The organism is Rhizobium sp. Root1203, from assembly GCF_001424945.1.
Taxonomy (GTDB): Bacteria; Pseudomonadota; Alphaproteobacteria; order Rhizobiales; family Rhizobiaceae; genus Rhizobium.
Genome location: NZ_LMCW01000001.1, coordinates 165,901 through 223,571, shown reverse-complemented (window position 1 = coordinate 223,571; position 57,671 = coordinate 165,901). Strand labels below are relative to the sequence as shown.

The following is a 57,671-nucleotide window of genomic DNA, read 5'->3' as shown; positions in this document are numbered from 1 at the left end:
AAGGCATGATGTGGCATTCGCCGGCCTTGAGCTTCTGTGCGCGGACGGACGCATCGGGCGTGATCGCGAAGACGAGATCGTCGATCTTTTCCTTGCCCTTGAAGTAGGTTTCGTTGGCCTTGTAGCGGATGACGGCATCCGGCTGGTAGGCAACGAAGGTGAACGGACCGGTGCCGAGCGGCATCTGGTTCATCTGTTCCATCTTGCCGTCAGCCTGGAGCTTGTCGGCATATTCCTTGGAGACGACAGATGCGAAGTCCATCGCGAGGTCGGCGAGGAATGGCGCTTCCGGATGGTTGAGCGTGAACTTGACGGTCAGATCATCGACCTTCTCGACCGACTTGATCAGCTCGGGGAAGCCCATGCCGGCTGCGTATTCGTAGGAAACACCGGCAACGTACTTCGCCCACGGGCTGTCAGCCTTCAGCTGGCGCTCGAACGAGAAGACAACGTCGTCGGCCGTCAGATCGCGGCTGGGGGTGAAGAAATCGGTCGTCTGGAACTTGACGCCCGGACGCAGCTTGAAAGTGTACTGCGTGCCGTCATCGGAAACAGTCCAGCTTTCGGCGAGGCCCGGCTCGACTTCGGTCTTGCCGTGGGTGAATTCGACGAGGCGGCTATAGACCGTACGCGACGACGCATCGAAGGTGGTGCCCGCCGTATAGATGCCGGGATCGAAGCCTTCCGGCGATCCTTCGGAGCAGTAAACAAGCGTCTTCGACCAAGCCGCCGACGCCATGGCAGAAGCCAAGACGGTCGCTGCCAAGAGGACAGAGATCTTTTTCATGATTTCGTTTCCCAGGTTTGTTCTTTTATAAGTTTTGAGATCCCGGATAGGCACCCGGATCGACGGCAGATGGAACGATATTTATTTGCTGAAATCAACGACCTGTGTGGAAAATTTTTCCAGAGAGGCAACTTTAGTAATTTTCCGCCGAAAATAGGCCGTATTTGGAAATATTCGCATTGAATAAGCCGGGATTTCGTCACATTTGGTATATTTTCGCGCCGTCCGAGCCAAACCGGCAATGGCATGCCAAGAGTTTTTGGCCGAAACCCCAAAAACAAACAACCGCAGACACCCAGGGTGCTGCGGCTGCGTCAAATCCGGCGCTGTTATTGCGTCAGGCGGCCGGAGCCGCCACCGGCGGCTTGCGATATGCCTGTTCGCCCGTGATGCCGAGGAGGAAATTGATCTGCGGCCGCGCCTTCACGAGGTCGTCGATGGAATACTGCGCGAGCACGTCGAAGAATGCATTCAACGCCTTGCGCAGAGCCGAATTCAGTCCGCAGCTGTCAACCAGCGGGCATTCGACCATGCCGTCGTCCTCGAAGCATTCCGCCATCGCGAAGCTGTCTTCGGTCACGCGCACCACGTCGAAAAGGCTGATATCCTTGGCGGGTTTGCCGAGGCGAACGCCGCCGTTGCGGCCACGCACCGTTTCCACCAGCCCCGCCTTGTTCAGCGGCTGGAGGATCTTGAACAGGAAGAGTTCGGAGACACCATAGGCCTTGGCAATCTCCGGGATGCGGCTCAGATATCCATCATTGGCAGCGCAGTACATCAACATGCGAACCGCATAGTTGGTCTGTTTCGTCAAACGCATGCCGATCTCCAGAATCGTTCTCGTTGAGAACTGTATATAGTGGCTTTGATAGTTTTGAACAATTCCAAAATATGAAAATCATATTCATCTTATGTGAGGCGGATTGCCACTGTTTCAAACGAAACCGGGCCCCCTGCGGAGCCCGGTTCCAAAGCCAGCCGGTTGCAGGCCTTACTTCATCGTCGGCATGACGAATTCGGCTCCGTCCTTGATGCCCGAGGGCCAACGGCTTGTGACCGTCTTGGTGCGGGTCCAGAACTTGATGGAGTCCGTGCCGTGCTGGTTCAAGTCGCCGAAAGACGAGGACTTCCAGCCGCCGAAGGAGTGGTAGGCGAGCGGAACCGGGATCGGCACGTTGACGCCGACCATGCCGATATTGATGCGCGAGGCGAAGTCGCGGGCGGCATCGCCGTCGCGCGTGTAGATCGCGACGCCATTGCCGTACTCGTGCTTCATCGGCAGTTCCAGGGCTTCCTCGTAGTTCTTGGCACGGACGACCGATAGAACCGGTCCGAAGATTTCGGTCTTGTAGATATCCATATCCGGGGTGACATTGTCGAACAGGCAGCCGCCGACAAAGTGGCCATTTTCATAGCCCTGCAGCTTGAAATCGCGGCCGTCGACGACAAGATCGGCGCCTTGCTCGACGCCCTTGTTGATCAGCCCGAGAATGCGCTCCTTGGCTTCCTTGGTGACGACAGGACCCATGTCGGCCTTTTCGTCGGTGTAGGGGCCGATACGCAGGCTTTCGACCATCGGCGTCAGCTTCTGGATCAGGCGGTCCGCGGTTTCCTTGCCGACGGGAACGGCAACCGAGATCGCCATGCAGCGTTCGCCGGCCGAGCCGTAGCCCGCACCCATCAGGGCGTTTGCAGCCTGGTCGAGGTCTGCGTCCGGCATGATGATCATGTGGTTTTTGGCGCCGCCGAAGCACTGCGCACGCTTGCCGTTCATTGCAGCCGTGCCATAGACATAGCGGGCGATCGGCGTCGAGCCGACGAAGGAGACGGCCGAGATATCCGGATGCGTCAGGATCGCATCGACGGCTCCCTTGTCGCCGTTGACGACGTTGAGGATGCCGGCCGGCAGGCCCGCCTCGATCATCAGTTCGGCAAGGCGGATCGGCACGGACGGATCGCGCTCCGAGGGCTTCAGGATGAAGGCGTTGCCGCAGGCGATGGCCGGCGCGAACATCCACATCGGGATCATGGCCGGGAAGTTGAACGGCGTGATGCCGGCGCCGATGCCGACGGCCTGGCGGATCGAATACATGTCGATGTTCGGGCCAGCACCTTCGGTAAACTCGCTCTTGGCGAGGTGCGGAATGCCGATCACGAACTCGCAGACTTCGAGGCCGCGGATGACATCGCCCTTGGCGTCCTCAATCGTCTTGCCATGCTCCCTGGAGAGAAGCTCGGCCAGTTCGTCCATGTTTTCGTTCAGCAGCTGCACGAACTTCATGAAGACGCGCGCACGGCGCTGCGGGTTGGTGGCTGCCCACTTCGGCTGCGCGGCCTTGGCGTTCTGAACGGCCGCATCCAGTTCAGCCTCGCTTGCCAGCGCGACGGTCGCCTGCACTTCGCCCGTTGCCGGATTGAAGACGTTGCTCGTACGGCCGCTGGTGCCAGCGACATGCTTGCCGCCAATGAAATGACCGATCTCACGCATGGATGTGCCTCCTCTTGATTTATTGGATGGCGAACAATCGCACTTCAATTTGCACAAATCAATGAGCTGATATAATCAACCGTTGTGCAAAAATTAAAGCCGGAGGTCGCTTTGGACTGGGACGATGTGCGCATGTTCCTCGCTGTAGCCCGGACAGGACAGATACTTGCCGCCTCGAAGCGGCTCGGCGTCAATCATGCGACACTGAGCCGGCGCGTCACCACACTGGAAGAAAGGCTCAAGACACGGCTGCTCGTGCGGCGTACCAACGGCTGCGAGCTGACGGCAGAAGGCGAGATCTTCCTGCACGCCGCAGAACGGATGGAAACAGAGATGCTGCGTGCGCAGGCAAGCCTGGGCCATCTCGACAGCACTATTGCCGGCACGGTGCGCATCGGCGCACCCGACGGTTTCGGCGTCTCGTTTCTCGCGCCGCGCCTCGGACAATTGATCCAGCGTCATCCGGAGCTGCGGATCCAGCTCGTGCCGGTGCCGCGTTCCTTTTCGCTCTCGCAGCGCGAAGCGGACATTGCGATCACGCTGGAGCGACCGGAACAGGGGCGCCTGGTCTCGTCCAAGCTGACCGACTATACTCTGGGGCTCTATGCGTCACGGCACTACCTGCATACCCACGGCGCGCCCTCCGACATCGACGCGCTGAAGACGCATCCGCGAATTGGCTACGTCGAGGACCTGATCTTTACGGCATCGCTCAATTTCTCCTCCTCCGTCATGCGCAGTTGGGATGCGTCGTTCGAAATCTCCACGGCCATCGGCCAGACCGAGGCCGTCCGCTCAGGCGCCGGCATCGGCATCCTGCACGACTATATCGCCCGTCACTATCCCGAACTGATCCGCATACTGCCGGAGGTTTCGATCCAGCGTGCCTACTGGACGACCTATCACGAAAGCGCCCGCGACCTCGTCCGCGTCCGCACCGTGGTCGACTTCCTGCAGGAACTGGTCGGCGCCGAGCGGCATATCTTCCTCTGAGACCTCAGGCGTGCTTGGCAGGCGCGTCGTTTTCGTCGGGATTGGGATTCGGCAGCTCATCCGGCAACACGTCGGGCTCCGGCTCCTTGATGGGTGGCTCCGGGACCCGGCCTGGCGGCAGCGGGGGAATCGGTTCGTTGGGCACGGACATGCTCTACTCCTTGCCGTTCTCCGACCTCACGACAGAGTTGATGGTTCGGCCGGACGGCTTCGACTGCGCCTTCAATCAGGCGAGGACTTGTCGGATGCGGCGCCCTCCGCAGCGCGCATCGGCATGGCGTCGATGATCGCAAAGAGCTCTGCGCTGCTGATCGGTTCATGCACGTTGAGCTTGACCGTGCCGTCCTTCCCGACGAGCACGGCGGCGAATTCTCCGGTCTGGGGATCACCGCTGGCCTGGTTGGCTTCGCTGCCTGGGGCGGCAGCAAGGTCCCGGGCAATCGCCTCGGCGTCGAGCGCCTCGCCAGCACCAAACAGCACTCGCACGTTCCCACCGACGACTTTCAGGAGCACTATATCCCGCTCAGCAAGCGCCGATCGATTGGCGAGCAGCTGGTTTTCCTGGCGCGCGGACCGGGCATTGTCGCGATCGGCGAAGATAACGATGACGCGGTTCTTCCACTGGAATTGTTCGAGACTTGCGGCAGCTGCATATGCGACGTTCGTCTCGTCCACCTTGGTCGCGCCGTATAGAAGCGTTTTCGACATTTTATTCTCCCGTCCAGAGGCAAACGCCGGACCGGCAGGAGCGGTTCCATTTTCAGGCCCCAGAAATCAAAAACGAAGCCGGGGGACACCACGGCTTCGAGCGACAATCAACAGGAATACAACGGAACTTCGGCGTCTGACCGCCAGAGGCGGGGCCAGCCGGGGAAACCCCTGCCGGCCCAGCAAGCCTACGATCACTCTGGAATGAACGCCGTCAGCGGCATCTGCAACGCGGCAGCGATACGCTTCAGCTTGGCAGGATCCGTATCCTCGCCATTCTCGACCTCCTGGATCTCGCTCACGAGGAGACCGCAGGTGACCGCAAGATCGTCGACGCTGTAGCCGATGGCCTCTCGTGCCGCCCTAATTGCGGCCGAGGCGTGGATTGCGGAAACAGCCTCTACGTTGGATTTATCCAGATTGTTGAGCGAAATGGACATTAAAGTCTCCTTCTAAAATCACTCTGAATTCACCCCCGGGCGGAAAATGGCATTCTCGATCACATTTTGCAACGCAATATAACCAAATCCTGGTGAAGCAGGGCGTATCAGGGTGTGTCGGCTTAAGTAGACACCGATTTTCGGATTGCAACCTTCGCCTGGGGCGGCAACGCACAATCTGGCCGCGGCAAGCGTTCGAGAGCGACGTCATCTGCATCGAAGCGACCCGTCGGGCGTGCACACTTCAAGTATTTTCAGGGCTCTAGCGACAACGGGATGACGTTGCGACTTGCACGATGCAGGAGTAGAATCACTGACGTCGCGGCCCGTCGTGATGATAGAGCAAAACCAGCCATTGACCAATACGGGCGATACGACATCGAGCAGGTCCGCCATGTTCAGCAGCGAAATCAGACCGCCTACGAGCGGGACAGCCATCGGAACCGGTGGCTATCCCAGTCCCTCGACGAACCACGCCGACGTCCTGGCATTGTTGCCGGATCCGGAAACCGCAAAGATCTGCCTGGATATTGCCGAGGACGCGGCGGAGGCTGTGCACGGCAGCATGGCCGCCGCTCACGTCGGGGCGAGGCCACTGGGCATGATCGTCTCTCCGGAGGAAATCGACCTGCAGATGCTGAGGGATCTTGCCGAAGGCACGTCCCTGCAGCGTTTCGAACTGGTCAACCGGATCTTCCAAAGCTGGAGGCGCGGCGGTCCCGACCGCAGGGAGCTGCTCATGGACGATTGCCGCGGCGATCTCGACCGCTGCGTCGCGATCCAATGTCATGAGAGCGCGCTTGTGGTTTCTCCGTGCCATGGCAATCTGGACGCGCGCGACGCCTTCCACGCCATTATCTTCAACGAGCGCAAGCTCGTGCTTGTGCCGCCGCCGGGCAGATACGCCGGACACCTGCTGGGTCATGTGGTGATCTGCTGGAAGCCGCACCACCATGCAAGAAGTGCCGTGATCGCGGCGAAACGCTGGCTGGCCGCCGCCGACCGGATCACCGTTCTCTGCGTCAACGACACCGCCGACGGCACGTACCAGAAGACGGCAAAGGAGCTGCTGGCTGAACTCGGGCTTCAGGCACCCGTCGTTGCGCTGCGGGCTGAAAACAGATCGGTCGGCGAAACCATCCTGGATTTCGCGCGGTCGGAGAGCGCGACCTGCCTGCTGATCGGCGCCTTCAAGCACAGCTATTTCCTGGAGCTTCTCCTCGGCCGCGTCACCCGCTACCTGCTGTCGCGCGCAACGATACCGCTGATGATGAAGCATTGACCGGACATGCGGGCGGATATCGCAGCGGCGCGGTTCAAGAAGACGAACGCTGCTGCTGTCCGCTTATGCCGAAAATCTCATCCCGTGGAAGAAATGGTACGGTTGGGGGGTCTCGAACCTCCGACCTCAGGTGCCACAAACCTGCGCTCTAACCAACTGAGCTACAACCGCACAAATCGCGCTTGGCGCGACGGGGCTCACATACGAGGACTTGAAAATTAATTCAAGCCCTATCTCCCCTCAATATACAAAAAGGCCGGACATAGGGTCCAGCCTTTTGTGGTCTTGGGGACAGGATCAGGCAGCCTTGAAGGACGCCATGACCTTTTCAGCCGCTTCCTTGGAAGGCTGGGCAAGCTTCTCGGCAACCTGCTTGGAGGTTTCCTGCATCGCCTTTGCCTGCTCGATCGTCAGTTCAGCCTGCTTGCGCAGGAAGGTCGTCTGCAGCTCGAAGAATTCGGCTACGGACTTGACGGACAGCAGTGCGTCGAGGTGCGTCAGGGAGTTTTCGGCATTGGTGCGAAGGGCTTCGATCGCCTTGTGGCCAATTTCGGCGGCACCAGCCTGTGCGGTCTGCACGGTGGTTTCAAGCGTCTTGCTGGCTTCTTCGCCGGCAACCTTCATCTTGGCGAAGGCGTCGCGGGACTGCAGTGCGCCCTTTTCGGCGAAATCGCGGAACGAGTCAGCGAATTTCGAAGGGTCCAAAGAAGAGATAGAGAAAACGTCGTCGATCTTCGCCACGGTTTTGCGCTCCTTGTGTCTCGGCATCTTGATTGCCTCGTTCGTTCGGTAGCTATTATATAGACGAGTTTATTGTGCATTGCAACATATTTGTGCGACGCACAAGGCGTTAACCTTTCCAGCCGAAACCCGGCCTGTCTGCTGGACCCTTTTCAGACCTGTCGTTATTAATAGACCGTTAATTCGCCAATCTCCGAAGACTAAAGGTTCAATCATGCCCGCAGTCCAGTATCCGTTCATCGATATCGCCGTGCATCCCCGTGTGCGCGAGCGTTTCTCTCGTGGCGACGCGCTGGTGCTGTTCTCGGCGGACCTCTCCCGTGCGCTATGGGCGAACGGTGCGGGAGCGGAACTGTTTGGGCAATCGGCTGTCTATGACCTGCTGGAACAGGGCATCAATCGCACCGACATCACCTTTCGGCAACTGGAAGCAACGGCGCACTCGCTGGACGGTGTCGGCGGAAGCCGCAATTTCATGATCCGCATCGCTCAGGGCTTTCAGCGCATTCCGGCGCAGGCGGCGGTTGAATTGATTGGGCTTTCATCCGGCGAACAGGCAATCCTGCTGTCCCTGCCCTTCTCGTCCAGCCCTTCCTCGAACGAGCAATCTGCCGCACAGATGCTGAAGGGGCTCGACGATCCGGATACTCACATGGCGGTGATCGGCGGCGACGGCGAGATCATCGCGGCATCGGCAGGCTTCGCCTCTCTCGGCGTTACGCGGCAGACGGCGAAGGCGCTGACGACGCTCGCCGCCGAGCATCCGCACGGATTGGTGAAACGCCCGGTGGCGACCGGCAAGGGCTACCTTCCGGCCGCTGTCGGGCGAATCAGCGACAACCCTGCCCTCAACCTCCTGTTCGCCGTGGAGACCGTTCTCGGGCGGCTCGACCCGCTCGACGAACCGGATTTATCCACAACCGCCGTTAACCATACTGCCGCGCCGACGGCTCCTGCCTTTGCCGACGCGATCGATGCCATCGCCGGGATCGAAGACCTCGACGACGCGCCCGAGGAGAGCATCGCTGCCGATGCGGATGCCGCGGAGGCGTCGGCCATTGCCGAAGAGGCACTGGACGCCGAGCCCTTGCGCGAGGAGGCCGAGACCGCCGAACAGTCTGATATCGATTCAGGCCAGTCGACGGCAGATCAGCCAGCCCCGCTTCCGCCGGCCTCGGATCAGCCGGCCTCCGTTCAACCGGGCGGCGACGATGCGACGGAGCCGTTCGATGAGCCGGAGGCGCAGATCGCCCCTGAGCCAGAAGTGGAAAGCCCTGCTGCCGGAGCGGCCGACGCACCGATGGCTGCCGCACAGGACGTGAGAGACGCCTACCCTGTCACGGAAGAGGCAGCTCAGGACGTGCCTCAAGACGGCCCATCCGCAACCACCGTTGAACCGGTGCCGGCAGTTACCGCTGCCAACGACAAGGGCGAATTCGTCTTCAACCCGAACAGCCGGGCGACCCGCTTCGTCTGGAAGATCGATGCGGAAGGGCGCTTCAGCGAGGTTTCCGGCGAATTTGCGGACGCGGTCGGCCCGCATTCCGCTGATATCATCGGCGTCGCCTTCAGCGATATCGCTGCGCTCTTCAACCTCGATCAGGAAGGCAAGATCGCAGAAGCACTGGCACGCCGCGATACCTGGTCCGGCAAGACGATCAACTGGCCGATCGAGGGAACGAGCCTTGCCGTACCGGTCGATCTCGCCGCTCTGCCGACCTACACGAGAAGCCGGGAATTCGACGGTTTTCGCGGCTTCGGCGTCGTTCGCCTGTCTGACGCGGCGGAAGACCCCCTGGCGCTTGGCCTGACATTCGGGCCGCATGACATCGCATCCGACGCGGTCGCGGTCGATGAACCGACCGATCTGGCCGAAGAGGAGACGACCGCGCCTGCGCAACAGGAAGAGACCGCTCCTGCTCCATCCGCGAGCGCCGAGCCCGAGACCGCAGAGCCCGAGACCGCAGAGCTTTCGGCCGACGAAGACACGGTCATGCCGGACGAACCCGCAGAAAGCGCGGCCGCCGCCGAACCCGAGCCAGTCTTGCCCCTGCCCGAGCCAGTCTTGCCGCAAGCTGAACCAGTCTTGCCGCAAACCGAGCCCACGTTGCCACGTGCCGAGCCTCCTGCATTGCGGCTTGTCGAGAGCCCGAGCCGGCGCCTGACCGACAAGATCGTTCAGCTCCACGGGGCAGGACCGGGTCTGACATCGGCCGAACAGGCGAATTTCCACGAGATTGCCAAGCGCCTTGAAGCCTTCGGCGTACGCGCCGAGGAAGAAGCTGCGCCCAGCGGCAGCGTGACCAAGGCGGAGACGGCGGCAGCTGTCGAGCCCGATGAGGTCGCGGACGAGATCGTCGAACAGGCTGCTGAGCCGGCAGGCGAGGAAGAGGCGCTACTCGAAGCAGTGGCTGCCGCCGAACCCTCTCCGCCGGAGGAACCCGCCGACGAAGGCGTCACCGAAGGCCTTGAAGAAACCGCCAGCCAGATGGACATACTGGCAAGCTTCATCCCGCCCCGGGTGAAGATGACCGACGGGTTTTCCGCCAGGATGATCGACCAGCTCCCGGTCGCCGTTCTTATCCATGCCGGCGACCAGCTGATCCATGCCAATCCGGAGTTCATGCGAATGACCGGTTATTCTTCGCTGGAGGAGCTGTCCGACGTCGGCGGCATCGACGCGCTGCTGCAGCGGCATGACCTCGAAGAGAAGGTCGGACGCCCGGGTGCGATGGTGCTGGTAACCGTCGACGACAGGCTCGTTCCGGTCACCGCACGGCTGCAATCCATTCGCTGGGAGGAGTCGAGTGCGCTCATGCTTGCGCTGATGCCTGTCGAGAACGACGCTTCGGTGCCTGCCCGCGATATGTCCCCGGCAGAATCACGGACCGCGGACCGGATGATCGAGAAGGTCGCCAAGCTTCAGGTCGAGGTCGAGGAACTGCGGTCGATCCTGGAGACGGCGACCGATGGTGTCGTCGTGATCGGCGCCGACGGCGACATACGCTCGATGAACCGCTCGGCCAGCGCGCTGTTCAACTACGACGAGGAGGAGACACGCGGCAAGCCTTTCGTCATGCTGTTTGCCCATGAGAGCCAGAAGGCGGTGCTGGACTATCTGAACGGCCTGACCGGCCATGGCGTCGCCAGCGTACTCAACGACGGCCGCGAAGTGATCGGCCGCGAGGCGGCAGGCGGGTTTGTGCCGCTGTTCATGACGATGGGCCGCCTGACTTCCTCGAGCGGCTATTGCGCCGTCATCCGCGACATCACCCAGTGGAAGCGCACCGAAGACGAACTGCGCGGCGCCAAGAGCGCTGCGGAGACCGCCAATGCGCACAAGACCGATTTTCTCGCACGCGTCAGCCACGAGATCCGGACGCCGCTCAACGCCATCATCGGCTTTTCCGACATGATGGCCGGCGAGCGTTTCGGGCCGATCGGCCATCCGCGCTATGTCGAGTATGCGAACGACATCGGGCGCTCCGGTCGGCACGTTCTCGACATCGTCAACGATCTGCTCGACATTTCGAAGATCGAAGCGGGCGAGATGGATCTGGATTTCGGAGCCATCAGCCTCAACGAGGCAATTTCCGAGGCCGTGGCCCTGCTGCAGCCGCAGGCAAACAGCCAGCGCGTTATCATCCGCACGGCCTTGTCGCATGCCGTCCCTGATGTCGTCGCAGACTTGCGCTCCATCAAGCAGATCGCCCTGAATATCCTCTCGAACTCGATCCGCTTCACACCCTCGGGCGGCCAGATCGTCGTGTCGACGTCCTACGAGACGAACGGCAGCGTCGTCCTTCGCATCCGCGACACCGGTGTGGGCATGACCCGCAGCGAGCTCGACCAGGCGATGAAGCCCTTCCGCCAGGTCTCGACCCAATCGCGCCACCGGGGGGAAGGCACTGGGCTCGGCCTGCCGCTGACCAAGGCAATGGTCGATGCCAACCGGGCGATCTTCGCCATCAGCTCGACGCCGAACGAAGGCACGCTTGTGGAAATTGCATTTCCGTCGCAGCGGGTCCTGGCAGTCTGAACGAAAAAAGGCAGCCCCAGGGGCTGCCTAAAAGTTGGGTGCTGTTCAACAAGGGCTTAGTCGATTCAACGTCATGTTTCGGGAGCCAGAGCTCCAAGCTGCCTCGTTCATATGCAGCCCCAAGGTACATTCACCTTTGACGAACGTTTCTTAACGAAAGGTTGCCGGACACCGGAATCTCTCGAAGGTAAAAGATTGTAGTTTCGCTAAGACTTTAGCGGATCACACACGCAATTCCTCGAGCCCGGAATAGAGTTCAAGAGCCTCCGGGTTTGCCAGCGCCTCCCTGTTCTTCACCGGCCGTCCATGCACGATTTCGCGAACCGCGAGTTCGACGATCTTGCCCGACTTGGTGCGCGGAATGTCGCCGACGGCGATGATCTTGGCGGGCACGTGGCGCGGCGACGCGCCGGTGCGAATGCGGGCCTTGATCTCTTTTGCGAGATCGTCGGTCAACGAAACCCCCCGCGCAAGGCGAACGAAGAGAATGACGCGGACGTCGTCGTCCCACTCCTGGCCGATGCACAGCGCCTCGGTGACCTCGTCCATCTGTTCGACCTGATTGTAGATCTCCGCCGTCCCGATCCGCACGCCGCCCGGGTTGAGCGTTGCATCGGAACGGCCATGGATGACGATGCCGTCATGTTCCGTCCATTCGGCGAAATCGCCGTGGCACCAGACATTGTCGAACCGTTCGAAATAGGCCGCCCGGTATTTTGCGCCGCCCGGGTCATTCCAGAACATGACAGGCATTGCGGGGAAAGCCCTGGTACAGACGAGCTCGCCTTTTTCCCGGCGTACGGACCTGCCCTCATCGTCCCAGACATCGATGGCAAGACCGAGCCCCGGTCCCTGTATCTCGCCGCGCCAGACCGGCTGCAGCGGATTGCCGAGAACGAAGCAGGAGACGATGTCGGTGCCGCCGGAAATCGACGCCAGCTGCACATCCTCCTTGATGCCCTCGTAGACGAAGGAGAAGCCTTCCGGCGACAGGGGGGAACCCGTGGAGGTCATCAGCCGCAGGCTGGAGAGATCGTGCGTGGTGCGCGGCGTCAGCCCGGCCTTGCGCACGGCATCGATATACTTCGCCGACGTGCCGAAGACCGCAAATTTCTCGTCCTCCGCATAGTCGAAAAGCACGTTGCCGTCGGGTGCGAAGGGCGAGCCATCGAAAAGGCACAGCGTCGCGCCGACCGCAAGGCCACTTACCAGCCAATTCCACATCATCCATCCACAGGTGGTGAAGTAGAACAGCTTCTCGCCGGGCTGCAGGCCGCAATGGAGGCGATGCTCCTTCAGGTGCTGCAACAGTGTGCCGCCGGCAGAGTGGACGATGCACTTCGGCACACCGGTCGTTCCGGAAGAAAACAGGATGTAGAGCGGATGCGAAAACGGCAGAGGTACAAACTCGACGGGTCCCGATGCGAAAGGTGCGATGAAATCTTCGAGCGTCGCCGCGCCTGGCGTACCGCGCGCAACCGCACTCGCATCGCCGGCATAGTGGACGACGACGCAAGGACACCCGAGGCTCCCCGCCACCGCCGTCACCTTAGCCTTCACATCCTGCAGCTTGCCGCCGTACCAATAGGCATCGCAGGCGACGAAAAGTCTGGGCTCGATCTGCCCGAAACGGTCGAGCACACCCTGCTCGCCGAAATCGGGGGAGCAGGACGACCAGGTCGCGCCGATCGAAGCGGCTGCGAGCATGAATGCCACCGTCTCCGGCATGTTCGGCATCATGGCGGCCACGCGATCTCCCGGACCGATACCCTGCGCACGCAACGCCTGCTGGAGCCTGGACACGAGGTTGCGCAGCCGATCCCAGGTCCAGCGGTCGACGACCTTGTCCTCGCCGCGGAAAATGATGGCTTCGCCCGCTCCGTCGCCGGACAGCAGGTTCTCGGCGAAGTTCAACGTCGCATCCGGGAAAAACCGTGCATCGAGCATCGCGTCGCCATCGACCAGCGCGCGGGCGCCACGATCGCCCCTGACGTCGCAGAAATCCCAAATCGCGGTCCAGAAACTCTCCCGCTCGGCGACAGACCATGCGTGCAGATCGGCGTAGCTTGCCAACGAAAGCCCGCAATCGCGATTGCATGCCTGCATGAAATGATAGATGGGGCTTGCCTCGATCAAGGCTCGCGAAGGCGTCCAAAGTGGCTTATCGTCACGCATGCGAACATCTCCCATTCTATACTTATATATTATGCAATAGTGCCTCGTAAGGTGGTCACCAGAGCATGGCCTGCTATGGATTTGCAAGTACCTCACATTTGATATATCCGGCATTTCAGTACATTAACGGGCGAGCGCCGAAAGACGGACGAAACTGATGGGCACGTCTCGACAACCGCAGTGGCGAAGAAAAATCCGGCCCGTTTCCCGCTGGTTGCCGGGCATTGCGAGACTTGCAACAATCTCATTGATCGTCGTGCTGACGACTTTCGTCGCCCTTCGCGTCGCCGGCCCCTATCTCATTTCGACAGGTCTCGTTCGCTCGGGCATCGAAGACGCCCTGTCCAAGTGGATCGGCTACGACGCCGAGATCGCGGGAAGGCCTGTCGTCGAATTCTGGCCGACGCCGCGTATCACGCTCAGCGGGATTTCGGTCCGCCAGAAGAGCCGCGACAAGAAGCTGCTTGGAACGATCGAAAGCCTGTCCGCCGAATTCAACCTGATTGATGCCATCCGGGGAAAGGCGAGCTTCCATGAATTCCATCTGCTGCGTCCCCATCTGCTGCTGACCCGCGAAAGCAGCGGCATGATCGACTGGACCAACGAAGGGCTGTTGGCGAAGGCTATCGCCGGCGCGGACGAGCAAGGCGGTGAAGAAGTGCTCCTCAAGGAGCTCGACGCTGAGATCGGCACCATCACGGTCGAAGACGGAACGCTCGACGTCGCCGACGTTGCCAGCGGCAGGACCTACCGCTTCGACGGCGTGACCGCCGACATCAATTGGCCGAGACTGTCAAATCCGATCGGCGCGATCCTGATCGCCCGGACAAACGGCCTGGACCTGAAGCTCGACTTTGCCTCCCGTAGTCCCCTGCTGGTCTTCGGCGGCAGACGCGGGCCGTTCAAGGCGTCGCTGACATCCAATTTGCTGACCGCGCGTTTCGACGGGGTGGCGAACATCTCCCATCTCTTCGACCTGTCTGGCGCAATGGCACTCGGCATTCCCGATCTGCCGGCGTTGTTGACCTGGTCGGGCAGATCGCTGCCGGGCATACCCACGTTGAAAGCTTTTTCCCTCGAGAGCGACATCGTGTCGGCCGCAAACGGATTCCGCTTCGACAATGTCAGCCTCGGCATGAACGGGGCGAGCGCACGGGGCGCGATGGACGTAACGTTCCGGCCCGGCAAGCGGCCCAAGCTCGGCGGAACGCTTGCGTTCGACCAGATGAACTTCAAGTCGCTTTTCGACGCCTTCGCGCTTCGTCTTGCGGCCGGCGAGGACAACGGACCGCCGGACGGCGGTGCGCTGCAGAAGCTCGACCTCGACCTCAGGCTTTCCGCCAAACAGGGTGATATCGAACCCTTCGTGCTATCGGATGTCGGGGCAAGCATCATCGTCTCCAGCAATGAGGCGAAATTCGATATCGGCGACAGTCAGTTCGAGGGTGGCGCGCTCACAGCCCACCTGGAGGCGATGCGTGGCGACTTCGACGGCGGCGGCAGGCTTCAGGTGTCGATCCGCGGCGCCAATTTTGCCGGCCTGATCGAACGCCTGCAGCTCAAGGGGCCACTGCCTCTGGCCACCGGCTCGCTCGATCTGTCGATCCGCACAGCTCTGCCCCTCTGGAAAACGGGGCCTGCCGATGTCACCGGCACCATCGGCTTCCACGCGCTTTCCGGGTCGATCCCGGGCTTCGACGCGGAAGCCGTGCGCACCGAAGCCGCGAAAGGCGCGTTCTTCGCGCTGAATGCCGTTTCGCATCGGGCGTTTTCATTCGGTAAATTCGACATCAATGCCGATCTCGCCGACGGCGCGGCGGAGATACGCAACGGCCGCATCGAAGGCCTCGCGGAGACGATCACCCTGTCAGGGATCATTCCTTACAAATCCGGCGGGCTGGCCCTCTCCGGGCGGATCGAGGCAACCGATCCGACACAGGTAGCAGACTTTCCACCGTTGCCGTTTTTCGTCGGAGGTTCCTGGCCGGACCCTGTGCTCTCAACCATGCCCGTCGACCATCAGGATGCTCCGCGGTAGTCACGGGGCATTGGCGGCAGCCCGCTCGTCGCGCTGCCGCTGCAGCTCGCGCCGCTTGGTGACGGTCGAGGCGCAGATGACCCCGATCGTGACGACTCCGATCAGAAGCGTGCAGACGGCGTTGATCTCCGGGGTCACGCCAAGACGCACCTGGCTGTAGATTTTCATCGGCAGCGTCGTTGCCCCCGGACCCGAGGTGAAGCTCGCAATCACGAGATCGTCGAGTGACAGCGTGAAGGCGAGGATCCAGCCGGACAGGACTGCCGGCGCGATGATCGGCAACGTCACCTCGAAAAAGGTACGGACGGGCGGCGCACCGAGATCCATAGCGGCCTCCTCGATCGACTGATCGAAGCTCACGAGACGCGACTGCACGACGACGGCCACGAAACACATGGTGAGCGTCGTGTGCGCCAGGGTGATGGTCCAGAAGCCACGGTCCAGTCCGATTGCGACGAAGAGCAGCAGCAGCGAGAGCCCTGTTATCACCTCCGGCATCACGAGCGGCGCATACACCATGCCCGAAAAGAGCATCCGGCCGCGGAAGCGCGTGTAACGCACAAGCGTCAGAGCCGCGAGGGTCCCGAGGATCGTTGCGGCGGTGGCCGAGAGGACGCCCACCCGCACGGTCACCCAGGCAGCATCGAGCAAGGCCTGATTGTGGAACAGCGACGCGTACCACTTCGTCGAAAAGCCGCCCCAGACGGTGACCAGCTTCGACTCGTTGAACGAAAACACGACGAGCAGCACGATCGGCAGGTAGAGGAAGGCAAAGCCGAGCGCGACGGAGGCGATGTTGAAACGGGTCCATTTCAGCATGGTCTACTTCCCCTGTTCATCGGCTTTGGCTTGCACATTCTGGAAGAAGACGATCGGGATCACCAGGATCAGCAGCAGGATCGTGGCCACCGCCGAAGAGACGGGCCAGTCGCGGTTTGAATTGAACTCGTTCCACAGGGTCTTGCCGATCATCAGCGTCTGAGACCCCCCGAGGAGGTCGGGAATGACGAATTCGCCGACGGCCGGAATGAACACCAGCATGCAGCCGGCGACGACGCCCGGAAGCGAGAGCGGGAAGGTCACGCGCCAGAAGGCCGTGATCGGCGGGCAGCCGAGATCCTGCGCGGCTTCGATCAGCGTGCCGTCCATCTTTTCCAGCGAGGAGTAAAGCGGCAACACCATGAACGGCAGGTAGGAGTAGACGATGCCGATATAGACCGCGACATTGGTATTCAGGATGATCAGCGGACTGTCGATGACATGCAGGGACAGGAGGAGCTGATTCAGCAGGCCTTCCGGCTTGAGGATGGCGATCCAGGCGTAGACCCGGATCAGGAAGCTTGTCCAGAAGGGCAGGATAACCAGCATCAGCAGCGTCGGGCGGATGCTGCGCGGTGCCTGCGCCATGCCATAGGCAATCGGATAAGCGATAAGCAGCGTCAGGAACGTCGAGACACCGGCAATCACCACGCTCGAAATATAGGCGTTGAGGTAAAGCGGATCGTCTATGAGGTAGCTGTAGTTGTCGAAGGAGAAGGTCGCCATCTTCTGCCACATACCGGCCCAGCCGTCGGCAAGCGAGAAGGCCGGCTCATAGGGCGGCATGGAGATCGCCGTCGTCGACAGCGAAATGCGGAAAACGATGAAGAACGGCGCCAGGAAGAAAAGCAGCAGCCAGACGTAGGGGACGATGATGACGAGGCGATTGTAAATGGCGGAACCAAGTTTGCCCATGTTTCAATCCTTGAGCAGGACGCCGGCGTCCTCGGCGAAGGTGATCCAGACTTCCTGATCGTAGGTGAACGGGTCGTCGACGGCACGCTGGGCATTCAGCTGCGATGCCTTCACCACCTTGCCGCTTTTCAGCTTCACATGAAAAACCGTCATGTCGCCGAGATAGCCGATGTCCCAAAGCTCGCCGGATGCGGCGTTGACGGTGGGGTTTGCCGGCGGCGTACGCGTTACCCTCATCTTTTCCGGCCGGATTGCGAAGCCTGCGGCGCTGCCGAGCGGTGGGGCGTCGCCGGCCGCAACCTTGATCGAAAAGCCGCTGTCCACCGCGATCTCGGTCGTGCCGCCGCTTGCGGAGGCTACCTTGCCGTCGAAAATATTCACGTCGCCGATGAAGTCTGCCACGAAGCGCGAGTTCGGCGCCTCGTAGATTTCGGCAGGCGTTGCGACCTGGATGACCTTGCCGTGGCTCATGACCGCGATGCGGTCGGCCATCGTCATGGCCTCTTCCTGGTCGTGGGTGACGACGACGAAGGTGAGGCCGAGATTTTGCTGCAGGTCCATCAGTTCGAACTGCGTTTCCTCGCGCAGCTTCTTGTCGAGCGCACCGAGGGGCTCGTCCAGCAGCAGCACCTTCGGACGCTTTGCCAGCGACCGGGCAAGCGCCACGCGCTGCCGCTGACCGCCGGAGAGCTGGTTGGGCTTGCGGGAGGCGAATTTCTCCAGCTTGACCATTTTCAGCATCTGCAGCACACGCTCGGCGATCTCGTCCTTCTGCATGCCGTCCTGTCGCAGGCCGAAGGCAATGTTCTTTTCGACCGTCATGTGCGGGAAGAGCGCATAGGACTGGAACATCATGTTGACCGGCCGCTTGTACGGGGGGGTGCCTGCCAGATCGGTTCCGTCAAGGATGATTTCGCCCGATGTCGGCTGCTCGAAACCCGCAAGCATGCGCAGCAGCGTAGACTTGCCGCAGCCGGACGCGCCGAGCAGTGCGAAGAACTCGCGGTGATAGATATCGAGGGAGAGATCGTCGACAGCCGTGAAATCGCCGAAGCGTTTGGTGACGTTCCTGACCGAAATAAACGGCTTGGCTGCCGGATCGGCCCAAGGCGCAAACGAACGGCGAATATTGCCGAGTGATTTCATGATTGTTCCCCGAATGACTTAGCAGGACCGGCACGACCGCCTAAAGAAAATGCCCGAACCTGGGGGTTCGGGCAGATCCAGCGTTTTATTGACCGGTAACGACCGTGGTCCACAATCGCGTCACCACCCTCTGCGCTTTTGCGTCGAGCGGCGGAACGGTGAAGAGTTTCGCCATGACCTCAGGTGTCGGATAGATCGCCGTATCGTCGATCACTTCCTTGTCCAGGAGCGGCTGGGAGGCCTTGTTGCCGTTGGCGTAGAACACATAGTTCGAGGCCTTGGCGGCGACTTCCGGCTTCATCATGTAGTTGATGAACTCGTGCGCCTCCGCCACATGCGGTGCATCGGCGGGAATGCCGAATACGTCGAAGAATATCTGCGCGCCCTGTGAGGGAACCGAGTAGCCGATCGACACGCCGGCGTTTGCTTCGGACGCCCGGTCGCGCGCCTGGAACACGTCTCCGGAGAAGCCGAGAGCGATGCAGATGTCGCCGTTGGCGAGCGCGCTGATGTATTCGGACGAATGGAATTTGCGGACGAAGGGACGGACGGCCATCAGCACATCCTGCGCCTTCTTTAGGTCAGCAGCGTCAGTGCTGTTCGGGTTCAGACCGAGATAGGCCAGTACCGAAGGGATGACGTCGGTCGGCGAATCCAGCATGTAGATGCCGCAATCCTTGAGCTTGGCCGCCTTGGCGGGATCGAACAATGCGTCCCAGTTCGGCTTCTCGTCGGTGCCGAGCGCGGCCTTGACCTTGTCGACATTGTAGCCGATGCCCGTCGTGCCCCACATGTAGTCGACGCTGTATTCGTTGCCCGGATCGAACGACGCGACGCCCTTGGTGACGACGTCCCACATGTTCACCAGGTTCGGCAGCTTGGACTTGTCCAGCTTCTGGTAGACGCCGGCTGCGATCTGGCGCTGCATGAAGGAGACCGTCGGCACGACCACGTCGTAGCCCGTGCCGCCGGCGAGCAGCTTGGCTTCCAGCGTCTCGTTGGAATCGAAGGTGTCGTAAACGACCTTGATGCCGGTTTCCTTGGTGAAATCTTCAAGGATCGAGCTGTCGATATAATCGGACCAGTTGTAGACGTTGACGACACGCTCCTGGGCAATGGACGGCGTAACCGAAAGCCCGGCCACGATGGCCGTGGCCGCAAGCCGTGCGATTGTTGACCTCATGCTATCTCCTGCTTTTTTGTTAGGACATCAGCTTGTTGCGGACGCCATCCCTCTGGTTTTATGAGCAGACTAGAAAGGATTTCGGGAGCCGACAAGCGTAAAATCCTGCAGTCTCAATGATTTCATACTCATTGAAAATCAAAGCTGCTCAGCCCGGCAACCATCTCATCCAGACCGAGCGGCCGCGTGACCGGCGGCTCGGCACGCGAGAGGCAGCCGCGGCGCTCGCAAAGGCGACACGCCGGCCCGACAGCAACGAGGGGCTGGGCGGAAACTGCCTGGCCGTAAACGGCGCCCTCGCCGAGCGACGCATCGCAACCCACCAGAAGGGCTGTCCGCCGAATCCGCTCGCCGAACGGCGCGCTCGGCCCTTCAAGCGTCCGCGAGACCGTGAGGTAACGCGCGCCATCCGGCATCTCGACCACCTCCGCCAGAATCTGGCCCGGCTGGAGAAAAGCGCTGTGCACGTTCAGCTTCGGACAGTTGCCGCCGAAGCGAAGATGCGGGAAGCCCTGCGCGCCTTCACGCCGTAGCCGGTTGCCCGCAGCATCGATCTCCATCAGAAAGAAGGGTATCGCAGATGCGCCGGGGCGCTGCAGCATCGTGAGCCGGGTCGCCGCCTGCGCAAAGGAAACGTTGAAGCGCGCACGAAGGATATCGATGTCGTATCGCGTACCCTGAGCGGCCGAGAGAAAAGACGCGTAGGGCATCGACAGCGCGAGGGCGCCGTACCGGCAAAGCTCGAAACGAGCGATCCTCCTCGCTTCCGGCGTGGAGAGCGCCAATCCCTCCAATTCGGCCAGGATCGTCTCCCGCAATGCCAATGTCGCAACCTCGATGGCGATCTCATGCGCCTGGTCGGCAGCCGACAGGCGCTCGGATACGAAGAGCCGCATCGAGTGACGATCGAAGCGACGCCGCAGATCCGGCATGACATGGACGGGAAGAACGCGAACGCCGATCCCTCGCTCCGCCCGCAGCCACTCCTTCAATGTCGTGGCGAGATCGCGCGCGTCAGCCAAAGTCGACAGGAAAGCCTCGGCAGCCGCCTCCAACTGCGGGAAACAGGTCGAGCGCCGCTCGAGCACATCGCGAACCTCGTCGGCGGGCAGGCGCGCGCCGGCCAAGGGCAGCTGCCCCTCGCCCCCGGTCAGCGAGGTCAGATCGGACAGACGCGCCGCCTGCTCGCGATACGCACGGTAGAGCTTCACCATGCCGCTCGCGGCATTGGGTGCCGCTTCCGCGACCTCGACCAGTTCCTGATCGCCGGGCAACTCGCCGACCAGCAGCGGATCGGCAAAGATCTCCTTCAACTGGCCCAAACTGCCGCCGCTTTCGCTGCGCAATTCTTCGAGATCGACCCTGTAGACAGCCGACAGCTTGAGAAGCAGCTGTACGGTCAAGGGACGCTGGTTGCGCTCGATCAGGTTGAGGTAGGAGGGGGAGATATCCAGCGCCTCCGCCATCGCCGACTGAGTGACCCCAAGGCCGTTTCTGATACGCCGAACTTTTGGGCCGGCAAAGATCTTGCGCTCAGCCATGTGACAAGCCTTTACAGATTCGCAGATACAGATCTTTTACAATAATTGACAATTTTACCGAAGTCATTTGTCAAGGCCTTTGCATCTAAACCCGTTTCACGGCGCCCTTCCTGATATAGATGTGGTCTTTTCCCGCCATTTTGTAAATCCTGTCAATCAGCCGATTGGCAATCATTTCTGAATGGAGGAATAAATGACAGACTTTGACAAGCTGCACCGCAACCTGCCCGCCGGTCGTTTCGACGGGATCGAGCGCCCGTATTCGGCTGAGGACGTCAAACGGCTCCGCGGTTCGGTGGAGCTTCGCCATTCGCTTGCCGAGATGGGCGCCAATCGCCTCTGGCAGCTGCTGCATCAGGACGACTTCGTCAATGCGCTCGGCGCGCTCTCGGGCAACCAGGCCATGCAGATGGTCCGCGCCGGGCTGAAGGCGATCTATCTCTCCGGCTGGCAGGTTGCTGCCGATTCCAACACGGCCTCGGCCATGTATCCGGACCAGTCGCTCTATCCGGCCAATGCCGGCCCAGAGCTTGCCAAGCGCATCAACCGGACGCTTCAGCGCGCCGATCAGATCGAGACATCGGAGGAGAACGGGCTTTCGGTCGAGACCTGGTTCGCGCCGATCGTGGCCGACGCCGAAGCCGGCTTCGGCGGCCCGCTGAATGCCTTCGAGATCATGAAGGCCTATATCGAGGCGGGAGCTGCCGGCGTCCACTTCGAGGACCAGCTGGCATCGGAGAAGAAATGCGGCCACCTCGGCGGCAAGGTCCTGATCCCGACCGCAGCTCATATCCGCAACCTCGATGCAGCTCGCCTTGCAGCCGATGTCATGGGCGTCCCGACGCTCGTCATCGCCCGGACCGACGCGGAAGCGGCAAAGCTGCTGACCTCCGATATCGACGAGCGCGACCAGCCTTTCGTCGACTACGACGCCGGGCGCACGGTCGAGGGGTTCTACCAGGTGCGCAGCGGCCTTGAACCTTGCATCGCGCGCGCGGTTGCCTATGCGCCGCATTGCGACCTGATCTGGTGCGAGACCTCGAAGCCCGACCTTGAACAGGCACGCCGGTTTGCCGAGGGAGTGCACAAGGTCCACCCCGGCAAACTGCTCGCCTACAACTGCTCGCCGTCGTTCAACTGGAAGAAAAACCTCGACGACGCGACGATCGCGAAGTTCCAGCGGGAACTCGGCGCCATGGGCTTCAAGTTCCAGTTCATCACGCTGGCCGGTTTCCACCAGCTGAACTTCGGCATGTACGAGCTCGCCCGAGGCTACAAGGACCGGCAGATGGCAGCCTATTCCGAGCTGCAGCAAGCCGAGTTCGCAGCCGAGATCAACGGCTACACGGCGACCAAGCACCAGCGCGAGGTCGGCACCGGGTACTTCGATGCCGTTTCGATGGCAATCACCGGTGGCCGTTCTTCGACCACGGCAATGCATGAATCGACCGAGCATGCACAGTTCAAACCAGCAGCAGAGTAGTCCAATCCAGAACGATCGAACCAAGGAGGAGAATGCCATGCCTACGCTCGCACGCGTCAAGGAACGCGCTGAAGAACAGTCGACCTGCATGACCCCGGACCAGCAGAGCACAATCCGCATGCTCGCCAACGATCTGCATCGCCTGAACCAGTCCGTGATGAAGGCCGTCGATGCCGGCGTTTCGGTCGAGATCGTACGCTCGGCGCGACACCACGGCGGCGACGGCAACTGGGGCGACCTGCTGATCCCGGTCATCGTCACCGGCAAAAACTGATCCGCAGAGGGCGGCGTCCAAGCGACGTCGCCTTCCTTCAGGTCCTGGCGCAGCTACTTCCTGGCGCAGCGCTTGCCGGCAATCAGGTCACCATAGCTTCTCAAAAGCTTCGTCATTCGGTCGGCAACGGCACGGATTTCCGGCCGGTGCCGGTCTTCGTTGTTCATGACGATCCACTGCTTGTGGCGCAGTTCCGGCAACTCGTCGCCAAGCCGTTGCAGTTCCGGGTCGAGATCGCCGACAAAACAGGGCAGCACCGCCTTGCCGGCGCCGGCGCGAACCAGTTCCGGCAAAGAGCGGGGCCGGTTGACCATCGCAACGATCGATCCCGCCGCATGGCGGTGCGGCCAGCGAAGATAGTTCGAAATCGCGTCTTCCTCGTTGACGGCGATCCATCGATCTTCCGCCTCCTCGCCATTGCGCCTGACATAGACCGCGTAGGCGACCTCACCGAGCAGGCGGGCGGCGAGGTTGCTTTCCTCGGGTTCAAAAGCGCGGATGCCGATATCGCTTTCGCGATAGTTCAGATTCGCGCGGGCCTCGCCGATCGCGAGGGAAACAGCGAAACTATCGCCCGGCTTGCGAATTGCCGCGAAATTCTCGGTCAGCAGCCAGGCAACCCAGGTGCCGGCCGCAATCCTCACAGTCGCCCCTATCGAGCTTGCCTGGCGCCACGCATCCACTTTGCGCGCCGCAGCTTCCATGTCCTGCAGGTGCTCCAGCAGCGTCTGTCCCTCCGGCGTCAGGCGGTAGCCGGTCTGGCTGCGGGCGAACAGCGCGCGACCGATCTCCTGCTCCAGATCGAGCATGCGACGACCGATCGTCGCCGGGCTGAGGCCGCTGGAGGCACTTGCCCCCGTCAGCCCGCCCAGACGGGAGACCTGGAGGAAAAGTTGGAAGGAGTCCCATTGCGTGCTTTTCATGGGTGAAAAACATAGCCGGTTTTTTCGGGTTTATGAAGCACATTTCGATGAATATCTAAAGTGATGTCTCGACCACATATGAGAGGACATCGACATGCTGGACCATATCGGCATCGCGCTTATGATGGAACGGATTCATGGCAGCCGGGATCGGCGCCCCGGGGCGGCGGAAGACGAATTCTACCAAAGCGTCGGCGACTCCCGCCTCGTGCACATCGCGGCGCGATTGCTGTCAATGCCTATCGCAAAAGGGGCGTTCGGTTGGCGCGGCGCGTTTTGGCTTTCCGAAGCCAACCGCCCGATCAGGCCGCGTTCCGCATGCGACCCTGCACTGCCGCCGGAGCGGCATCGATGCGGAATTGCCTGATCAGCGTCATAAGCGCGTCGGCTTCGCTTGCAAGGCTGCCGGCATTCTTCCGGGTCATCTGATCCAGGCCGTGCGCAGTGCGCAACTCCGCTAGCTCTCGGCAGCAGACCTCTATGAAAACGAAAACGGCTCCGGAGTACGGAGCCGTCGTCTGATCTCGATTGCCTGTTGCGTCAGGCGGCGCGATACAGCGTGCCCTGAACATCGCCGTCGATCTTGAACTGGCGGATGAGCGTCAACAACGCGTCCGCTTCGTTTGCAAGCTCGCGGCTGGCCGCCGTCGTCTCTTCGACCATTGCCGCGTTCTGCTGCGTCATCTGGTCCATCTGGTTTACGGTCGCATTGACTTCCTGCAAGGCGCCGGACTGATCCTGGCTTGCGCGGGCGATCATCTCGACGTGCTGGCTGATCGTGACGATCTGGGCGCTGATCTTCCCCAGAACCGCCCCTGTCTCCTGCACGAACTGCGAACCGGAGCTGACTTCGGTCGTCGACTTGTTGATCAGGCCCTTGATCTCCTGCGCGGCAGCGGCGGACCGCTGCGCCAGTTCGCGGACTTCCATGGCGACCACGGCGAAGCCTTTGCCTGCGTCCCCGGCGCGTGCCGCCTCGATACCGGCATTGAGCGCGAGGAGGTTGGTCTGGAAGGCGATTTCATCGATCACGCCGATGATCTGCTCGATCTGGCGCGATGCGTCCTCGATGCGGCCCATGGCGTCGATCGCGTTCTTGACAACGGTTCCGGAGTCGTCGGCGCTGCGCTTGGCCTGGCGAACGATCTGGTCGGCATCCTTTGCACGCTCGGCCGACGAGCGGACGGTCACGGTGATCTGCTCGACGGCAGCCGCGGTTTCCTCCAGCGAGGCGGCCTGCTGCTCGGTCCGCTTGGAGAGGTCCTCGGCAGAGTGGGCCATCTGATTGCCGTTGCCCTGGATCATCTCCACGTTGTCGCGGATCTGGCTCATGGTCGCCTGCAAGCGCATCATCGAACCGTTGAAATCCTGGCGAAGCTGCTCGAGGCGGCCGATGAAGGGCGTGTCGATCGTCGTCGAGATATCGCCCTGCGACATGCGCTCGAGGCCGGAGGCAAGGGCATTGACTGCGAACTCGATCTGACGGTCCATCTCGCGCTTTTCGGCATCGTTGCGCTGGCGCTCGTGTTCCGTGGCGACCCGCTCTTCCTCGCTCTGCTCTTCGATCCGGATCTTGGAAATCGCATTTTCCTTGAAGATGCCGAGCGCACGCGCCATGTCGCCGATTTCGTCGTAGCGCTGCTCGCCGGAGATGCTGGTGTCGAGCGCGCCGTCAGCGATGCGGCGCATGGCCGCCGTAATCTGGCCGATCGGACGCTGGAGCGTCAGGACAAGCGCGATGCCGCCAATGATGGACAACAGGATACCGAGGCCGGTGGTGAAGACCGAAATTCCGTTCGCCTGGGTACGTTCGGCGCCTGCGGTCTGCTTCTGCAGCTCTGCAAACGAGGTCAGCTGGCCCCAGACGGTATCGAGCTTGTCGCGGGCAGAAGCGTAGTCGGCGATACGCTGGTCGATCGTCTGAACGAGAGTGAGCGCATCCTTATCCATCGAGGCAAGTGCAGGCGACATCGCCGCAACGATATCCTCGGCGAAATTCATGCCCTTGGCACTGGCCAGCAGCGTGTTCATGCTGCTGCCGAGGGTCGCAATGGTCTGATGCAGACGGGCGCGGTTGTCCTTGTTCGGTTTGGCGACGAATTCGCCGAGGACGAGTTGCAGGGAGTAGATTGCGCTTTCGAGCCGGCGCGTGTCTTCCAGCACCGAGTTGGCCTGTGCGATACGGCTGTCGAGCGCAACGAAGGTTGTCGTCGCTTCGCGCATCATCTGTGTTGCCGTCAACTGGGTATAGGTCGACATCTGGCGGAAGCGGGAAACGAGCCGGCCGAGATTGGCGATTGCTTCATCGGTGGCCGCATCGGCAGCGGTTGCCTGCGCCTTTACATCGCTGATCGTCTGCGCCAGCGACTGGGTCATGCTCTTCTGGTTCTGCGGGACGGAGATGTCGATCAGACGCTCCGCCTTTGCAATCGCCGGAAGCGCGTCCGTGACGACCTTGAGCTTGTCGGCAGGTGCCTGTGCCTTGCTGAAATCCCCCATGATCGTCGCAAGCGTGTCCCCGCCCTTCAGCAGCCGGTCGGCTGCGCGCAGGGTTGCCGTCGCATTGCTTTCGTCGTTGCGGATGTTCTCCTGAAGCTTCTGCGCATCGTAATTGACGTCGAAGCGGCTTGTTATGATCGCCTTCTGAGCATCGCCGATCGACGCCTGCAGCGCCAGTTCCTGCTCATGCAGGGTCCAGAGCTTGCCCACCGTGTCGGCAATGCCGGCGGTGCCATCGGCTGCAGCCTGGAGATGGTCGCGGCCGGCGTTGTCGCCAATCTGCTTCAGCGTGGCGCTCAGCGTATCCTGCTGCGCTGCGATGTCGCTATAGAGCTTGTCGCGCGCATCCTGGTTGGTAATCCGGAGGAAGGCATCCATGGAACCGTAAAGATCCTTGAAGCCGCTCAACGATTGAAGGACGCTATTGGAGATTTCCATTCGTCCCTGGAGCAGGCCCGAGGCATAAAGGCCCGTCAGGCCGACCGCGGAGATGCTCACGACGAATGGCAGCACAAAGATCAGGACCTTGGTCTTGATTTTGAAGCGGGAAAGAATCTTATCAATCAACATGGCGGTTCCGGCCTTCCATATACCACTCCTCCCACCGGCTGGTCAAAACCGGCTGAGTGCATCGAGCTGTTTTTTGGAACAATGGGAATCGCGAGCGTGCGCCCGGACGGCATTCATTGCCTCTTCGCTCCACGCGCAACGCGGAAGCGCCCATAAATCATCTACCAAGTGTTGCAGAGGATGTGTTAATTTTCGGATAAGCGAACGGGGCCGAAACCGACAATCAAATCGATTTATGCGACAGGCCGGGCGGCAAGCGCGGCAATAGCGGCCGCCTCTCTACGCCTTTGGAAAAGCTGTCAGAACGCCCGGGCCATAAGGAGCGCAATTATCGCGGCCGAAGCGCTGGCGGCAAGAACGAGATAACGGATGGCGACAAGTTTGCTGTCAGGCTTTGCCTGGGCAATTGCGATGGCGCGGGCGCGTCGTGTGTTTCTGTTCATCGGCAGAACCTCACTTCTCTCTGGCATAACAATCCAACAAAATACTTTGCTGGTAAAGCATTATTTAGGAAGCCCTTTTCAGCTTGTCATTGAGACAGGATGGCGCACCCTAATTAAGAACTATTGAATCTCCTTCGTTGTTTTGTCCCTACAAAGATTCACCTGCGGCAAACCCCGAAGCCCAGGCCCATTGGAAGTTATAGCCGCCGAGCCAGCCCGTCACGTCCACGCATTCGCCGATGAAGTAGAGGCCGGCGACCTCCTTGGCCTGCATGGTGCGGGAATCGAGGGCCGTCGTGTCGATGCCGCCGAGTGTGACCTCGGCGGTGCGGTAACCTTCCGAGCCCGACGGTTTGACCCTCCAGTTCTGTGCCGCATCGGCCAGCCGCGTCAGCACCCTGTCCGAAAGGTCGGCCATGTTGCCTGAAACGGCCGTGCGTTCGGTCAGATATTGCGCCAGGCGCTTGGGAACGATCTCGCCCAACGCGGTCTGTGCCGATTGCCGGCCGTTTGACCGCTTTGCCGTCTTCAGGTGAGCCAGAAGATCGACGTCCGGTTCGATGTCGATCGCAATCTCGTCGCCTTCCCGCCAATAGGACGATATCTGCAGGATCGCCGGTCCGCTGAGGCCGCGATGGGTAACGAGCAACGCCTCGCGAAAGGCTGTCTTGCCATGGCGGATCTCGGCAGGCGCGGAAATGCCGGAAAGCGTCGCCAGGCTTTCGAGCATGGCCTGGTCAAGCGTGAGCGGCACGAGGCCGGGACGGGTCTCGATCAAGGGCAGGCCGAACTGCTCGGCCACGCGATAGGCAAAGCCGGTAGCCCCCATCTTCGGTATCGACTTGCCGCCTGTTGCGATCACCAAGGATTCGCATTCGTAAGCGCCTTCCGACGTCGATATGCGGAACCCTGTGGCGCTTTTCTCGATGTCGCCGATGTCGGTCCGCAGGTGCAGCGCCGCGCCGGCACCCTTCATCTCGTCCAGGAGCATCCGGATGATGTCCTTTGCGCTGTCGTCGCAGAACAGTTGGCCGAGCGTCTTTTCGTGCCAGGCGATCCTGTGCCGGTCGACCATGGCGATGAAATCGGAAGGCGTGAATCGCGCCAGCGCCGATTTGCAGAAATGCGGATTGGCAGAGAGAAAGCTCTTCGGCGCGGAGTGGATATTGGTGAAGTTGCACCTGCCGCCGCCGGAGATGCGAATTTTCTCGCCCGGGGATCGCGCATGGTCGAGAACGACGACCGAGCGGCCGCGCCTTGCGGCGCGAATGGCGCACATCATGCCGGCGGCGCCTGCGCCGATGACGATTACATCGCTTTTCCGCTGCAAAATCTTTTCCCTTGCCGAAAGGCGTCTTCTTTTTTCCATCGGTGGGCGAAAGTCAACGTGCCCTCCCCTCGCCAATTGCCAAACTCCGGTTATTATGCGTTCAAGATCAACGCAAACCGGTGTGTCATGTCCCCAAAAAAGACGACGCTGAAGCCTGCCAGAAACGTGCCTGCCTCGAAGAAGACCCCTCCGGACCCCGGATCCCTGCGCGGCGTGGCAAACTGGAAGGAAGCAGCACAGTTCTTGAGGGCACGCGGCATCGAGGATATCGAATGCATCACGCCTGACCTTGCGGGCGTGCCGCGCGGTAAGATGATGCCGAGTTCCAAGTTCACCTCGAACACGTCGCTGGCGCTGCCGTCGGCAATCTACCGGCATACGATCTCCGGCGAGTATCCCGAAGAAACGGAGAGTTTTCGCTACGAACCGCGCGACAGCGATCTCAAGCTATTGCCCGATCTTTCGACACTCTCCGTCGTCCCGTGGGAAACCGATCCGACGGCGCAGGTGATCTGCGACATCGTCAGCGCCGACGGCGAGGAGGTGCCCTACACGCCCCGTAACGTCCTGAAGCGCATCATGAAGCTTTACGCCGATCGCGGCTGGAAGCCGATCGTGGCGCCCGAGATCGAATTCTATCTCGTGGCCAAGAACGACGACCCGGATTATCCCCTGCACCCGCCGAAGGGACGTTCTGGGCGCTCGATCCTGGGTGGCCAGGGTTATTCGATTGCCGGCATCAACGAGTTCGACGAGCTGATCGACGACATCTATCACTTCTCGGAAAAGCAGGGCCTCGAGATCGATACCCTGATCCACGAGGAAGGCCCGGCGCAGCTCGAAATCAACCTGCGCCATGGCAATCCGATCGAGCTTGCCGACCAGGTGTTCCTGTTCAAGCGGACCATCCGCGAAGCGGCGATGAAGCACGGCATCTATGCGACCTTCATGGCAAAGCCGATGCAGGGCCAGCCCGGATCGGCGATGCATATCCACCAGTCGATCGTCAATGTGGAGACGGGGAAGAACATCTTCTCCAATCCGGACGGATCGCCGTCGCGCGAGTTCTTCCACTTCATCGGCGGCATGCAGAAATACGTGCCGAGCGCCTTGTCGATGCTTGCGCCCTACGTGAACTCCTATCGCCGCCTTACGCCCGACATGTCCTGCCCGGTCAACAATGCCTGGGGTTACGACAACCGCACGACGGCCTTCCGCGTACCCGTTTCCGATCCGCAGGCGCGGCGTGTCGAAAACCGGCTGCCAAGCTCCGACGCCAATCCCTACCTCGCGCTTGCGGCATCGCTCGCCTCCGGCCTGCTTGGCATCATGAAGGAGATCGAGCCGACGGCGCCGACCGAAGATGCCGCCAACGAAGGATCGATCGAACTTCCACGCGGCCTGCTCGAAGCCGTTGCGCTCATGGAAGGCGAGCCCGCCTTCGAGGAGATGTTCGGCAGGGAGTTCATTGGCCTCTATGCCGGCGTCAAGCGTGGTGAGTTCGAGACCTTCATGCAGGTGATCAGCCCATGGGAGCGCGAGTTCCTGCTGCTCAACGTGTAGGAGGGCGCCATGACATCGCAGGAGACGTGGCAAAGCCCGATTGCGCCCGGGATTTCCCTGTATCAGGCAACAGTCGGCGAGCGCCCGACCTACCCGGCGCTCGACGGATCGAAGACATGCGACGTCGCCATCGTCGGCGGCGGTTATACCGGGCTGCAGGCGGCCTACAATCTCGCCAAATCAGGTGCTTCGGTCGTGCTTATCGAAGGCTGCCGCTTCGGTGACGGCGCTTCGGGGCGCAACGGCGGCCAGCTCGGCACGGGTCAGCGCTGGTGGCCCGAAGAGATGGAGGAGAAAATCGGCTACACGAGGTCGAAGGCGCTTTTCGACCTCGCGGAGTCGGCCAAGCGGCATCTGCTCGATTTCGCAACCGATCACCAGATCGACATCGACTTCATGCCGGGTCAGATGAACGTCGCCCACAAGGAGAGCTACAAGCGCGCCTATGCCGACAATGCGGAGATCGCGGCCCTCCGGTACGACTATCCGCATCTCAGCTTCATGGACAGGCAGGAGACGCAGGAGCGCCTCGGATCAAACCGCTATTTCTGCGGCGTTCGCGACACGGGCACGGGGCATATCAATCCGCTGAAACTGCTCGTCGGCCTGGCGCGCGTCGCAGCCAACGCGGGTGCCGAGATCTTCGAGATGACGAAGGCCACGGCGATCCGGCAGGGCAGCGGCAAGGTGACGATCGAAACGCCGCAGGGACAGATCGTCGCCAGCAGGGCGCTGATCGCCTGCAATGCCTATATCGAAAATCTCGAGCCGGTCACGGCCCGCCACGTCATGCCGATCCGGTCGTTCATCGGGGCCACCGCGCCGCTCGCCGACCACCCGGATGTGCTGGCGGGCGGGGAAGCCGTTGCCGATTCGCGTTTCGTGGTGCGCTATTTCCGCAAATCGAAGGATGGACGGCTGCTGTTCGGCGGTCGCGAGGCCTATACGGCCGACAACCCGCGCGACATAACGCAGCACATCCGCAGGCAGATTGCCGAGATTTATCCGGCACTTGGCAACGTCGAAATCACCCATGCCTGGGGCGGCTCCGTCGGCATCACCATGCCCCGTCAGCCATTCGTGCGCGACGTGATGCCGGGGGTGACCTCCATCGGCGGATATTCCGGGCATGGGGTGATGCTTGCGAACTACTGCGGCAAGCTCTACGCCGATACCATCCTCGGAAAATCGGCGGATCTGGACCTCTTCAAATCGCTCGACGTACCGGCGTTTCCCGGCGGCGCGGCGATGCGTGCACCGCTGCTTTTCCTGGCACTTTCGTGGTTTGCGCTGCGCGACAAGTTTTAGTCAGATTGCGGATTTCCTCGCGCGGCAATTCGATCTAAAACCACTTCCTGACAGATTCATTGCAGCGCACACTGGCTTTTTTAAATCGATTAGATTAAACAGCCAACAACCAGTCTGATTGAGAGACATCCTCATGAGCAGCCAAATCATCCCTGTTGAACCCTTCGATTATGTCGTCTTTGGCGGCAGCGGCGACCTTGCTGAGCGCAAGTTGCTGCCGGCGCTGTATCACCGTCAAATCGAGGGCCAGTTCACCGAGCCGACGCGCATCATCGGCGCATCGAGAAGCCCGCTGACGCACGAAGAGTATCGCAAGTTCGCGCAGGACGCGCTGAAAGAGCATCTCAAGACGGGCGAGTACGACGAGAAGGAAGTGGCGAAGTTCCTCGAGCGACTGTTCTACGTTCCCGTGGACGCGCGCTCGGATGCCGGCTGGGACCAGCTGAAGAAGCTTCTCGACGAAGGCAAGGATCGCGTCCGCGCCTTCTATCTCGCCGTCGCTCCCGGAATTTTCGGTGATATCTCGCAGAAGATCCACGACCACAAGCTGATCACCAAGACGACCCGGATCGTCGTCGAAAAGCCGATCGGCCGCGATCTTGCCTCTGCCCTGCAGCTCAACGACACGATCGGCAGGGTCTTCAAGGAAGAGCAGATCTTCCGCATCGACCACTACCTCGGCAAGGAGACGGTGCAGAACCTGATGGCGCTGCGCTTTGCCAACGCGCTCTATGAGCCGCTGTGGAACGCCAACCATATCGACCACGTCCAGATCACCGTGGCAGAGTCCGTCGGCCTTGAAGGCCGTGCCGGATACTACGACACCGCTGGCGCTCTACGCGACATGGTGCAGAACCACATCCTGCAGCTTCTTTGCCTGGTGGCGATGGAAGTGCCGTCCTCGATGGATTCCGAAGCCGTTCGCGACGAAAAGCTGAAGGTTCTGCGCGCGCTGAAGCCGATCGACGCGTCGAACGTCGAGCAGAACACCGTGCGCGGCCAGTATCGCGCCGGCGCCTCCGGCAACGGCCCGGTCAAGGGCTACCTCGAAGAACTCGAAGGCGGCGTGTCGAACACCGAGACGTTCGTCGCGATCAAGGCTGAGATCGGCAACTGGCGCTGGGCAGGCGTTCCCTTCTACATCCGGACGGGCAAGCGTCTCGCCGGCCGCATGTCGGAAATCGTCATCACCTTCAAGCCGATCCCGCACTCGGTCTTCGACCAGTCCGCCGGCCGCATCAACCAGAACCAGCTCATCATCCGCCTGCAGCCCGACGAAGGCGTCAAGCAATCGCTGATGATCAAGGATCCTGGCCCGGGCGGCATGCGCCTGCGCAACGTTTCGCTCGACATGAGTTTTGCCGAGGCCTTCTCGGTTCGCAATCCGGATGCCTATGAGCGCCTGCTGATGGACGTCATCCGCTCGAACCAGACGCTGTTCATGCGCCGCGACGAAGTGGAGGCGGCATGGCAGTGGGTGGACCCGATCCTCAAGGGCTGGGAATCGACCGGCCAGAAGGTTCAGGGCTATACTGCCGGCACCTGGGGTCCGAGCCAATCGATCGCGCTCATCGAGCGTGACGGCCGTACCTGGCACGACGACATCTGAGAGGGTTGAGAGCGATGGCAGCGACCATGCATGCTTTTGCCGACGCCGCGGAACTGGCGCGCAACCTTGCGGACAAGGTCGCCGCATCGCTTTCGACGGCCATCACGACACGCGGGACGGCTGTCATCACCGTTTCCGGCGGATCGACGCCGAGAGCCTTCTTTCAGGAGCTCTCGACGAGAGACATCGACTGGAGCAAGGTGACGATCACGCTCGTTGACGAACGTTTCGTACCGGCAGACAATGAGCGCTCCAATCACTTGCTGGTCGCGAGCAACCTGTTGCGGAACAAGGCGAAGGCGGCGAAGTTCCAGCCGCTCTATCAGGCAGCCGGTTCGGTCGAGGAGGCCGCAGCGCTTGCAACTGCCGCGACGCAGGCGATCGGCAACCCGTTCGACGTGGCCATCCTGGGCATGGGCGGCGATGGTCATACGGCATCGTTCTTCCCCGGCGGCAGCAACCTGAAGGTTGCCCTGGACCCCACGACGCCGCGCGGCATCATCACGATGGAAGCCGAAGGTGCCGGCGAGCCGCGCCTGACCTTCACGTTTTCCAGCCTCCAGGATGCCGGACTTCTGGTGCTCCACATCGAGGGCGAGGGAAAGAAAGACGTGCTGAGGAAAGCGGAAGGCGCCGGCGACGAGGCAGACATGCCAATCCGCGCCATTCTGCGCCGGGCAGCCTCGCCGGTCGACATCTACTGGGCTCCCTAGGCAGCCAGGCACGGAGCCGGCGAACAGACAATCGAAGACTAGACAAAGGCAGGATCTCCCATGTCCGCTCACTCACGCATTGCTGCGATTACCTCTCGGATCGTCGAACGCTCGAAACCGACCCGCGGCCTCTATCTGGAGCGCCTGCGCAATGCGGCCTCCAAGGGCGTGAGCCGCTCGACGCTCGGCTGCGCAAACCTTGCCCATGGCTTCGCAGTCTGTTCCCCCGCCGAGAAGGACGCACTTGCGGGCGACCGCGTGACCAACCTCGGCATCATCACGTCCTATAACGACATGCTTTCGGCGCACCAGCCGTTCGAGACATATCCGGCCATCATCCGTCAAGCGGCGGCGGAAGCCGGCGGCATCGCGCAGGTGGCTGGAGCCGTTCCCGCCATGTGCGACGGCGTGACCCAGGGCCAGCCGGGCATGGAGCTATCGCTCTTCTCGCGCGACCTCATCGCCATGGCTGCCGGCGTCGGCCTGTCGCACAACATGTTCGACGCGGCGCTCTTCCTTGGCGTCTGCGACAAGATCGTCCCGGGCCTTTTCATTGCCGCCCTCTCCTTCGGGCATCTGCCCGCCATTTTCGTTCCGGCCGGGCCGATGACGACGGGCCTGCCAAACGACGAGAAATCGCGCGTTCGCCAGCTCTATGCGGAAGGCAAGGTCGGGCGCGCCGAACTGCTGGAAGCGGAATCCAAGTCCTATCACGGGCCGGGCACCTGCACCTTCTACGGCACGGCCAATTCAAACCAGATGCTGATGGAGATCATGGGCTTCCACATGCCCGGCTCCTCCTTCGTCAATCCCGGCACGCCGCTGCGCGAAGCCCTGACGCGCGAAGCCGCAAAGCGCGCAATTGCCATCACCGCGCAGGGCAACGAATTCACGCCCGCCGGCGAAATGATCGACGAGCGCTCGATCGTCAACGGCGTCGTGGGTCTGCACGCGACCGGCGGCTCGACGAACCATACGCTGCATCTCGTCGCCATGGCACGCGCAGGCGGCATCCAGCTGACCTGGCAGGACATTGCCGAACTATCGGAAATCGTGCCGCTCCTGGCGCGTGTCTATCCAAACGGGCTTGCCGACGTGAACCATTTCCACGCCGCCGGCGGCATGGGCTTCCTGATCAAGCAACTTCTGAAGCACGGCCTGCTGCATGATGACGTCCGCACCGTCTACGGCCAGGGACTGCAGGCCTACACGATCGACCCGCGCCTTGGCGAAGACGGAAATGTCGTGCGCGAGCCCTCCCCCGAAAAGAGCGCCGACCCGAAGGTTCTCGCCAGCATCGAAACGCCTTTCCAGGCCAATGGCGGCTTGAAGATGCTGCGCGGCAATCTTGGCAAGGCCGTCATCAAGATCTCGGCAGTCAAGCCGGACCGCCATGTCATCGAGGCGCCGGCAATCGTCTTCCACAGCCAGCAGGAGCTGCAGGACGCCTTCAAGGAAGGCAAGCTGAACAAGGATTTCATTGCTGTCGTCCGGTTCCAGGGCCCGAAGGCCAACGGCATGCCTGAGCTGCACAAGCTGACGCCGCCGCTCGGCGTGCTGCAGGACCGTGGCTTCCGCGTGGCACTCCTGACCGATGGGCGCATGTCGGGTGCCTCGGGCAAGGTTCCCGCCGCGATCCACGTGACGCCGGAAGCCGTCGATGGCGGACCGATCGCGCGCATCAAGGACGGAGACATCATCCGCCTCGACGCGATTGCCGGCACGCTGGAGGTTCTTGTCGATGCCGCGGATCTTGCGGAACGCGAGGCCGTCGTGGCTGACCTGTCCGACAACGAGTTCGGCATGGGCCGCGAGCTTTTTGCGCCGTTCCGCCGTGCTGTCGGTGCGTCCGATCGGGGTGCGAGCGTCCTTTTCCACTAGGTGATGCGCTCGGCTGCACGCCGATCTCTGGCAATCCAGAAACAGCCCGCGAGCTTGCCTCGCGGGCTTTGTCAATCAGTGGGTGAAGATCAGCCGCGGATATCCAGCACGCGGTCGCGGTGCGCCGGATGGGTGCTGTAGACGAAGATCTTGTTGAGTTCCTTGTCCGTGAGCAGGCGAAGGAAGCGGACCTCGATCGTATTGTTCGCATTCACGCGCATCAGCATGCAGCCGACCTTGGTGATACGAGCGTCGGGGATATCCAGATAAAACTGCTTGGGCAGGCTGAACTGCGTGAGGATGGCAAGAACTGCGCTGCTCTTCGAAATGCGGATGATATCGCAGCGGCGGGACGCCATGTTCAGCACGCCCTTCTCGGTATACTCGAGACGCGCTGCGTTCATGGTGTCCTCCATCTTGAACCGCACCTCGCGGTCATACATGAAGGATTCTTCTTTGTTCAGAAAGTGTCCCGAAGGCATTGGATTGAATGCAGCCACCGCCGTAGTCCCCTAAGTAAGCACCGGGGAATCTTACCAATCGAACCTTTAACAGAAGGTGAGAGAGATGTTGCGATTTGGGCCGCTTTTGCAAACGACCCAAAAAAAGCCACAGCTTACTTGCGGTAGGTGCGACCGTCGGCATCGAACAGATGCAGTTTCGACCGGTCGGCCGAGAAATGCATCTTCTGACCCTTCCTGACATCGGTGATGCCGGGCAGCTTGACGATGATCGGTTCGCCCTGAACGAGACCCTCGATATACAGCAATGTCACTTCACCGAGCGCTTCCACGATCGACACTTCGCCCTCGAACAGGTAGTCGTCCGTTGCACCGGCGATGCGCAGGTCTTCCGGGCGAACGCCGAAGCTCGCGGTCTTGCCTTTTTCGGAAGTTGCGGTCGGGATGTCGAGCGTTACCGACTTGCCGCCGGTGAGCGTGACCGTCGTGGTGCTGCCGGCGTCGGTAATCGTTGCCGGGATGACGTTCATGGCCGGCGAGCCGATGAACTTCGCGACAAAGAGATTGGCCGGACGTTCGTAGAGTTCAAGCGGCGCGCCGACCTGCTCGATGTTACCGGCCGACAGCACCACAATGCGATCCGCAAGCGTCATCGCCTCGACCTGATCGTGGGTCACGTAGATCATCGTCGTGTCGGCCATCTGCTCATTCAGGCGAGCGATCTCGATGCGGGTTGCGACGCGAAGCGCTGCGTCAAGGTTGGATAGCGGTTCGTCGAACAGGAAGACCTTCGGATTGCGGCAGATGGCGCGGCCGATCGCAACGCGCTGGCGCTGGCCGCCCGAGAGTGCCTTCGGCAGACGGTCGAGATACTTGCCAAGCTGCAGGCTGTCGGCCGCCGCGCGGACGCGGCGATCGATTTCCTGCTTGTTTTCACCGGCGATTTTCATACCGAACGCCATGTTGTCGTAAACGGTCATGTGCGGGTAAAGCGCATAGGACTGAAAGACCATGGCAATGCCGCGCTTGGAAGGCGGCACGTCGTTGACCAGTTGGCCGTCGATATACATATCGCCGCCCGTGATGTTCTCAAGGCCGGCGATCATGCGCAGCAGGGTAGACTTACCGCAGCCCGACGGACCGACGAAAACAACGAATTCGCCCTCCTTGATCTCCAGATCGATGCCGTGGAGCACGTCCACGGAACCGTAGGATTTGCGAATATCCTTGAGCGTCAGTCCAGTCATTGGTTCCTCCTCCAGGGTTCCTTACGCGAGACGAGCGAAATACGCTCCCCAGGCCGGAATATCGATTTTGTCGCCATAGTTATTGCTGACGAAACCATGGCCCGTCAACGCCTGCCAGTCGCCCGCCGGCAAAACCACGTCGCTTTCGACGGCGCTCATGTTGAATATGCATAGCAGCTTCTCGTTGCCATGCTCACGCGCGAAAACGAGCATGTCGCCCTGCGGTTCCATGAACTCGATTTCGCCCTTGGCAAAGGCCGGATGCTGCTTGCGGAACGCGAGGAAGCGGCGGTAGTGCTCAAGCGCCGAGTTCTCGTCGCCCTGCTGGACGCTGACGGCCCGCAGGATATGTTCGACGGGGACCGGCAGCCAGGGTTTTACGGTCGAAAAGCCGCCCTGGGCGACCTGAGAGTCCCAAACCATGGGCGTGCGGCAGCCGTCGCGTCCCTTGAATTCCGGCCAGAACTGGATGCCGTACGGATCCTGCAGGTCCTCATAGGCGAGGTCCGCTTCCGTCAGGCCGAGTTCTTCACCCTGATAGAGGCAGACCGAGCCCCGGAGCGTCATCAACAGCGATGCAAACTGCTTGGTGAAGGCCTCGCGATCGGCAACCAGCGAACCCCAGCGGCTGACGTGGCGCATGACGTCATGGTTCGAGAACGCCCAGCAGGCCCAGCCGTCCGGAGCGGCAGCGGCAAAGTCTTCCATGACCTCTTCGACGCGTTCCGGCGACAGCGGATCGGGCGCCAGGAACTCGAAAGCATAGCACATGTGCATCTTGTCGTTGCCGGAGGTGTACTCACCCACGATCTCAAGACCGCGCTGGCTGTCGCCGACTTCCCCGACCGCGGCTATCGCTGGAAACTCTTCGAGAACGGCACGGAAGCGTTTCAGGAAGGCAATGTTTTCCGGACGGTTCTTGTCGTAGAGGTGTTCCTGGAAGTTATAGGGGTTCACGGCCGGTGCGGTCGATGCGTTGCGGCGCTCCGGTGCCAGCGCCGGGTTGTCGCGCAGCTGCAGGTCATGGAAATAGAAGTTGATGGTGTCTAGGCGGAAGCCGTCGACGCCGCGCTTCAGCCAGAACCGCACCACGTCGAGCAGCCGATCCTGGACCTCAGGATTGTGAAGGTTCATATCCGGCTGGGACGTCAGGAAGTTGTGCATGTAATATTGCATGCGCGTCGGATCCCACGCCCATGCGGAGCCGCCGAAGATCGACAGCCAGTTGTTCGGCGGCGTGCCGTCCGGCTTGGAATCTGCCCAGACGTACCAGTCCGCCTTGGCGTTCGTCTTGCTGGAGCGGCTTTCGACGAACCAGGGATGCTGGTCGGAGCTGTGCGAGATGACAAGATCGATCATCACGCGAATACCGAGGCGATGGGCCTCCGATATCAGCGAGTCGAAATCCACGAGCGTGCCGAAGATCGTATCCACGTTCTCATAGTCGGAGACGTCGTAACCGAAATCGCGCATCGGCGAGGTGAAGAAAGGCGAAATCCAGATCGCGTCTGCGCCAAGCGCTGCGACATGCGGCAGGCGGGCGGTGATGCCCTTCAGGTCGCCGATGCCGTCGCCGTTGGAATCCTGGAAGGAGCGCGGATAGATCTGGTAGATCACCGCGCCACGCCACCAGTCCTTGTCGGCCGTCAAAATGGATTGGGATGCCATGCTCATGTCTGGTCCTGTTAATTTAGTCTTGGGATTCTTCAGCCGCCCTTGACCGAGCCCGAAAGCAGTCCACGCACCAGATAGCGCTGCAAAGCGAAGAACACGAGCAACGGTACGATAATGGTGATGAACGCCGAGGCCGTCAGGATTTCCCAGTTGCCACCGCGCGAGCCCAGCAGCGCATTCAAGGCGCCGGTCAGCACGAGATGATCCCTGTCGGTGCCGAGGAAGACCATGGCGACAAGCAGGTCGTTCCACACCCACAGGAACTGGAAGATCGCGAAGGACGCGAGTGCCGGGAAGGACAAAGGCAAAACGATACGGGTAAAGATTTCGAACTCGCTGGCACCGTCGACGCGAGCGGATTCGATAATCTCCCTCGGCAGCCCCGCAATGTAGGAGCGGAGCAGGTAGATGGCGAGCGGCATGCCGAATGCGGTGTGCGCGAGCCAGATGCCAGGGTAGGTTTTCGACGGCGCGTCGAGCAGCGATCCGACCTGATTGTAGAGGCGCAGCAGCGGGATCAGCGACATCTGCAGCGGCACGACGATCAGGCCGACGACAAGCGCGATCAAGAGCCCTCGGCCGGGAAACTCCATCCAGCTCAGTGCATAGGCTGCGAAGGCCGCGATGAGGATCGGGATGATCGTTGCCGGGATCGTGACCGTCAGCGAGTTGATGAAGGACTGTCCGATGCCCTCGCTGGCCAGGACCGTCTTGTAGTTCTGCAGTGTGAATTCCGGCGGGGTGGCTACGGACACGTAGACCCGCCGGCCGCCGTCGTCAGGCCCAAAGGCGGCATTCTTCATGTAGCGATAGCTGCCGTCCTCGTTGACAAGCAGCGAGACGCCATCGCCGAGATCGGCGGTTTCGCCGGCCTTGTAGGCGGCCGGTTGCGCGACGCGCGTGCCGAATGCCCTGATAGACCGACCTTCCTGGCCCTGGAGAACGTTTCCGGCGATGACATAGACGGCGCCATCCTGCGTCTGCTGATCGGGCTGGCCGAGGCGAGACGCGACGGTTCGCGAGGAACCGGCAAAGGCGGTCCACCAGCCGGAGACGACGATCTGGTCCTTGTCACGCAACGCGCTGACGAAAATGCCAAGCGTCGGTATGAGCCAGATGACGACCACGACGAGAACGGTAAAGTGAACGAGGAGACGGGCCGGGCCGATCTTGAAGAAGCTTCCTGACAAGGTCATCTCAGTGTCCTCCCAGCTCGCGATTGGCGCGACGAACGTTCCAGACCATGATTGGAGTCACGGCCAGCATGATGATGAGCGCGATGACCGCACTTCGCCCGGAATCGCCGCCGCCGCGGAACAGCCAGTTGAACATCAGGTTGGCGAGTACCATCGTATCCCACTGACCATTGGTCATGGTCAGCACGATATCGAACACCTTGAGAACGAGAATGGTGATGGTCGTCCAGACGACGGCGATCGTTCCCCAGACCTGCGGCACCATGATGCGCCAGAAGATCTGCCAGCCGTTTGCTCCGTCGATGACGGCTGCCTCGATGGTCTCTTCCGGAATGCCGCGAAGTGCCGCGGAGAGGATGACCATGGCAAAGCCCGTCTGGATCCAGATGAGGATGATCATCAGGAAGAAATTGTTCCAGAAGGGTACCGAGATCCACACCTGCGGCGAGCCGCCGAAGAGCTGGACGATCGCATTCAGCAGACCGATCTGCGTGTCGTTGCCGCCGCGATATTCATAGATGAACTTCCAGATGACGGAGGCGCCGACGAAGGAAATCGCCATCGGCATGAAGACGATGCTCTTGGCGATGTTGCCCCACCAGATGCGATCGGTCATGACCGCGATGACGAGGCCGAAGAAGGTGCATGCCGCCGGGACGACAGCAAGCCAGAGGATATTGTTGAAGATCGACTGGCGGAATTCGCGGTCGGTCAGTGCCCACTTGTAATTGGAGAGACCGACGAACTCGACACCGGAGCGATCGTAGAAGGACAGGATCAGGGTCGCGACCACGGGATAGACGAGATAGACGACCAGAAGAAACAGCGCTGGAAACAGAAACAGCCACGGCCGGATGACCGAACGGCGGTTCAGGTTCTGCGACGCGGTTCGAATGTCGCCATCCTTCACCGGCAGCGCCAGATCCAGGAGCTTGTTCGAGAAATAGAAATAGGCCGAGCATGCGAACACCGCTACGACCACAACCCCCAAAGCGGAAACTATCTGCGATAGCATTCATCCCTCCCCTGCTACCCTTGTCTATTCAGGGCTAAACGCCGGCCTGCGTCAATTTTCTTGTCACCTTGGCGCATAAGGCGGCGATGGCCGGACGCCCCGAGGAGCATCCGGCCAGCATTGCGACCATGCCGCCGGGACCGGCGGCATGGATTCAGGCGATGTTACTTGATGCCGTCCCAGGCGCTCTGGATTTCCTTGGCGGTGTCCTGCGCGGACTTGCCGCCGACGAAATCAACCATCCCCGTCCAGAATGCGCCCGCACCGATCTTGCCCGGCATCAGGTCGGAACCGTCGAAGCGGAACGTCGTTGCGGTCGTCAGGATCTCGCCTTCACGCTTCATCTGATCGTTGGCGTATGCGGCCGTGTTGACGCCCTTGTAGGGCGTCAGGAAGCTCGACTGAGCCATCCAGACTTCATGCGCGATCGGTGTCTTCAGGAAGTCGACGAAAGCGCGAGCCGTCTTCGAGTCCTTTGCGATGGTGACGAGCGTGCCGGCGCCCAGAACCGGCTTGCCGAGTTCGGGATGCGAGGCGAAAGTCGGCATGTAGAAGAAGTCGGCATCCTGGCCGAGCTTCGTGCCTTCCGGGAAGAAGGACGGAATAAACGACGCCTGATGATGCATGTAGCACTTCGGCGGAACGGCGAAGAGACCCTTCGGGCTGTCGCGGAAGTCGGTGGATGCAACGGCCTTGACGCCGCCATCGACATACTTCTCGTTCTTCGCGATCTTGCCAAACTCGTCGATGACCGCAACGACGGACGGATCGTCGAACTTCAGTTCGTTCGTCGTCCACTTGTCGTAGGCTTCCGGCGGCTGCATGCGCAGCATCAGGTCTTCGATCCAGTCGGTTGCCGGCCAGCCGGTTGCGCCGCCCGAACCAAGGCCAATGCACCACGGAACGCCGCCATCCTTGACGATCTGATCCGTCAGGGCCTGCAACTCCTCCATCGTGGTCGGAACCTTGTAGCCCGCTTCCTTGAAGTTTTCAGGCACAAACCAGACCAGCGACTTCACGTCGGCCTTGTACGGGAAGGCGTAGAAGGCTTCCTTGCCGTCCTTGCCCTTGTATGTGCCATAGCCGACCCAGCTGTCGCCGGCGCCGTAGTTGTCCTTGACCCACTTGGAAGTATCGTCGCCCAGCGGCGCAAGGAAGCCCTTGCTGGCGAGATCGGCCAGGAGGCCCGGCTGCGGCAGGATCGCGATATTCGGCGGCGAGCCGGCCTGTGTATCGATGACGATCTGCTGCTCGTAGTTCTCCGACGACGAATATTTGGCATCGATGCCCGTCGCTTCGGTGAAGTAGGCGAGAATGCTGCGGAAGAACGCTTCGTCTTCGCCGCGCCATGGTCCGAAGATCGTCAACGGTTCACCCTTGAGATCGGCGTGAGCAGCCTTGAACTCGTCGTAGCTCTTCCAGTTGAACTTTGAATCTTCGCCCGGGGCAAACTTAAGATCGGCGGCGGACGCAGCACCGCCCAAAAGCGCCGCCATGGCAACGCCCATCAAAAATGTCTTTCTCATGTGATCAACCTCCCATCACAATCCCAACCACGCTTTGCATCTGTTCACATGCAAATTCCAAAGCGCTTTGACAACTCACTCATTTCACTCTCGACAGAAAAGAGTCAAGTCCTTTCGCAGAAACCGCTAAATCACGACCGAATATCGCATCGCAGCAACGCTTGGAGCCGAATATGGAGCGATTTTTCTTGAGTCAAGCGGCGCAACTGCTACATAATTAAAAGCGCTTTGGATGCCATTGGGAGATTGGCCTCCAAGGCGGGTGGAGGAAGCATAGCACGTGAATCTCAAACAGCTATCGGAATTGCTGGGCCTGTCACAGACGACGGTGAGCCGCGCGTTGAACGGGTATCCCGAGGTCAACGAGGCGACGCGCGAGCGTGTGCTTCAGGCAGTCAAGGAAACCGGTTACAGGCCGAACAAGGCAGCGCAACGGCTCGCGACCGGCAAGGCAGGGTCGATCGGCCTTGTCATGCCGACGGCACCCGGACACTATTCCGACGTTCATTTCGGCGAATTCCTGACGGGGCTCGGCGAGGAAGCCGTGCGGCACGATTTCCACTTCGTCATCATGCCCGCCGACCCCGACGACGAGATCGGAGCACTGCGGCGGCTGGCGATCAGCGGCAACGTCGATGCACTTTTCGTCGCCTACATGCGCGGCCACGACCCAAGGCTGCCGCTGCTGCAATCGCTCTCCATGCCCTACCTCGTCCACGGACGGTCCTACGGATCGGAACCAGACTACCCGTATCTCGACATTGATAATGAAGGCGCGTTCTACGATGCCTCAAAGCTGCTGCTGCAGCTCGGCCACACCAGGTTTGCCTTGATGAATGGGCCGGAGCATCTCGATTTCGCGATCAGACGCAAGCGAGGCGTTGTCGCTGCCCTGGCGGAGCGCGGGCTGGACCTTCCCGACACTTGCGTCAGCCACTCGTCGATGACGGACGAACAGGGCCAGTTTGCCATGGAGCATTTTCTGCAGCAGCCGGAGCCGCCGACGGCAATTCTCTGTTCGAGCACGGTATTGGCACTCGGCGCCATCCGCGCCGTCAACCAGGCCGGCCTGAAGCTCGGCGAAGACATTTCCCTGATCGCGCATGACGACGTGCTGCCGCACCTGAAGCCAGAAAACTTCTCCGTGCCATTGACGACGACGCGTTCTTCGCTGCGCGCCGCCGGCGTGCGGATCGCGCAACGACTGATCGGGACGGTCAAGCAGGACGGCGCCTATCCGGAGCAGGAACTGTGGAAGACGGAACTGATCGTCAGGGCTTCGACAGGCGCTGCCCCGCGCCTCGATCAGAACTTCGGCGGGGTCTGACCGGCAGCGCGATGCGCGGCGATCGTCGTGTTCGCCATCAGCATGGCGATGGTCATCGGGCCTACGCCACCCGGTACCGGGGTGATCACCTCAGCGACACGGGCCGCTTCCTCGAAGGCGACATCGCCGACCAGGCGCGTCTTTCCTTCACCCTTTTCCGGTGCGGCAATCCGGTTGATTCCGACATCGATGACCGTGGCGCCGGGTTTCACCCAGGCTGCCTTGACCATCTCGGGGCGACCGACGGCAGCCACCAGAATATCCGCATTGCGGCAGACCGCCGGCAAATCCCTGGTGCGGGAATGAGCGATGGTAACCGTGGCGTTGGCATTCAGCAGAAGCTGCGCCATCGGCTTTCCAAAGAGATTGGAGCGACCGATAACGACTGCATTCAACCCGGACAGGTCCTCGCCATGCGTGCGGCGCACGAAAACCATCGCGCCTGCCGGCGTGCAGGACACCAGCCCGGTTTCCAGATCGCCCGTCGCCAGCTTGCCGGCGTTGACCACGTGAAGGCCATCCACGTCCTTCTCGGGCAGGATGGACTGGATGATCCGCTCGGAGTTCAAATGCTTCGGCAGCGGCAGCTGGACGAGAATGCCGTGGATCGACGGGTCAGCGTTGAAGGACGCCACCAGTTCCGCCAGCTCTTCCTGTCCGGTTTCGGCCGGCAGCGTCTGCTGGACGGATTTGAAGCCGCATTCCTTGGCCATCCTGCTCTTGGAATTCACATAGGCATGGCTGGCCGGGTCGTCACCCACGATGATGACGGCCAGGCCGGTCTTGACGCCGCTTTGCTTCTCCAGTGCGGATGTCGCCGCCGTCACCGTTGAGATTACGGAGGCCGCCACCTGTTTGCCGTCGATTACTGTCGTCAAGACTGTCTCCTGCCCTTGCCTCGCCATTCTAGCCAGTGGCGTTCAGCACGATTTGCCTGCCAACGCCCTATCCTGCCTGAAACGAGAAATGCAAGTACAATCGTGTCGCAGCCACCGGACTGTCAGGATGCTGCAGCGTGCGACCGCAACCGGCCGCGCATGGCTGCGATCTCGGAGCGGATGATCTCGACATCATCCGGTTCGAGCGCATCCGGCGCCGGCGCGGGGATATCGACATGCGGTTCGGCGGCCCGCGTGGCGAGCGGAGATGCAGTCTCTTCAGACTTCTCCCTGCCCCTCCCCCATACTGCAGCCAGGCCGAAAACGAGGCCGGCAAGTGCGCCGACCAACGGCGCGAACCAGGAGACGCGTTCCGGGGAAACAGCGGAGACCTGCAGCACTCCAAGGAGCGCGACGTGGCTTCCGCCCAAGGGTACTCCCGCGGTGGTGATCCCGTCTTCCAGTCGCGCGCGAGCGGCAATGGCCTTGTCGCGGAGCTCGGTGAGCTTCGCGAGGTCGACGCCCGTATCCCTGCTCTGGGCGATCAAGGCGTTCCGCCGGTCGCTGAGCTGGCGCCTCGCGGCGACCGCCGACCTGGCCTCGTCGTTGGAATCGCGCGACAGCCGCGCAAGCTCTTCGCTGATGCTGCCACCCAGACCGTCGGCTTCCGCCTGCTGGGCGATCAGCCTCGGATGCCGCGGTCCGAGACTGGCGGCAAGCTGGGCCAGAGAGGATTTCGCGGCAACGTATCTGTCTCTCCGATCCTCCAGCGCCGGCGAGACGACGTCGGCGGGCAATGCGCCGCTCACCACATCGGCAACCTTTGCAGTCTTCAATCGATCCGCCCGCTCCTTGGCCGCGACCATCCGCTGGTCCGAGGCCTTGAGTGCATCGTCCGCATCCGCGATCTGTCGCTGCAGATCGACGGCGACCTTGACGTTTCCATCACCGGCCTGCTGCGTGAACGCGGCAAGCTCGGCTTCGGCGGCCTCACTGGCTTTTTTCAGGCCCGAGTCATCGCCGTCGGCAGCAGGTGCAGGGCGGGCAACCGCCGAAGCGAGATAGGCTGCAATGCGCGCGGATTTGTCGGCGCTGCCTGTCGTGACCGCGAAATCGATCGTTCCGGCGGCACCGTCGGAGGATGCCTGGATGGCAGCGGCAAGCGAGGCTTCTGCTCGCGAGGCGGGATCGATCGCCGCGCCGCTGGCCGACAGCAGGTCAACGGCAATATTGAATGCGCCTGTACCGGCGCCGGCGAATGCCGGATCGTGGTCCAGCTTCAGCGCCGAAACCGTGCCGGCAATCGTGCGCGGTGAGAGCAGCGCGTTTTTCGCTGCGTTGACGAGTGCCGGTCGGGCATCGGGTGCGCCGTCAACGGTCAGGACACCTTGCGCGCGGTAACCGGACGGCTCGACAGGAATGAGCATGCCGGCGACTGCACCTGACACGGAGAGAGCGGCAATCAGAATACCCGGCAAGAGCCTTCGCTGGCCAGAGGCGTTCTCGCTTGCCGGCGGGAGCTTCGACGCCGGTCGGACAGGACGTTCATCGAAGACTTCAACGGCGTCCCCGGCAGCGCGGCACGTTTCCGGAGCGGGCTCAGGGTCGTTCGCAGCCTCGATCTTCTTGCCGAGAATGGTCTCGATGCGGCTTACAAGAGGCGTGTCGGCATGGCGCTGCGCCTGCAGCGTGCGTTCGATAACGCGAAGCAGCTCGGCCTCCGGCGGTGGAATGTCTGTCGGGAGATCGGCGGAAGCGAACCCGCCCGCTCGATCCAGCACTCTGACGGGCAAGGGCAGTGATTGGGGCAGACGTCTCGGATAGGTGTCGCGCATCGCCAAATCTCGTGCAAGGAACGGTCGATCCCCATCGCAGTCGCGGATGGTTAATCAAGCTTAAACATTCCCGGCAAAGAAATCGTTAATGGCGTGCTCGCCTGCCCTAGGCGGACCGCTTCAGAATTCGCGCACGGCGGCTGAAGCGGTATTGCAGCACGAAGTAGAGAAACAGCGGAATGCCGATGACGTAGCGCCGCCACAGGCGGGCAGGTTCCTGCACCAGCCGATAGGCCCATTCCAGTCGCATCGCACGCACGATTTTCGGTGCACGCGGGACTGTGCCCGACACGAAATCGAACAGGGCGCCGACGGTCAGCACCAGGCGCGCGTGATCGCTGCGGATGGTATGGTAGGCCCACTTCTCCTGGAGCGGCGTGCCCATGCCGACGATGAGAATGTCGGGTTTCCGACGCTCGATTTCCGCGACGACATCCGAGGCATCGTCCTTGTCGAAGTACCCGTCCGAAATGACGATGAACTCATGCCAGGGCGCGTGCCGGCGAAAGTTCGCGGCCGCACGCTCGACCACCTCTGGCTTGCCGCCTATCAACCCGACGCGGCGCGGCTGCTCCATGAATGTCAGCAGGGCCGGCACGAAATCCGTGCCGTTCAGGTTGGCCGGGAACGGCGAGCCATGGGCAATCTTCGACGCGATGTTGAGGCCGATACCATCGGGCAACACCAGGTTCTGGGCGAGAATTGCGCGATATTCGCTATCGCGGAGCGTCATCAGCATGTTGTGGGCGTTCACGAAGGAAATCGACGTTTGCCCCACGGGCACCGACAGCAGTTCGTTGATGAAGACGAGCGCGTCGTCCCATCCGAGATCGCAAACCGGCAAATCGAAAATGGCACGACGCGACGCGAGGACCGCAAAATTCGCGATCAGATTCATGCCTGATTCCTGGCGATAGTGCTTCATTCGTCGAGCATCCCGGGGACAACGGAGGTCTGCCTGGGATCGCGTAGTGAGTTCCGCACATAAACGCGGGTGCACACGTCAGCCCATCACGGAGGCTTATAACAGCCTGACTTCAAGCAACCTTTAGGAAAACCCTTTGAATTTGTTCCCAGGCGTCAGGAGATCGTTAACCACGTGCCGAGCCCTGAAACGCTAAGCGGCGCCCGGGGGGCGCCGCATCGGCAATGGCTATTCGGTAGCCGCGGCTTTCGCTTCAGCCGGCGGGATGACATTCACCGGCTTCCCGGTTTTTGTCTTATGCCCAGAGGAGGTGGCACCGACTTCTTCCTTGGAGATGTAGTCCATCTGTTCCAGCATAACCTGGTCTATGTACTCGCCGCCAAGATGGCCGTTGATGTTCTTCTTGATCAGATCGCGAAAGGCTTGGGGATCGAACGTCTTCATATTGGTGACGTCGATCATCTTGTTGCCAACGAGCAGCGTGAACAGCTCGTCCGTCGTCATTTCGGTCAACGGCAAGGAGACGTTCTTGATCATCTCCTTGTTCATCATGAAGGACATTTTTCCGAGGAAATAACCGGCAACGGCGCCGTCTTTCACCACCGGCACGGTAATCGTCTCGCCCTTTACAAGCTCGAGCTGGCTTTGCTTGGAATCATCAGGTGCGGGCGCAGGCGCCGTCGCCGAATGCACGGTGAAATAGACCGATGCCAACGTGATCGCGCAAACCCAGACGCCGGTGAGAACAAGCTTGATCATCAGGCATCACGCAATACGAATTGCTCTTGCGAATAGGTGCCGTCGGCGTCGGCGTCCTGCACGGCGTTCTTCAGGAGATCGGCAACCGTGCGCACGGCTTCCAGATGTGCTTCGACCCGGCGGGCGTTGAGGACGAGCTTCTGCTTCAACCCATGCAGCTGGTCCAGATGCGCGGCAGCGAGCTCCTTGGGATCCGTATCGCGGAAAAGCGTCGAGAGCTCGTAAAGGCAACGGCTCTTGTGAGCATTCGATACCTTGAGATCGAACTGCGGATCGCTGCCGATGCGCGTATTCTCGTTGTCGATGATCATTTCAAGGCGACCAAGAACGGATTTGATCCGGTAATCGTTCGAGATTATTTCCATTTTTTTCCTCGATTCTCTTAGGCGTCGCTGGCGGACTTGCTGTCCGCGGTGGGGGTACCGAATGTCTTGCGCTGAAACTCGTCGATCATGCTCATCGCCACGTTGCGATCGTCCTGATCGGCGGAGGCGTTGACGACCTTGCCTTCCTGCTTCCTGAGCGCATCCTGGTAGAGCTCCTTGGCGACGCCGATGCCTTGGCCCTTGGCAATTTCGTTGCCGAGCTGCTCAGCCATCATGCCCTTCCAGATATCACCGGTGGCGCCCTTGCCGTAGACTTCCTCGCTTTCGCTCGGGAGCATGTTCTTGATGAAGTTCTGCAGGACCATCGCTTCGAATTTGCGATAGGTCTCCGGAATTTCCTCGGTCTTGACGCTGCGATTCTTGGTGTCGCCGAGACCGGTCTTGCCTGTGGCGCGGTCGAGCACGTCGACAGCCGACGTGAAGCCGTTGCCTGCTTCGGCAAGGCTGTTTGCCGCAAAAGCCGCCTGGTTTGCCTTCAGCTTCTCCTGGGCTGCCTGGACCTCAAGCGGGTCGGCAGCTCTGACAACATCCAGCACCAGATCACTCGGAGGTGAAATAGCCAAGTCACAATCCTCTTGAATTAAGATTGCGACGATTATGGTTTTTGAAGCTTGCTGGAGGCTGGCGTACCGAATTTTTGATCGATGATATCATAGACTGCGCTGTCGTCGGCCTCGCGGCGCTCGGCATCGAGGGCTTCCTGCATGCCCTCTTCCAGGCGATCGCCCTTGGCCCGCTCCTGCTGCACCCGCATCTGGTGGACTTCCTGCATCCCGGTGAGCTGCTTGTCCTTGATGCCCAATCTGTTGAAGCGGTCCGCATAGCCCTGGGAGAACGCGTGATGCACGGGATCCATCGAGCCCAGCGCCTGGATGACACTGTCAATCTGCTCGCTCACCTCGACGCGCTGGCGGCTCGTTTCGGCGAGATCGTATTCCGCCATCTGCTCCAGATGGCGCTGAACGGCGACGAGGCGCTTCAGTTTCTGCGAGCGTGTCTTATCCGCCATCCGCTATCTGCCGATAAAGACGGTGGCGAAGGATTGACCGAACTGGCTGATCATCGCCGCGACCGAGAAGTAGAAAAGAAACAGGCCGCCCAACAACAGGTAGGGCGTCGATATGAAATAGACCGGAATCTGCGGCGCAAGCTTGTTGATGAAACCGATGGCGATGTTGAACAACAGGCCAAAGATCAGAAACGGGCTGCTGAGGCGCAGCATGATGTAGGTCGTAGACGACAAGGTATCGGTGAACGAGATGAGCGTGCTGCGCATCTCCATAATGCCGCCGAAGGGCATCGACGTGTAGGAATCGATCAGCGCACGGAAGACGATGTGATGGAAATCCATCATGAAGAGAATCATCATGCCGGCAAAGGTGACGAAGCCCGAAAGGGCGCTTTCGGCCGTATCTTCGAAGATGTCGCTGGCGCTCGGCTGCGAATAGCCGACCATCATCGCAAGAACGCTCGCCGCGAACTGCAGGCCGAGCGTGTAGAGCCGCGCCAGCATGCCGTACATCACGCCGATGAGCGATTCGCTGAAGATAAATCCGATATAGGTGGCGCTGGATGTGTGAACGGCCGGATAGACCGTGTCCCACAGCACCGGTATGACCGCAAGGGAAAGGGCTCCGGCCATGAAGACCCGGATGACCATCGGCATGCGCGCTGAGGAAAAACCCGGCATGACCAGAACGCAACCGCCGATCCTGCAGAAAACCAGAAACAGCGCCAGTACGGTCCCTTGCGGGTCTGTTATCATGAAATAGAGCCCAGAATCTTTATCTCGATGCCCTTTGCGAGCTCCACGTGCGACAGAACCGGGAGCGTGGCGAACAGCCGTTCGATGATCATGCGCACATAGGATCGTGTTTCCGGCGAGGTGACAAGGGCGAAAGGCAGGCCGCGATCCATGAATTCACGGATAACTTTCGTCGCCTGCTCGCTGAACTCCTCCAGCATGCGCGGATCGATGTCGAATTCGACCACCTCGCCCTTGTTGTCACGCTTCAGGGCCTGATGGAAGGCAAGATCCCACTTGCTGCCCAGACGCAGCACGCGCAGCACGCCGTTGTCCGCCAGGTCGCCGCAAAGCTGCTGAGCCATGCGTACGCGGACGTGTTCGACGATCTGCTCGGTCTTGCGCACATGGGGGGCCAGTTCGGCCACGGCTTCCAGGATAAGATGGAGATTGCGGATCGAAACGCGCTCGGCGAGCAGCAGTTTCAGAACCGCCTGAAGCCCGGAATATGACATGTGCGACGAGCAGATTTCGTCGGCAAGCTTCTTGTATTCCGGGTCGAGCCGGTCGATCAGCACCTTCACGTCCTTGTACGACAGCAGTGCCGGCAGGTTGTTGCGGATCACTTCGCTCATATGCGTCAGCACGACGGAGACGTTGTCGATCGGCTGGAAGCCTTCACGCTTCAGATCGTCGGTAAATGCCTCGAGGATGGACACGGCGGGCATGCCGAAAGCGGGTTCGCGGATCTCGTCGCCCGGAATTCTCGGCTTGCGGCCGGAACCGGTCACCACGAGCACTTCGCCGACACGCAGCAGGTTCGATGCGACCGTCGTGCCGTGGATACGGATCTGGTATGACTTCTCGCTGATGGCGATATCGTCGGTGACCTTGATTTCGGGAACGACGAAGCCGTACTGCGTGGCGAACTTCTTGCGCATCTTGCCGACGCGGAAGGCGAGTTCCTGGTGTGCGCCAAGCAGGCGCGTGGACACCATCTTGCCAAGTGCAAGCTCGATCTCGGACGTGCGCAGCACCGATTTGACGGAGTCCTTTTCCAGCTCCTTGTTCTGTACGACCTTCTTTTCTTCCTGTTCGCGGCGGGCCCTGTTCTCCGCTTCCACCTGGCGCGGGATGAACCAGCTGCCGAAGGCAAGCAGACCGCCAAGCGACATGAAGGGAATGAACGGCAGACCCGGCATCAGGCCGAGGATCGCCATCAGCACGGCGGAGACCGAAAGCGCGCGCGGATAGCCGCTCAACTGATCGACGACCGCCTTGTCGGTCGAACCGACGGTGCCGCCGCGGGATACGAGAAGGCCAGCCGCCAACGAGACGATCAGCGCCGGCATCTGCGATACGAGACCGTCGCCGACGGAGAGCTTGACGAACACGTCTGCGGCTTCGCCGATCGGCATGCCGTGACGGAAGTAGCCGATGATGATGCCGCCGAAGATGTTGATGCAGGTGATCAGCAGGCCGGCAATGGCGTCACCACGAACGAACTTGGACGCACCGTCCATTGCACCGAAGAAGGAGCTCTCCTCCTCCAGCTCCTTGCGGCGGCGCTGTGCTTCCTTCTCGTCGATGATGCCGGCTGACAGATCGGCGTCGATCGACATCTGCTTGCCTGGGATGGCGTCAAGAGTGAAGCGCGCGCCGACTTCGGCGATACGCGTTGCACCCTTGGTGATGACGATGAAATTGATGGTGATGAGGATCAGAAAGACGATCAAGCCGATCACGAAGTCGCCCGACATGACAAGGCTTGCAAAGCCTGCAATCACGCCGCCGGCAGCATCGTGGCCCTCATTGCCGTGCGAGAGGATGACGCGCGTCGTCGCGATGTTGAGCGACAGCCGCGTCATCGTGGCGATCAGCAGAATGGTCGGGAAGGACGAGAATTCCAGGGGCTTCTGGATCCAGAGCGCAACCATCAGGATCAGGACCGAGAAGGCGATCGAGAAAGCCAGTCCCATGTCGATCAGGAATGGCGGGATCGGCAGGAACAAGACGCAGATGATGACGATGATGCCCATGGCAAAACCGATATCACGCACGCTCAGATTGGGTTTCGGAAGGGGAAGTGCAGGAGGTTGCGCCATATCGATTCCGTCTCTTCATGAGAGGTGCGGGCATGATGCCCACCAATTCGGATCGACAGTTAAATGGCGAAGCTTGCGCGAAGGTGGCTCAGAAGCCGGACTGGATGCGCGAGAAGACCAGATTGGTGAAGATCGAGATCTGCGACCCGACGAATGGGGCCGAAATGCCGATGGTGACAAGGACAGCCACGATCTTCGGAACGAACGTTAGCGTCGCTTCCTGCACCTGCGTCAGCGCCTGGAACAGCGCGATAACGAGGCCGACCACCATGGCGGCGGCGACGGCGGGGCCAGCCGAAACAAGAACGGTCCAGATGGCCGCCTGGAACAGATCGAGTGCATCAGCTTCATTCATCGTCAGGCAACCTCATATCGCCTTTCGGTCCGCCCGACATGGCCGGACCGTCTTTCGGGATGGCGGCGGTCAGGTCGACGGCGTTGCTGCCGGCGCTTGATCCGCCAAAGTGATTCCCGCCTGAACGAGGATACTCTTCCCGTCGGTGGTCGTCGCGATAATTCCGTCGGAATACACCTTGACCGAAGCGACCGTGCCTTTGACGGAGCCATCAGCGCTGGTCATGTACTTCCCGACGTAGGTGCCGGCCTGCGTGAGGCTCGAGCTTGCAAGCAGCGTGTCCAGCTTGGTGTTCGTCTGGATCGTCTGCTCGACCTGCGAGAAGCTTGCAAGCTGCGACATCTGCTCGCTGGCGTCGACCGGATCGGTCGGATCCTGGTTTTTCATCTGGGCGATGAGCAACTGCAGGAAGTTGTCGTAGTTGAGCGTCGCTTTCTGTTGCGCCGTCTTGGGAGTTCCATTCCCGACGCCAGAAACACTATCTACCGCCATGGTGCGATCTCCTTGCGAATCTGTTCGACCATCGCGGGGTGCATTTCCTGATTGTTGAGAATGCCGTCTTCGATGGCGTAGAGACCACGAATGGCCTTGAGCGCGTCGAAGGCGCGGCCGGTCGACACCAGACCGTCGATGCGCTTCAATTCCGCAAGAACTTCGTCGTTCTTGAAGCATGTCAGAAGCATGGTAACCGACTTGCGGAACATCGTCGTCGACTGTTCCTTGCCCTCGGGGTTGATGAGGATCATCTGCGCGATGAAGTAGAGTTGGCGCAGCGGAGTCGTCGCATCTTCGGGCTGCAGGACGTGGTTTTCGAGAAGGAACGTTACATCGTTCAGGAATTCCAGCGCCACCTTGCGGTCGACGCGCAAAACCGCACCGTTGATGAAGATTTTTTCTCCGGCTTTTAGCGAAATACGAAGCGTGCTTTTCATTTAAGTCCATCCCTGATGATGGTGGTAACGTCAATAATGCCCTGGTAGTTCGTCGACAGGCGCCGCCTGATCCGGTCGCATTCCTTCAATATCCAGATTGCGATCGAGATGAGATTGGCCCGTAGTTGGATCTCAAGCTGGTTGTCCGGATGCTTGAGGTCTTCGATAAAACTCACCCAAACGCGGCGGGTGTAGAACAATGCATCGATGGCCTCCCGGCTGTACTTCTCTTTGTCCCGTGCAACCGACAGAAGCTCGATGGATCGGTCAAGAACCTGGCGCTCCCGTTCCTTTGCATCGGCCACCGAGTCCTGCATGACCTCGGCATAAGAGAACTGATACATTCATGCATCCTTCTTTGTACTTTGCACCTTCGATCATCAAAGGTAATTCACGAGGCTGAGCTGCTGGATCTTCGATACGATCGTGTAAGCGGTTTCCAGCTGTGTCTGAAGCGTATTGACCAATGTCGATGCTTCCGCCCGATCGACGCCCTGGAGATCGACGAGCTTGTTCTGAATGATGCTTGTCTGTGCGTCGAGAGCGTCGTTTGCCTTCGTTACGCGCTCCTGGGACAGACCGAGCTGGCTTGCCTGGGTGACGATGCCGGTTGTGCCCTGGGCCGCATAGCCGATCGCCCGCGACGTCACCGTTCCAAGCGCGTCTGCGCTCAGGTTCTGGCTGACGAGGGCCGATGCGGTAATCGAAGCGAGCGCGAAATAGCGCATGCCTTCCGAATTGGAATTGGTCGAGGAGGTTATCACCTCGGAGCTGCTGATGCGGCTCGTCATATTCTGGTTGGAGGCGCTGGACCAATTGCTCCATGCCGGCGGCACCACGTAGGACGCGGAGGCTGGCACGCCCGGGGGCGGAAAGGCGACCGGCGTGGATGTGGCGTTGAAGGTGTCCTGAGCGAACATCGGCTCGACGAACTTCGTAATGAAGGTGCCCATCTCGGCGCCGGTGAGGCCATTGACCGACTTGCCCAGGCCGGTCGCATAGGCCTGCAGATTGGTCTGAATGGCGGCGGTCGCCGCGGTCGACTGATTGGTCAGGGGTTGGACGTCGGTGTTGATGCCCGAGAACAGATATTCGCCCTTGAACATCGTGTTGCCAGTGTCCATCAGCTGCGAAAGCGCATTGTCGGCGGATTGCATGGCGACGGTGATGCTGGTCGCGTCCTGGCTTCCCTGAAGGGCCGTCAGCTTCGACACCAGCGCATCGCCGGCCGTCTTCATATTCGTCAGACCGAGCTGGGAAGCAGACAGTCGTCCGGAGACGATAGAATTGCTGCCCTTGAGGGCCTTGATGCGGCTGACCTCGGCGGAGAAATTCACGCTGGTAGCCGCACCGGAACCAATCGACGCTCCGATGTCCGCATAAACGCCGGTGGTTGCTTCGAGAGAGGATGTGACCAGCTGCTTCTGCGACTGGCGGATCGTCAATCGCATTGCATTTTGAATGGCTGAACTGGAAATGAATGAACTTTTCATGGCTTAACTCGCTATATCCAGCAATGATTTCAACATCTCGTCGACAGCATTGAGGATTTTCGTAGCTGCCTTGTAGGACTGTTCGATGTCGAGCAGCAGCGTCAGCTCTTCGTCCAGATTGACGCCCGTCTCGTTGGAGTATGCTTCCGTAGAGCGCGACAGTGCCGCGGCTGTGTTTTCCGATGCCGTCGTTGCATCGCTTCGATACTGTTCAAGCCAGCCGATCGAATTCGAGGCGTATGTCAGAATATTGACGTTCGACGAAATCCCCGCAGTCGACGAGAAGGTCTGAGCCGCTCCCATTGCGGTGTAGAGCGCATCCAGATTGTCGGAAAACCCGCTGTTGTTGCCTGAGTTGAGGTTGGTTAGGCCGCTGATCGATCCGTCACGCAGCTTCATCGGGTCGCCGCCCAGATTGGTCACGACGGCCGAATTCACCGAGATCGTCGCCGCGATCCCGTCGATGACACCGGTCGTTGTCGGCGTTCCACCAACCGTACCGACAGCGGTCTTCCAGACGAACAGCCCGGGCTGAGTGGTGGCCGGCGTTCCGCCAGTCTCCGAGAACATAGAGACAAGCGACTTGGCGATTTCATCCAGCTGCGACTGCATGGTCGGCGCGATTTCGTCGCGCACCTGCAGCAGCGCCTGCAGACTACCCTGGGATGTCGTGCTCGAACCTTTGCCTCCGGCAAGCGCGACTCCGTCGATGTAGACGCCATTGCCTCTGATCTGGGCGGTGTAGGTGTCCTGCGCGGCGAAGGTTACCTTGCGCGGGATAGTATCGAATACGATTGTGCCATCGGTCGTATAAAGCGCCATGTCGCCATTGCTTCGCTCGACAGTGTTGACACCGACGATCGAAGAGATCTGCTTCAGGAGCTTGTCGCGTTCATCGAGCGCGTCGGCGGGAACCCCGCCGCTCGCAGTTCCACTCTTGACCGCGTCGTTGGCCGTCTTGAACTGCGCCAACAGTGTGTTGAGCGTAGAAACCTGCGTCGCGATTTCCTTGTCGGCGCCCTGGCGGACCACCTGGATCGACTTCGACGCATTGTTCAGCGAATTGGTGACGTCCTGGGCCGCCGTGATCGCGCCTTGCGCAGCGATCGTGCTGCTCGGCGATGTCCGGAAAGCCTGCAGCTTTTGCTGAAAGACCGAGAGATAGGTGGCCGGCGCCGTTTCGTAGTCATTGCCGCCGAGAATCGATTTCAGGTCGGTGAGGCCGCTCAACAGCGTTTGCTGGCCGCTGTCTTGCGTGCTTGCCTTCAGCCATTGACGCATCAGGGCATCTTCCTGTGCCCTGCTGATCTTCACGACCTGCGCGCCATTCAGCGACGTGCTGATCATCGCCTGACGGCGGACGTAATCGCTGTTGCTGGAGTTCGAGATATTGTTCGATACGACGCTGCTTTGAGTGCCGGTATTGTTGAATATGCTCTGCGCGGTATTCAGTGCGGACGTGAGCGACATGGCTGACCCGTTACCCTACTTATCTCTTGAGGTTGACGAGGACGTCCATGATGTCGGACCCCGTCTGGAACACCTTGGAATTGGCGGTGTAGCTGCGCTGCGATTCGATCATCTCGGTCAGCTCGCCTGCAAGGTCGACGTTCGCGCTTTCGAGAGCGCCCGCCTGGATCGAGCCGAAGCCGTTTGTCTGCGGGAAGCCGGTAACCGTGACGCCGGACGTCCCGTTGGCGCTATAGACGTTGCCGCTCATGAGCGTCATGTTGTCCGGGCTGGCGACCGTTGCCAGCGGTACGCGGTAGAGCGGCTTGGACGTACCGTCGGCATACTTGGCGTATACCGTGCCGTCCTTGTCGATCGTGACCTCCTTGACCGGGCTGGCGGCCTGGCCGTTCGGCGTGCCGGTGCCGGCGAACTCGGACGCAAGCTGCGTGAAACCGCTGAGGTCCATTGCA

Annotated in this window: 52 protein-coding genes and 1 tRNA gene (2 of these 53 only partly in view); 12 read left to right on the top strand and 41 right to left on the bottom strand. The window is 60.9% G+C overall.

All coding sequences use genetic code 11. The features are described 5' to 3' along the window. The 3 genes from ASC97_RS01135 to ASC97_RS01125 all read right to left on the bottom strand — a co-directional run. A protein-coding gene (locus ASC97_RS01135; RefSeq protein WP_057466516.1) for an ABC transporter substrate-binding protein crosses the window boundary here: on the bottom strand, positions 1–787 show its 5' end (the start). It extends 809 nt beyond the left edge of the window; 787 of the gene's 1,596 nt are visible here — the first part of the coding sequence; its start codon is at positions 785–787; the stop codon falls past the left edge of the window. Positions 788–1,124: 337 nt separating this feature from the next. Continuing rightward, the gene (gene rirA / locus ASC97_RS01130; RefSeq protein ID WP_057466515.1) at positions 1,125–1,607 is read right to left on the bottom strand and encodes an iron-responsive transcriptional regulator RirA; all 483 of its coding nucleotides are present in this window, start codon (positions 1,605–1,607) and stop codon (positions 1,125–1,127) included. A 171-nt stretch (positions 1,608–1,778) separates the two neighbouring features. After that, positions 1,779–3,275 carry a CoA-acylating methylmalonate-semialdehyde dehydrogenase gene (locus ASC97_RS01125; RefSeq protein ID WP_057466514.1) on the bottom strand — a complete coding sequence of 499 codons (1,497 nt, stop codon included), beginning with the start codon at positions 3,273–3,275 and terminating at the stop codon, positions 1,779–1,781. 111 nt (positions 3,276–3,386) lie between these two features. On the opposite strand from ASC97_RS01125, the gene ASC97_RS01120 reads away from it, so the two are divergent. Then, positions 3,387–4,268, top strand: a complete 882-nt coding sequence (locus tag ASC97_RS01120; RefSeq protein WP_057466513.1) for a LysR family transcriptional regulator — start codon at positions 3,387–3,389, stop codon at positions 4,266–4,268. A 4-nt stretch (positions 4,269–4,272) separates the two neighbouring features. Here ASC97_RS01120 and ASC97_RS34545 read toward each other — a convergent pair whose 3' ends face one another. The 3 genes from ASC97_RS34545 to ASC97_RS01110 form a co-directional block, all read right to left on the bottom strand. Then, a complete protein-coding gene (locus tag ASC97_RS34545; protein WP_200959424.1) occupies positions 4,273–4,419 on the bottom strand; it encodes a hypothetical protein in 147 nt (48 codons plus the stop codon). Positions 4,420–4,490: 71 nt separating this feature from the next. Then, positions 4,491–4,976 (bottom strand): DUF4174 domain-containing protein, encoded by a 486-nt coding sequence (locus ASC97_RS01115; RefSeq protein ID WP_057466512.1) that lies wholly within the window; start codon positions 4,974–4,976, stop codon positions 4,491–4,493. 194 nt (positions 4,977–5,170) lie between these two features. Further along, positions 5,171–5,416 (bottom strand): helix-turn-helix domain-containing protein, encoded by a 246-nt coding sequence (locus tag ASC97_RS01110; RefSeq protein WP_057466511.1) that lies wholly within the window; start codon positions 5,414–5,416, stop codon positions 5,171–5,173. A 394-nt stretch (positions 5,417–5,810) separates the two neighbouring features. On the opposite strand from ASC97_RS01110, the gene ASC97_RS01105 reads away from it, so the two are divergent. Beyond that, positions 5,811–6,698 carry a universal stress protein gene (locus tag ASC97_RS01105; protein ID WP_082529866.1) on the top strand — a complete coding sequence of 296 codons (888 nt, stop codon included), beginning with the start codon at positions 5,811–5,813 and terminating at the stop codon, positions 6,696–6,698. Positions 6,699–6,792: 94 nt separating this feature from the next. Here the strand turns inward: ASC97_RS01105 and ASC97_RS01100 are convergent. Beyond that, a tRNA-His gene (locus ASC97_RS01100) sits at positions 6,793–6,869 on the bottom strand. Positions 6,870–6,995: 126 nt separating this feature from the next. Continuing rightward, a complete protein-coding gene (locus ASC97_RS01095; protein WP_057466510.1) occupies positions 6,996–7,466 on the bottom strand; it encodes a phasin in 471 nt (156 codons plus the stop codon). Positions 7,467–7,653: 187 nt separating this feature from the next. On the opposite strand from ASC97_RS01095, the gene ASC97_RS01090 reads away from it, so the two are divergent. Further along, positions 7,654–11,478, top strand: a complete 3,825-nt coding sequence (locus tag ASC97_RS01090) for an ATP-binding protein (RefSeq protein WP_057466509.1) — start codon at positions 7,654–7,656, stop codon at positions 11,476–11,478. Positions 11,479–11,700: 222 nt separating this feature from the next. On the opposite strand, the gene ASC97_RS01085 is transcribed toward ASC97_RS01090, so the two are convergent. Then, positions 11,701–13,653 (bottom strand): acetoacetate--CoA ligase, encoded by a 1,953-nt coding sequence (locus ASC97_RS01085; protein WP_057466508.1) that lies wholly within the window; start codon positions 13,651–13,653, stop codon positions 11,701–11,703. Positions 13,654–13,810: 157 nt separating this feature from the next. On the opposite strand from ASC97_RS01085, the gene ASC97_RS01080 reads away from it, so the two are divergent. Continuing rightward, positions 13,811–15,691 carry an AsmA family protein gene (locus tag ASC97_RS01080; RefSeq protein ID WP_057466507.1) on the top strand — a complete coding sequence of 627 codons (1,881 nt, stop codon included), beginning with the start codon at positions 13,811–13,813 and terminating at the stop codon, positions 15,689–15,691. Here ASC97_RS01080 and ASC97_RS01075 read toward each other — a convergent pair whose 3' ends face one another. From ASC97_RS01075 to ASC97_RS01055, 5 genes are all read right to left on the bottom strand, one after another. Then, positions 15,692–16,510: an ABC transporter permease gene (locus ASC97_RS01075; RefSeq protein WP_057466506.1), complete on the bottom strand. Its 819-nt coding sequence runs from the start codon at positions 16,508–16,510 to the stop codon at positions 15,692–15,694. A gap of 3 nt (positions 16,511–16,513) precedes the next feature. Further along, on the bottom strand, positions 16,514–17,425 hold the full coding sequence (locus ASC97_RS01070) for an ABC transporter permease subunit (RefSeq protein ID WP_057466505.1): 912 nt from the start codon (positions 17,423–17,425) through the stop codon (positions 16,514–16,516). Positions 17,426–17,428: 3 nt separating this feature from the next. After that, positions 17,429–18,571, bottom strand: coding sequence for an ABC transporter ATP-binding protein (locus ASC97_RS01065; protein WP_057466504.1), 1,143 nt, complete (start codon positions 18,569–18,571; stop codon positions 17,429–17,431). Positions 18,572–18,656: 85 nt separating this feature from the next. Next, a complete protein-coding gene (locus ASC97_RS01060) occupies positions 18,657–19,754 on the bottom strand; it encodes a polyamine ABC transporter substrate-binding protein (protein ID WP_057466503.1) in 1,098 nt (365 codons plus the stop codon). A gap of 128 nt (positions 19,755–19,882) precedes the next feature. Beyond that, on the bottom strand, positions 19,883–21,295 hold the full coding sequence (locus ASC97_RS01055; RefSeq protein ID WP_057466502.1) for a helix-turn-helix domain-containing protein: 1,413 nt from the start codon (positions 21,293–21,295) through the stop codon (positions 19,883–19,885). A gap of 193 nt (positions 21,296–21,488) precedes the next feature. Between ASC97_RS01055 and aceA the strand changes: the two genes are divergently transcribed. Further along, positions 21,489–22,778, top strand: coding sequence for an isocitrate lyase (gene aceA / locus ASC97_RS01050; RefSeq protein WP_057466501.1), 1,290 nt, complete (start codon positions 21,489–21,491; stop codon positions 22,776–22,778). A 37-nt stretch (positions 22,779–22,815) separates the two neighbouring features. Beyond that, positions 22,816–23,052, top strand: coding sequence for an SMc00767 family acetate metabolism repressor (locus ASC97_RS01045; RefSeq protein ID WP_057466500.1), 237 nt, complete (start codon positions 22,816–22,818; stop codon positions 23,050–23,052). Between the two features lie 53 nt (positions 23,053–23,105). Here the strand turns inward: ASC97_RS01045 and ASC97_RS01040 are convergent, their stop codons facing one another. The 5 genes from ASC97_RS01040 to ASC97_RS01025 all read right to left on the bottom strand — a co-directional run bounded on the left by ASC97_RS01040 (position 23,106) and on the right by ASC97_RS01025 (position 28,856). After that, complete coding sequence (locus ASC97_RS01040; RefSeq protein ID WP_057466499.1) at positions 23,106–23,975, bottom strand: LysR family transcriptional regulator; 870 nt, start codon at positions 23,973–23,975, stop codon at positions 23,106–23,108. A 302-nt stretch (positions 23,976–24,277) separates the two neighbouring features. Further along, the gene (locus ASC97_RS35875) at positions 24,278–24,400 is read right to left on the bottom strand and encodes a hypothetical protein (protein ID WP_274534132.1); all 123 of its coding nucleotides are present in this window, start codon (positions 24,398–24,400) and stop codon (positions 24,278–24,280) included. Between the two features lie 115 nt (positions 24,401–24,515). Then, on the bottom strand, positions 24,516–27,044 hold the full coding sequence (locus ASC97_RS01030) for a methyl-accepting chemotaxis protein (RefSeq protein ID WP_057466497.1): 2,529 nt from the start codon (positions 27,042–27,044) through the stop codon (positions 24,516–24,518). Positions 27,045–27,343: 299 nt separating this feature from the next. Next, the gene (locus tag ASC97_RS34540; protein WP_200959423.1) at positions 27,344–27,487 is read right to left on the bottom strand and encodes a hypothetical protein; all 144 of its coding nucleotides are present in this window, start codon (positions 27,485–27,487) and stop codon (positions 27,344–27,346) included. A 148-nt stretch (positions 27,488–27,635) separates the two neighbouring features. Continuing rightward, positions 27,636–28,856, bottom strand: a complete 1,221-nt coding sequence (locus ASC97_RS01025) for an NAD(P)/FAD-dependent oxidoreductase (protein WP_057466496.1) — start codon at positions 28,854–28,856, stop codon at positions 27,636–27,638. An 87-nt stretch (positions 28,857–28,943) separates the two neighbouring features. Here ASC97_RS01025 and ASC97_RS01020 point away from each other — a divergent pair, with 87 nt between their 5' ends. The 5 genes from ASC97_RS01020 (at position 28,944) to edd (ending at position 35,891) form a co-directional block, all read left to right on the top strand. Then, positions 28,944–30,380 (top strand): glutamine synthetase family protein, encoded by a 1,437-nt coding sequence (locus ASC97_RS01020; protein ID WP_057466495.1) that lies wholly within the window; start codon positions 28,944–28,946, stop codon positions 30,378–30,380. 9 nt (positions 30,381–30,389) lie between these two features. Next, positions 30,390–31,688: an NAD(P)/FAD-dependent oxidoreductase gene (locus ASC97_RS01015; protein ID WP_057466494.1), complete on the top strand. Its 1,299-nt coding sequence runs from the start codon at positions 30,390–30,392 to the stop codon at positions 31,686–31,688. A 133-nt stretch (positions 31,689–31,821) separates the two neighbouring features. After that, positions 31,822–33,297, top strand: a complete 1,476-nt coding sequence (zwf, locus tag ASC97_RS01010; RefSeq protein WP_057466493.1) for a glucose-6-phosphate dehydrogenase — start codon at positions 31,822–31,824, stop codon at positions 33,295–33,297. 14 nt (positions 33,298–33,311) lie between these two features. Further along, positions 33,312–34,010: a 6-phosphogluconolactonase gene (pgl, locus tag ASC97_RS01005; protein ID WP_057466492.1), complete on the top strand. Its 699-nt coding sequence runs from the start codon at positions 33,312–33,314 to the stop codon at positions 34,008–34,010. 60 nt (positions 34,011–34,070) lie between these two features. Next, positions 34,071–35,891, top strand: coding sequence for a phosphogluconate dehydratase (gene edd / locus ASC97_RS01000; RefSeq protein ID WP_057466491.1), 1,821 nt, complete (start codon positions 34,071–34,073; stop codon positions 35,889–35,891). A gap of 89 nt (positions 35,892–35,980) precedes the next feature. On the opposite strand, the gene ASC97_RS00995 is transcribed toward edd, so the two are convergent. The 6 genes from ASC97_RS00995 to ASC97_RS00970 all read right to left on the bottom strand — a co-directional run bounded on the left by ASC97_RS00995 (position 35,981) and on the right by ASC97_RS00970 (position 43,010). Continuing rightward, positions 35,981–36,334 carry a hypothetical protein gene (locus tag ASC97_RS00995; RefSeq protein WP_057466961.1) on the bottom strand — a complete coding sequence of 118 codons (354 nt, stop codon included), beginning with the start codon at positions 36,332–36,334 and terminating at the stop codon, positions 35,981–35,983. Between the two features lie 173 nt (positions 36,335–36,507). Continuing rightward, entirely contained in the window at positions 36,508–37,599 is a 1,092-nt protein-coding gene (locus ASC97_RS00990; protein ID WP_057466490.1) for an ABC transporter ATP-binding protein, read from the bottom strand. Between the two features lie 21 nt (positions 37,600–37,620). After that, positions 37,621–39,273, bottom strand: a complete 1,653-nt coding sequence (gene bglA / locus ASC97_RS00985; RefSeq protein WP_057466489.1) for a beta-galactosidase BglA — start codon at positions 39,271–39,273, stop codon at positions 37,621–37,623. Between the two features lie 32 nt (positions 39,274–39,305). Further along, on the bottom strand, positions 39,306–40,469 hold the full coding sequence (locus ASC97_RS00980; RefSeq protein WP_057466488.1) for a carbohydrate ABC transporter permease: 1,164 nt from the start codon (positions 40,467–40,469) through the stop codon (positions 39,306–39,308). Between the two features lies 1 nt (position 40,470). Further along, positions 40,471–41,484 carry a carbohydrate ABC transporter permease gene (locus ASC97_RS00975; protein WP_057466487.1) on the bottom strand — a complete coding sequence of 338 codons (1,014 nt, stop codon included), beginning with the start codon at positions 41,482–41,484 and terminating at the stop codon, positions 40,471–40,473. 164 nt (positions 41,485–41,648) lie between these two features. After that, complete coding sequence (locus ASC97_RS00970; protein WP_057466486.1) at positions 41,649–43,010, bottom strand: ABC transporter substrate-binding protein; 1,362 nt, start codon at positions 43,008–43,010, stop codon at positions 41,649–41,651. Between the two features lie 280 nt (positions 43,011–43,290). On the opposite strand from ASC97_RS00970, the gene ASC97_RS00965 reads away from it, so the two are divergent. After that, entirely contained in the window at positions 43,291–44,337 is a 1,047-nt protein-coding gene (locus ASC97_RS00965) for a LacI family DNA-binding transcriptional regulator (protein WP_057466485.1), read from the top strand. On the opposite strand, the gene folD is transcribed toward ASC97_RS00965, so the two are convergent. The 16 genes from folD to ASC97_RS00885 all read right to left on the bottom strand — a co-directional run. Continuing rightward, positions 44,316–45,215 (bottom strand): bifunctional methylenetetrahydrofolate dehydrogenase/methenyltetrahydrofolate cyclohydrolase FolD, encoded by a 900-nt coding sequence (folD, locus tag ASC97_RS00960; protein ID WP_057466484.1) that lies wholly within the window; start codon positions 45,213–45,215, stop codon positions 44,316–44,318. The genes ASC97_RS00965 and folD overlap by 22 nt on opposite strands. Positions 45,216–45,337: 122 nt before the next feature. After that, positions 45,338–47,050 (bottom strand): hypothetical protein, encoded by a 1,713-nt coding sequence (locus ASC97_RS00955; RefSeq protein ID WP_057466483.1) that lies wholly within the window; start codon positions 47,048–47,050, stop codon positions 45,338–45,340. 106 nt (positions 47,051–47,156) lie between these two features. Further along, on the bottom strand, positions 47,157–47,948 hold the full coding sequence (locus ASC97_RS00950; protein ID WP_057466960.1) for a WecB/TagA/CpsF family glycosyltransferase: 792 nt from the start codon (positions 47,946–47,948) through the stop codon (positions 47,157–47,159). A gap of 255 nt (positions 47,949–48,203) precedes the next feature. Then, positions 48,204–48,734 (bottom strand): hypothetical protein, encoded by a 531-nt coding sequence (locus ASC97_RS00945; protein WP_057466482.1) that lies wholly within the window; start codon positions 48,732–48,734, stop codon positions 48,204–48,206. Then, the gene (locus tag ASC97_RS00940; RefSeq protein WP_057466481.1) at positions 48,734–49,099 is read right to left on the bottom strand and encodes a hypothetical protein; all 366 of its coding nucleotides are present in this window, start codon (positions 49,097–49,099) and stop codon (positions 48,734–48,736) included. Before ASC97_RS00940 ends, ASC97_RS00945 begins: the two co-directional genes overlap by 1 nt. Positions 49,100–49,116: 17 nt before the next feature. After that, positions 49,117–49,683, bottom strand: a complete 567-nt coding sequence (locus ASC97_RS00935) for a rod-binding protein (RefSeq protein ID WP_057466480.1) — start codon at positions 49,681–49,683, stop codon at positions 49,117–49,119. Between the two features lie 32 nt (positions 49,684–49,715). Next, on the bottom strand, positions 49,716–50,129 hold the full coding sequence (locus ASC97_RS00930) for a hypothetical protein (protein ID WP_057466479.1): 414 nt from the start codon (positions 50,127–50,129) through the stop codon (positions 49,716–49,718). A gap of 3 nt (positions 50,130–50,132) precedes the next feature. Next, positions 50,133–50,885, bottom strand: coding sequence for a flagellar biosynthetic protein FliR (gene fliR / locus ASC97_RS00925; RefSeq protein ID WP_057466478.1), 753 nt, complete (start codon positions 50,883–50,885; stop codon positions 50,133–50,135). After that, positions 50,882–52,969 (bottom strand): flagellar biosynthesis protein FlhA, encoded by a 2,088-nt coding sequence (flhA, locus tag ASC97_RS00920; RefSeq protein WP_057466477.1) that lies wholly within the window; start codon positions 52,967–52,969, stop codon positions 50,882–50,884. Before flhA ends, fliR begins: the two co-directional genes overlap by 4 nt. Before the next feature lie 88 nt (positions 52,970–53,057). Continuing rightward, the gene (gene fliQ / locus ASC97_RS00915; protein WP_007796656.1) at positions 53,058–53,324 is read right to left on the bottom strand and encodes a flagellar biosynthesis protein FliQ; all 267 of its coding nucleotides are present in this window, start codon (positions 53,322–53,324) and stop codon (positions 53,058–53,060) included. 69 nt (positions 53,325–53,393) lie between these two features. Then, a complete protein-coding gene (gene flgD / locus ASC97_RS00910; RefSeq protein ID WP_057466476.1) occupies positions 53,394–53,816 on the bottom strand; it encodes a flagellar hook assembly protein FlgD in 423 nt (140 codons plus the stop codon). Further along, a complete protein-coding gene (flbT, locus tag ASC97_RS00905; protein WP_057466475.1) occupies positions 53,807–54,256 on the bottom strand; it encodes a flagellar biosynthesis repressor FlbT in 450 nt (149 codons plus the stop codon). The genes flgD and flbT overlap by 10 nt, the downstream gene beginning before the upstream one ends. Next, positions 54,253–54,600, bottom strand: coding sequence for a flagellar biosynthesis regulator FlaF (flaF, locus tag ASC97_RS00900; RefSeq protein ID WP_037060921.1), 348 nt, complete (start codon positions 54,598–54,600; stop codon positions 54,253–54,255). Before flaF ends, flbT begins: the two co-directional genes overlap by 4 nt. Before the next feature lie 36 nt (positions 54,601–54,636). Beyond that, on the bottom strand, positions 54,637–55,749 hold the full coding sequence (locus tag ASC97_RS00895; RefSeq protein ID WP_057466474.1) for a flagellar hook-associated family protein: 1,113 nt from the start codon (positions 55,747–55,749) through the stop codon (positions 54,637–54,639). A gap of 3 nt (positions 55,750–55,752) precedes the next feature. Next, on the bottom strand, positions 55,753–57,219 hold the full coding sequence (gene flgK / locus ASC97_RS00890) for a flagellar hook-associated protein FlgK (protein WP_057466473.1): 1,467 nt from the start codon (positions 57,217–57,219) through the stop codon (positions 55,753–55,755). 19 nt (positions 57,220–57,238) lie between these two features. Then, positions 57,239–57,671, bottom strand: partial view of a flagellar hook protein FlgE gene (locus tag ASC97_RS00885; RefSeq protein WP_057466472.1) — the 3' portion only. 866 nt of this gene lie beyond the right edge of the window; only the last 433 of its 1,299 coding nucleotides appear in the window; its start codon lies beyond the right edge, outside the window; its stop codon occupies positions 57,239–57,241.

Coding starts and splice junctions, on each gene's coding strand:
- fliQ (WP_007796656.1), bottom strand. CDS start 53,324: ATGAATGAAGCTGATGCACTCGATCTGTTCCAGGCGGCCATCTGGACC.
- zwf (WP_057466493.1), top strand. CDS start 31,822: ATGAGCAGCCAAATCATCCCTGTTGAACCCTTCGATTATGTCGTCTTT.
- rirA (WP_057466515.1), bottom strand. CDS start 1,607: ATGCGTTTGACGAAACAGACCAACTATGCGGTTCGCATGTTGATGTAC.
- ASC97_RS00930 (WP_057466479.1), bottom strand. CDS start 50,129: ATGGCGGATAAGACACGCTCGCAGAAACTGAAGCGCCTCGTCGCCGTT.
- flaF (WP_037060921.1), bottom strand. CDS start 54,600: ATGTATCAGTTCTCTTATGCCGAGGTCATGCAGGACTCGGTGGCCGAT.
- ASC97_RS00995 (WP_057466961.1), bottom strand. CDS start 36,334: ATGTATGACCGCGAGGTGCGGTTCAAGATGGAGGACACCATGAACGCA.
- ASC97_RS01110 (WP_057466511.1), bottom strand. CDS start 5,416: ATGTCCATTTCGCTCAACAATCTGGATAAATCCAACGTAGAGGCTGTT.
- flgK (WP_057466473.1), bottom strand. CDS start 57,219: ATGTCGCTCACGTCCGCACTGAATACCGCGCAGAGCATATTCAACAAT.
- ASC97_RS01075 (WP_057466506.1), bottom strand. CDS start 16,510: ATGCTGAAATGGACCCGTTTCAACATCGCCTCCGTCGCGCTCGGCTTT.
- fliR (WP_057466478.1), bottom strand. CDS start 50,885: ATGATAACAGACCCGCAAGGGACCGTACTGGCGCTGTTTCTGGTTTTC.
- ASC97_RS35875 (WP_274534132.1), bottom strand. CDS start 24,400: ATGACCCGGAAGAATGCCGGCAGCCTTGCAAGCGAAGCCGACGCGCTT.
- ASC97_RS01020 (WP_057466495.1), top strand. CDS start 28,944: ATGTCCCCAAAAAAGACGACGCTGAAGCCTGCCAGAAACGTGCCTGCC.
- ASC97_RS00970 (WP_057466486.1), bottom strand. CDS start 43,010: ATGAGAAAGACATTTTTGATGGGCGTTGCCATGGCGGCGCTTTTGGGC.
- edd (WP_057466491.1), top strand. CDS start 34,071: ATGTCCGCTCACTCACGCATTGCTGCGATTACCTCTCGGATCGTCGAA.
- ASC97_RS01090 (WP_057466509.1), top strand. CDS start 7,654: ATGCCCGCAGTCCAGTATCCGTTCATCGATATCGCCGTGCATCCCCGT.
- ASC97_RS00955 (WP_057466483.1), bottom strand. CDS start 47,050: ATGCGCGACACCTATCCGAGACGTCTGCCCCAATCACTGCCCTTGCCC.
- ASC97_RS00945 (WP_057466482.1), bottom strand. CDS start 48,734: ATGATCAAGCTTGTTCTCACCGGCGTCTGGGTTTGCGCGATCACGTTG.
- ASC97_RS01070 (WP_057466505.1), bottom strand. CDS start 17,425: ATGGGCAAACTTGGTTCCGCCATTTACAATCGCCTCGTCATCATCGTC.
- ASC97_RS01065 (WP_057466504.1), bottom strand. CDS start 18,571: ATGAAATCACTCGGCAATATTCGCCGTTCGTTTGCGCCTTGGGCCGAT.
- ASC97_RS01105 (WP_082529866.1), top strand. CDS start 5,811: ATGTTCAGCAGCGAAATCAGACCGCCTACGAGCGGGACAGCCATCGGA.
- ASC97_RS01030 (WP_057466497.1), bottom strand. CDS start 27,044: ATGTTGATTGATAAGATTCTTTCCCGCTTCAAAATCAAGACCAAGGTC.
- flbT (WP_057466475.1), bottom strand. CDS start 54,256: ATGAAAAGCACGCTTCGTATTTCGCTAAAAGCCGGAGAAAAAATCTTC.
- ASC97_RS34545 (WP_200959424.1), bottom strand. CDS start 4,419: ATGTCCGTGCCCAACGAACCGATTCCCCCGCTGCCGCCAGGCCGGGTC.
- ASC97_RS01055 (WP_057466502.1), bottom strand. CDS start 21,295: ATGGCTGAGCGCAAGATCTTTGCCGGCCCAAAAGTTCGGCGTATCAGA.
- ASC97_RS01015 (WP_057466494.1), top strand. CDS start 30,390: ATGACATCGCAGGAGACGTGGCAAAGCCCGATTGCGCCCGGGATTTCC.
- ASC97_RS34540 (WP_200959423.1), bottom strand. CDS start 27,487: ATGAACAGAAACACACGACGCGCCCGCGCCATCGCAATTGCCCAGGCA.
- ASC97_RS00975 (WP_057466487.1), bottom strand. CDS start 41,484: ATGCTATCGCAGATAGTTTCCGCTTTGGGGGTTGTGGTCGTAGCGGTG.
- ASC97_RS00980 (WP_057466488.1), bottom strand. CDS start 40,469: ATGACCTTGTCAGGAAGCTTCTTCAAGATCGGCCCGGCCCGTCTCCTC.
- ASC97_RS00990 (WP_057466490.1), bottom strand. CDS start 37,599: ATGACTGGACTGACGCTCAAGGATATTCGCAAATCCTACGGTTCCGTG.
- ASC97_RS01040 (WP_057466499.1), bottom strand. CDS start 23,975: ATGAAAAGCACGCAATGGGACTCCTTCCAACTTTTCCTCCAGGTCTCC.
- ASC97_RS01125 (WP_057466514.1), bottom strand. CDS start 3,275: ATGCGTGAGATCGGTCATTTCATTGGCGGCAAGCATGTCGCTGGCACC.
- ASC97_RS01045 (WP_057466500.1), top strand. CDS start 22,816: ATGCCTACGCTCGCACGCGTCAAGGAACGCGCTGAAGAACAGTCGACC.
- ASC97_RS00950 (WP_057466960.1), bottom strand. CDS start 47,948: ATGAATCTGATCGCGAATTTTGCGGTCCTCGCGTCGCGTCGTGCCATT.
- pgl (WP_057466492.1), top strand. CDS start 33,312: ATGGCAGCGACCATGCATGCTTTTGCCGACGCCGCGGAACTGGCGCGC.
- bglA (WP_057466489.1), bottom strand. CDS start 39,273: ATGAGCATGGCATCCCAATCCATTTTGACGGCCGACAAGGACTGGTGG.
- flgD (WP_057466476.1), bottom strand. CDS start 53,816: ATGGCGGTAGATAGTGTTTCTGGCGTCGGGAATGGAACTCCCAAGACG.
- aceA (WP_057466501.1), top strand. CDS start 21,489: ATGACAGACTTTGACAAGCTGCACCGCAACCTGCCCGCCGGTCGTTTC.
- ASC97_RS00895 (WP_057466474.1), bottom strand. CDS start 55,749: ATGAAAAGTTCATTCATTTCCAGTTCAGCCATTCAAAATGCAATGCGA.
- flhA (WP_057466477.1), bottom strand. CDS start 52,969: ATGGCGCAACCTCCTGCACTTCCCCTTCCGAAACCCAATCTGAGCGTG.
- ASC97_RS01060 (WP_057466503.1), bottom strand. CDS start 19,754: ATGAGGTCAACAATCGCACGGCTTGCGGCCACGGCCATCGTGGCCGGG.
- ASC97_RS01025 (WP_057466496.1), bottom strand. CDS start 28,856: ATGGAAAAAAGAAGACGCCTTTCGGCAAGGGAAAAGATTTTGCAGCGG.
- ASC97_RS00940 (WP_057466481.1), bottom strand. CDS start 49,099: ATGGAAATAATCTCGAACGATTACCGGATCAAATCCGTTCTTGGTCGC.
- ASC97_RS01115 (WP_057466512.1), bottom strand. CDS start 4,976: ATGTCGAAAACGCTTCTATACGGCGCGACCAAGGTGGACGAGACGAAC.
- ASC97_RS01080 (WP_057466507.1), top strand. CDS start 13,811: ATGGGCACGTCTCGACAACCGCAGTGGCGAAGAAAAATCCGGCCCGTT.
- ASC97_RS01085 (WP_057466508.1), bottom strand. CDS start 13,653: ATGCGTGACGATAAGCCACTTTGGACGCCTTCGCGAGCCTTGATCGAG.
- ASC97_RS01095 (WP_057466510.1), bottom strand. CDS start 7,466: ATGCCGAGACACAAGGAGCGCAAAACCGTGGCGAAGATCGACGACGTT.